The sequence below is a fragment of the Nocardia sp. NPDC059154 genome, assembly GCF_042755705.1.
GTDB lineage: Bacteria > Actinomycetota > Actinomycetes > Mycobacteriales > Mycobacteriaceae > Nocardia.
This window is the reverse complement of sequence record NZ_JBHZCS010000054.1, coordinates 12,398-68,448: the sequence shown is the minus strand read 5'-3', so window position 1 is coordinate 68,448 and position 56,051 is coordinate 12,398. Positions and strand designations below refer to the sequence as shown.

Below are 56,051 nucleotides of genomic sequence, written 5' to 3'. Positions count from 1 at the left end.
CCCGGTTTCACGTCCCGATGCAGAATGCCGAGGCGATGCGCGCTCTCCAGCGCCCCGGCGATCTTCACCCCGATCCACAACACGGTCTCGACCGGTAGCGGACCCTGTCCGCGGATCCGTGCGTCCAGGGAGCCGACCGGGTGATATGGCATCACCAGATAGGGTCGTCCGCCCGCAGTAGTACCCGCCTGCAGCATCGTCACGATGTTCGGATGCCCGGTCAGCCGGCCCATCGCCTGCTGCTCTCGGAAGAACCGCGCCCGGTTCTCTTCGTCCAGCTCAGCGGTGAGGACCTTCACCGCCACCGTCCGATCCAGCTCGGGCTGCGTGCAGCGGTAGACCACGCCGAAACCGCCTCGTCCGATCTCGTCGGCATCCTCGAACCCGGCTGCGGCCAATTCCTCCGTGGCCGGCTCGAACACGTCACGAACTGTCTGGAACCGATCGTCCTCGCTCATCCGCTGTACACCATCCACCGGCAGCCCGGCACCGAGCAAAACCTGTTAAATCTTCGTTAATGCACAGCGTATCCCGACCGAACGTCGGCAACCGAGCTATCGCGAAGGCACTCCAGGATTGGAAAAGGCGATTCGAACAGCCGAGTTCAGGGGCCCGGGCCAGCCTGTGACCGCAGCCTGGTGACGGACTCGGTCGCTACGCACGGAGCCCGGACACGGAAACCCGCGTAGAAACCGGGCCGCCACCACAGGCACCCATCGCCTGCTACTCGCGAAGAACCGTTCTCGGTCCTCCCCCAGTTCACCGGTAAGAACCCTCACCGCCACCGTGCGGTCGGCGACAACTCAAGTGCACCGATAGAGCAAAGAGCAGAGATTGGTGTCTTTCCCCGGGCTGATCGGCCGTCATAACGAAACACATCCGCGGCCAATGCTGTCATCACTGCCGAATGCGGCCGATTCACCTGAAAACGCCGCCAGGGCTCCCTTTCACCCCGCCGGTCGCAAAGGAGCGACATGTGCTCGGCATCGAAATCCCTGAGGAGGAACTCAATGGCCACCGGACCCGTCCCCGGACCGCCCGCCGTCTCGCCGTCTACGCTCCGGCAGCCGCATCACTGTCGATCGCGGCAAACCGCCGAGGCCTCGGCACTGGTCACGGAATCGTCCGTACGAACCGTTCCAGCAGCCATCAGCCTTCCCGGCACGAAGGTTTCGACCGAATCCGGCGTGTACAGTTCCGACCTCGACGGCTGGATCCGCCAAGCCCTCGACATCATTGCCGCACAAGGCATCCCGGGCGGCTACGACGCCACCGCAGCATCATGTGCGAATCCGGCGGCGACCACGGCATCGTCATCAGGCAGACCGAACATGTCTGGTTCAACCCCGCCAATATGGAGCCCGACGGGACACCGCACGGCACGCCACACCCGGTGATGCAACAGACTGGAAACCAGTTAGCAACGACTACAACTGAATTCATATCGATCGCCTATTTCGGACCATCCGTGCAGGACACCGTGAGCTTGGCTTGAGTTGGCGGTCAGCGGCGGACGCGTTCATGCAGGGCGGCAGGATGTGGTCGAACGCGACCAAGGTTGGGCCGATACCACGAGCACGATGGGCAGCTCGGCGATCGGTTGCTCGGCCAGCGCCTCACTTGGAAGCTGGTCTCTTGCGGGCGCCACACCAGCAGCCGGAATACCTGCTCGGCGGAGATGCGGTACATGCACATCAGCACGCCTTCTGCCTACTCGATCACCGCGCGAGCCTCCAGCAACTCGTGTAGTTGGAGCCGTGCATCGCGTACAGCTCCGCCGACCGCTCCCAGCGGCGGAGAAGGTCAGGCACCCGAATTCGGCGGTATGGGAGAAGGTCGCGCCCTCGAACCGGGCGGGGCCACCGGTGCATGCCGGAGACGCGGGCGTGTGACTCGCAGCTGTCGATGGCGGTGTTCTCGCACCGTCAGACAATCGTTTTCTGAAGGCAGTGAGGGCAGGCAAACACCGTGCGCTCGGACCACTGCGCGCCGAAACGGCCTATACCCATTGGTAACTGATCTTATCTGCCGACTATGCGACAGTCTGTGCCAATTCACTGTCCAGTTACTGTCTTCGAGTCAGTAGGTGAGGCAACATCTTTTGGGCGACGCTCAAGGTCGAGGGGTTCGCGGTCGGACACGGCCGCGGTGAGCGATCTTCGCAGGGAAGCTCCCCACTGCACCAACCTGATTGAAGGATTCGATGACCAACCCACAAAGAGCCTCCGTATGGCCAGCCGTACGCTGGTCAACCGCCCTACCGTCAGCCGTACTATCCGCTGCCGCCGAAGAAGTGCGAGATCTGGCCCTGGGTACTGATCGCGATGGTGGTCCTGATGTTTGGTGGGTGCCTCGCCGTCATCGGCACAGCCCGCATGAAGGTCAGCGAGGCAGTCGACGCCGCAGCAACGTCAATTCAATCGGCGACCAACAACCCGGACCCCAACCTGGGCAAAACAGGAAAGTCCAAAACGGTCCTGTACGAGATGCTTTCGCCGTCGGGGCCCGCGATCAGCGTCACCTACTTCGGCAGCGACAACAGCGAACAGTAGGAGACCCGGGCGACGCTGCCGTGGTCGAAGCAGGTCGTGAACGACTCGACGATCGCCATCGTCGCCAACACGGCCCAGAACGGCGGCACCGGTGACATCACCTGCCGAATCACTGTGGACGGCAAGGCGAAGACCGAGCAGACCTCTAAAAGGGCAATACGCGGTGATGAGCTGAACCGCAACCGTTTAGCAGCGCCATCCCGCACAGGCACCGCAACAAACCACGCGACACGAAAGTCACTGGAAATGACGCATACTGTGCAAGCTGGATTGTTGGTCGGCCTCGCTACAGTCGGACTGCTCGCCGCGGAGGGGACAGCGAGCGCAAACCGCACCCGCACCATCTACAGCTACTCGAAGTGCCAGGACGCTGTGAAGGCGTACCGCAAAGCGGGATACATCGCCGACTGCACCCTTTGGGTGACAGTTATGCCATCGACTATCACTAGCCTGGGACCAGCGGCCTCCCGTCCACTGGCAGCTTTGGATAGGGATCGTGGAGAAACGACGAAAACGCCTCATCTCAACCGGCTGAGGCGTTTTCGTTTTGGCGTTAGGGACCGCTGCTCCACGATCAGGTGACAGCTGTCACCTATCCATGCAAGCCCCCATCGAATCTGTCATGGCACAGAATGTCACAACTGCTGACCGGCATAGCCTGGACCCCTTTTCGCAGCCGCAGGTACGGTGTGAACGCACCACAGGAGACTCGGAGCTCGAACCCTTCTGCCAGGCAGGATGATTCGGTGACCCGCATAGAGCGATCTCGATTCATCACCCGCGTCGCCGAAATCAATCAAGGGGGTCCATCCATGCCTACGCCCACCCGCACAACATTCGTCTACCGGTTACTGGCCCTCGTCGCCTCCGCACTACTCGCTCCAGCGATCACCGCGGCTACACCGTGCGCGCCGGCAACCGCGGCGCCCGCGACGGAATTGAACCACTATTGCACCGACCACGGAGCCAGCAGCCATCTCGCCGACGGCCATACCGTCTACTGCACCCAAGTCCAATCCACCGACGCCTTCGTGTGGTCCTACACCCGCGATCCCATGCCCCACGACCCCAATTCGCGCCGCTACACCTGCGATGCTCAAGCCTGCCGCTGGCCCGATGGCACCTACGTGCCGAACTACCTGCTCTGCGGGCTCCTGTGCGGCGAGCCACCCACCAATGGAGACATCCAGAGCGGTCTCGCCGACTGCCTGGCGACCGGCGCGGAGTTCGAGGACTGCGAGGCCCGCCTCCGGTGACATCACCGACCCACCCATAAACGAGAGCGACCATGACGCGCAGAATCATCGCCTCGATGTCGATAGCATTCGCCGCCGGCGGCACCGTCCGCCTCACCAACTCACGGCTGGCACCAGACCTCCTTGCCCCCTCGGGGCTGACCTTGAGCTTGTCGATCTAGTGAATTCGCCGCCCTGCGCGCGTTCGCCCTCAACGGCACCGACCACCACAGCCACACCGAACAAGACACCGCGATCGGCGACTACCTACGCTGGCGCAACCAGCACACCCAACCCAAACGCGACTTCGCCGTCAACTCCAAGATCCGGCTACCCGATTACCTACCCAACGTTGCCTGACACGCCACTACGTTGAGAGCCGCGGCCTGCTTCATGGCGCAGCGCACGGCTCGACCGCCGGAACGGACCAGCGGCCGCCCGGCGTCGTGTAGGTGGTGGCCGGGGATCATCTAAAACGGCGCGAAAGGACGAACTGCCGGTACTACCAGTTCGTGAGGATCACGTGGACGAGTAGTAGCGCGCCAGCGGCTTGGATGGTGAGCCAGAAGCGGACGCTACGGCGCGGGAGGAGCGCGGTGGCGGCCAGGACCCAGACATCGAACGGGAGCCAGATGCGTTCGGTTTCCGCCTTGCTGAGACCACTGAGGTCGGCGGCGAGGAGGGCGATGATGCTGGCCGCGGCCATGAGGGCGGCGGGGTCGACCATGGAACGCCAGCGGGGAAACCAAATTCGGAGGGGAGCCAAGGGCAGAATCTCGAATTCTACTAGGACTCGGCAGGTAGCCGCAGCGGTGGCGAGGCCGACTGCGCAGACCGTGGCGGCGATATTGCCCCAAATCCAGTAGGAGTCGGGGCGTTCGGTGGCTATGCCCTGGTAATAGCGCTGGACCACCAAGTGGTAGCCGGTGGGCCACCAAAATCCGGCAGCGGCGAACACTGCGACTACAGAGATAACGCCCACGAGGGCCGGGAGACCGGGGCGGAAGGAGCGTGAGACCAAGACTGCAACGGCCGGAATCGCTATCAGCACAAGACCGTAACTCAGGAACAGGGTGAAGCCGAGGAGCAGGCCCGAGGCGAGCGCGCTGGCGATCCACGCGCGGCCCAAGCGGGTTGCTATCGCCAGAAGTGCTATGCCCCAGGCACTTACGCCTGCAAACAACCCATCGGCAGAGACCGCGATCCAGATGACAGCAGGCATCAGCGCCAGGAACGGCGTTGCGGCCCTGGCGCGATGCTCCGAGCCCAGGGCGCGCACCGTGACCGCGACGGCGGCCGCCGCGCTGGTTCCAGCGAGTGTGCACAGCAGCCCGGCCCAGGCGCCGCCACCTAGGCCGATCCGGTCCAGCAGCACAAACGTCAGCAGTGCGCCAGGCGGGTGACCGGAGACGTGAGTAGTCCAGGAGTCGGGCTGGAAGTCCAGAATGCGGCCGGAGAATTCGCGCAGCATGGCCCCGATGTCGTGGACGCCAGGCACCTCGTACAGGTACTCGTCTCGAGTGGTGAGCCGACCGGCGAAACCGCGTTGCCAACCGTCGATCATGGCCAGTGCGAAAGCCCAGGCCGCAGCGGCCGCCCAGGTGGACCACAGCAACGGACGCCACGTCAGGCGGCGGGCCACGTCAGGCCCGAAGCGCACCACCCCGGCCGCGATAGCGACCGCCGGGACGGTGCCCCAGCCGATGTGCGGCAACCAGTTTCCGAAAATGGGGGCAGCGCCCGCGTACAGCCTGTCCAACCATGGTTTGCCCTTGATTCGCGGCATCAGGAAGGCCGCGACTACAAGTAGGAAGGCAGCCAGGGCGCAGTAACCGTCCATCCGAATCGAGACAGCGCGCGCGACCCTTGTCGCGGAAGCGTTCGCCATGGCAGCAACCCTAGGCCCTGGGCGTCGGCGACTCGGTCCAAATTGCCACCACCGCAGATCTTGTCATACTTTCGTCATCGTGAAACGAAGCCCGAAAGGCTCCTGAAATGCTGCTCGCAAGGGCACTCGGCCTGCGGGGAGGACGGTTTTGGCACATCCCGTGCAGAGACTAGTCTCCTGCGGAGATCTTCTCGGTGCCCTTCTCAGCAGTCCAGCAACCGGAGACGCAGCACAAGGTTCCCATTTGCGCGTGGCCAGATGCCGCTGATCCGTTGGGGACTCACGCGACTATTGCCACGAATTCGCCCAATCGGCACGCGAATCTCATCGTCGAACGTGTACACGGCTCCGGTGAGATTCGACCTTGCCGAGAAAATCCCGTTGCATACGGCGGATTGCGCGCTGAGTGCGTAGTTGCGTACATCGGCGTGGTAGGTGCAGCTCACCCAACCCAGCATGGTCAACACGTCCAGATGAGCGTGGATCTCCGTGACCGCGGACACCTGGTGGTCGATCGGCAGCTCGTCGAGTCGCCGATCCCGGCGAACCGGGTTGCTGGCGCCGGTGGAGCGGAAGAATTCCTGGCAGCTGGCGGAGGCGGCCGGGGTGGTGAAGCCGGGCGGGTTGCAGCATTTCCTCAACCGGTCCCGCGGGGTTGCCGACGAGCTGCGTGATTGCGTGCGTATGTGGCCGAGGCGCCGGCGAGCCCGGACGGCGTGCTGGTGACGACCTTGAGCGCAACTTGAGGCTGTAGGGCCTACTCGGAGCAGCGGTGCACGGCGCCGAACCAGCTGCGACCGAACTGCTATGCGTCGCCGAAACCTGCCACTGCCAGTTCAGCCGCGACAGGGAGTTCAGAGGTGCCTGGCTCTACTTGAGTTCGACGGCGGCGACCATGCGGCGGGCCAGTTCCTCGGGATCCTCGCCGCCGAGTTCCGAGTCGACGAGCGTGCCTGCGCGCCATAGGGCGGCCAAGCCGTGAACCAGGGACCACGCGGCGAGCTGCGCCGCCTTCTGATCGGCCACCGGGCCGTCCAATTCGTCGACGCCGGTACGCAATTCGCGACCCGATCCCTCATTGGCTGCGATCAGACGCTCGTCGTCCGTATCGAGCAGGTCGCGACGGAACATGATATCGAAATGACCGGGGTAGCGGCGGGCGAAGCGGATGTAGGCGACGGCCATCTCCCGGAAATCGCCTGCGGCGGAGTGCAACTCCTGCTCGAGCAAGCCGTAGCCCTCGATGGCCAGTTCGGTGAACAAGCCCTGACGGTTGCCGAAATGGTGAGCCGGAGCGGCGTGCGAAACGCCCGCGCGCTGAGCCAGGGCCCGCAGGGAGATCGAGTCGATCCCTTCGGTCGCTACCTGGTCGGCGGCGGCCTCGAGCAGCGTGGTCTTGAGATCGCCATGGTGGTACGTGCTCTTGGGCATACCTCGATGATCACCGACGATCTTGTCGTTGACAAGTTATGCGACCCTACCTAATCTAGCCACTGTCAAGTTACTCTCGGCCATCGCTTCAGGAGCCCCTTCATGGCGCCGATCATTGCATTCCTCATCGTCACCTCCGTGACTCGTTTTGCGGGCTGGCTGGGCTTAGCCGGCTGGCTCGACTCGTGGCCGCACGCTGCCCGAATCGGCCTGGCCGCAATGTTCCTCCTCAGCGCCAGCGCCCACTTCCTACAACCGCAGCGCGACGCTCTGATCGCTATGGTCCCCCCGCTGCTCCGCAACCCGGCCGCGATGGTTTCACTGACCGGCGTACTCGAAATCGCAGGCGCCACCGGACTTTTGATTCCGCTTTTCGCACCGGCGGCCGCGATCTCCCTGGCGGTGCTCCTGGTCGTGATGTTCCCTGCCAATGTCCGTGCCGCACATACCGGCGAGGGCATCCACACCATGCCGTTGCCGGTACGCACCCTGGTACAGGTCGTATTCATCGGCGCCTGCGTACTCGCGGTCTTCTGACCTCTCACAGCGGTCGCGCATCAGGTCGTCCTTCCAGCTGCGCACCGGCGCTGGGCGTCCAATCGCTCGCCTGCTCGACTAGGGCATCGAATAATACGACCAGCGATCTGGAGTGCGCGGCAACCGATGTCCGGCCCGCTTCGCCTTGGCTACAAGCGACAGTCGATCCGTCTCAGTGCCCGTGAACAAGCCGCTCGTTGTCGCACAACGGCTTTCGACCATCCGAAGCGCCGACACCATCGCCGTCCTGGATGGCGGCACCGTAGCCCAGATCGGCACCCACGAGGAACTCCTCGCCACACCCGACGGCACCTACACGCGCCTGATCGCCGCCCAGTTCCACTGAGCGGTCCGTCTAAAGCGGGGTAGCCGCCTTGCGCAGGGCAGCAAGAATCGTTTCGACGGACTGTGCGCCGGAGATGCCGTAGGTGCGGTCGATAACATAGAAGGGGACACCCCCCACGCCGAGGTCACGAGCCTGACGAATGTCGTCGTCGACCTCATCGGCGAAAGCACCGTCGTCGAGCGCCTTGCGGGCGACCTCGGCGGGAAGTCCGGCCTCGGTGGCGAGCCGGACCAGCGTGTCGGTGTCGTCGATGGCCTCGCCTTCCATCAAGGCCGCGCGAAGAAGCCGTTCGTACATCGCGTCGGTCAGGTTGTGGGCGCCGGCGAGGTGAGTGAGGCGCAGGGCGTCGAAGGTGTTTGCGGTGACGGCCTTGTCCAGTTGATACGCGAGCCCTTCCTCGGCTGCCAGGGCACTGACGCGGTCGTTCATTGTCTTCGCCTGCCCAGGGGTGACGCCATGCTTGTGGGAGAGCATCTCGGAGGTGGGGATGTTCTCGCCGCGTAACTGGTTTGGGTCAAGCTGGTAGCTGCGCCAGATCACCTGGACATTGTCGGCGTGCTCGTACTGGGCCAGCGCCTTCTCCATGCGCCGCTTGCCGATGAAGCACCAGGGGCAGACGAGATCGGACCAGACTTCGATCTTCATGATTGTCTCCTTGTGTCGTTTCAGCAGCCGGTGCCGTCAACGGCGCACACGTCGCCGTCCTCGGCTTCGATCAGGACGAGGGCGGGTGTCTGCTCGTCCTCGGTGGTTTCTGTGATGCGTGCTTCGGGTTCTGCCATGGGACTCCTCCTAGCTCGAGGGATTTGATCGAGTCCTATACCGCGTCAGCGAGATTGGCGGCCAGCGCCTTGGCTCGGGCGGTGGCCTCGTCGTGGGCGCGGGTACGGGATGCCTCATAGAGAGGGAGCAGTTCGGCCATCGCCGGGTCGATCGCGGCGCCGGTCAGCTCCGACACGATGAACTCGACCTGCATGGCCAGCATCATCTCGAAGACGCCTCGGAGGTAGTTCTGTACGTAGTCGTAGCCTTCCCGCGGAGTACCGGGGCCGTAGGCGCCGCCGCGGCTGGCGATGATCGTCACCGGCTTGCCCGCGACGGTGGCCGCGCCCATGGCGGTCCGCCCGATCAGTACGACATTGTCGATCCACGCTTTCAGGGTGGAAGGCACCGACAGGTTGTACATCGGAGCCCCGATCAAGACTGCGTCGGCGGCCTCGAGTTCCTCGATCAGCTCCTTGCGCTCGGCGAACGCGGCAGTCTGCTCGACGCTGTGGTCCGCGGGATCGATGTAGCCGGCATGCTGCGCGGCGGCGGAGATGTGGGAGACGGGGTGCGTGGCGAGGTCGCGATAGATGATCGCCCCTTCGGAGTGCTGCTCGAGCCATGCCTTGCGGAAGGTCTCAGCCACGGCGCGCGAAGCCGAGTCCGAAGCCGGCAGGACCGACGAGTCGATGTGTAGCAGGGTGGCCATACGAGCCTCCAGTGAGCTAAAAGAAATGCCCAAGTCATTTCTTACTGTTTGTGTGTAGCCACATGATGCGTCAGAATAGGGAGCGATACAAAAGGCACATTGATGTGCGTACCGAAAGGAGATGTGCGTGAGGAACACCCCGATTCCCGCACCGCCCGGCGTCTCGCCCCCCGGAATCTGCGCCCGCTGGCCGGCCGACAGCGTCGAGATCATCCGGCAGATCCTGGAGCGAGCCGGCGACAAATGGACCATCTTGGTCGTTGCATCCCTGCAGGACGGCCCGTCACGCTACACAGATCTACAACGCGCCGTTCCGGGCATCTCCCAGCGCATGCTCACCCTGACCCTGCGGCAGCTCCTACGTGACGGACTGGTCACCCGAACCGCCTACGCCGAGGTACCGCCGCGGGTCGAGTACGCCCTCACCAGCCTCGGGACCAGCCTGCTCGACACCATGCTCGCCCTCATCGACTGGGCAGGATCCCATCACGAAGAAATCAGAGACAACCAGATCCGCTTCGACGCCACCAACCTGGCCTGACCCGGCGGAACTCGCCGATCACGCGAATCTTCCATAGTGTCGCCACTTCTCGCGCAGGCGACCCGGCAGTGGTCAAGGCATCCGTGGGGAAACCCGGGCTTTCGCATCATCCCAGGGCAGTGGGGTCTCCATGCTCGACGCAGCCGACTCGACAAAAATCGGGTGACCGATGCGGCCGGCCATAACTGCCACGATTCGAGTCCCCATGAGTCTCTCCTGCTGGGGAGCCATGGGCGCCAACCTATTCAGTCCGACGGCCGGGCCATGACTGACGAATGCGGGACGCCGGACTCGACCAATGAGTCGTCGACCGAAGGCGGATACTCCAACTGCTGCTCACTGGGGCGAAACCCAGCCAGCAGCAGCGCCAGGTGGCGGCGCCAGGCATCGGGAGCCCGAGCAGCGGTGTCATCCATCAACCCGCGAATCGACAATATGCAGACGAAAACGTCTGTGAGAGCGAGATCCTCGCGCACTCGTTGTGCCGCCTTGGCCTCGGCCAGAAGCGGTCGAACCAGAGCCCAGAATCGCAGCCGCTGCGGGTCACCATTCGGTGGGAACGCCTGCCATAGGACGCCGAGATAGCCGTGGTGCCTCTGCATCTCAGCACCGACAGTCCACAGGCACGCCTCCAACCCATAACCGACGGGCTGTTCTTCGGCCGTCTGCTCGACACGGTGCAGCACCTCCTCGAGCAATTCCTGCCGCAGCGTCAGTAACAGATCATCCTTGGTCGGGAAATGCCTGTACAAGGTGCCCATCCCAACACCCGCACGTCGAGATATCTCGTCTACCCCGGCACTGTGGCCCTGCTCAGCGAGAACTTCCCGAGCAGCCTGCAGTAGCCGTTCCCGATTGCGAAGCGCATCGCGACGCATGGCCGGTCGATTGGCCGCTTCGGGCGATTCAGATGTTCGGTTCATACTGCGACTGGGCTCCTTGTCTCTCGAACCAGCCTAGTCAACTGTTCGAGAGATCCGATGCTGCCGACGGTGCCGCCGCATCTTCGAAGTCAGCTGCAGATTTCATCCGAAACAGCCAACTGGGGCGGATCGACCCACACCATCGGACTTCCCAGCCGCCCCGGTGACTGCATCCGCCCTAGTCGCTGACCGAAACTGATTGCTGCGCTTCCAGTTCCGCTGCTTCGACCGACATACCACGCGGATGGATCGTCGGGATCAGGAGTGACGCGAGGACCGCCGTCACAGCCACGGCTGCCAGGAACCAGAAGACTCGCGTATAGCCGGCGTCTGTCGGCAGATGGTGTCCTGCGGCGACGGTCGCGGTCAGAATGCTGCCGGAGAGCGCGCTGCCGACCGCACCGCCGACAGTCCGGATGTTGGCATTGATACCCGTAGCCGCGCCGGTCTGAGCGGGTGGAACAGCCCCCACCACGATCGCAGCCATCGACGAGAAGACCAAGCCCAGGCCGATGCCCAAGGCACTCACCGCTATGTAGATCTGCCAGCCCCGTGCGTGACCGAGAGCAAGGCTGACGAAGGGCACCACCATGATGACAGCACCGGTGATCACGACAGCTTTCGCCCCGATCCGTGCCGCGAGCGGGCCGGTCACCAACCCCATGACGAAGATGGCCACGGTGATGGGAAGCATATAAATGCCCGACTGGCTCATAGTCGCACTCAACCCGTAGCCCGCTATGGCCTTGGGCGTCTGAATCAACTGTGGGAGGAAGGTCATGGTTGCGTACATGCTGGCGCCGGCGAGCAACGCAACGAGGTTTGTGGTCCACACCGCTGGGATCCGCATCGTCCGCATATCGATGAGCGAGGTCGCTGATGATGTTTCAGCCCAAACCCACAGGACGAGACAAAGCGCCGCGAGGGCAAAACAGCCCAATGTCTGATGCGAGCCCCAGCCCCACCTGGGGCCCTTGCTCACAGCCAGCAGCGCAGCAACCAGCCAGCCCGAGAGCAGCAGTGCCGCAGTCCAATTGATACCTTCCTGACTGCGAACTGGTGACTCCGGAACCAATAGGTTCGTTGCCGCGGCAGCAACCGCGGTCATGATCATCGGTATCCAGAACAACCAGTGATAGTTCAAGTGGTCGACAATCGGACCGGCCACCACCAGCCCGAGGCCGGCACCGACAGCGCCCAACGCCGCAGCAGCGCCGACAGCCGAATGCAGCTTCGCATGAGGGAATTCGTCCCGGATGATCCCGAACGCCAAGGGCAGCACACCACCACCTACACCCTGGATAACCCGGGCCACGATCAGGACACCGACCGAATCGGTCAGGGCCGCAATCAAACAGCCGATCGTGAGCACACAAAGGACGACGACCAGGGTGCGCGCCTTCCCGATCTTGTCCCCGACTCGGCCCACGATCGGAGTCGCAACCGACGCCGACAGCAGATAGCCGGTCATCAGCCAAGTCGCAGTGTCCTGAGTGGTGTGCAGTGCCGGGATCAGCAGGGCAAGAACCGGAACGACCAGTGACTGCAGCAATGAGAATGCAGTGATCCCGAGCAGTAGCACCGCGAAGATCACGTTGTAATGCGGGCGAGAACTAGCGCGCGCCATGGGTAAAGCTCCTCCCCATGAGTCTAATCGGAGCGATCGCTCCGGTTGTAGACGCTAGCAGAAGCGGAGAGATCACTCCGGTTGAGAGGCGTGATCTCGCTCTCCCATCGGGCAGATCCACCCTGCCAGGCACCGCCGTTACTGACAGCGATGTGTTCAACGAACAGAGTTGTGCCTTCTATAAGGCTCTAAATAGTTCTCTACCGTGTGGCAACGCACTATCCGTAACTATTGGAGGTAGCTGTATGTCTTCCACCATCGCAGTCGTCGGTGCCGGCCCGGGCCTCGGCCGCGCAATCGCCCGCCGCTTCGGCACCGCAGGGCATCCTGTCGCTCTGATCTCCCGCGACGAAAAGAAGCTGCAGGGCATCGTCGATTCCTTGACAGCCACGGGCGTCACAGCCCGCGCTTACCTCGCGGACGTCACCGACGAGAAGGGCCTGACCAGTGCGCCGACCACTGCTGCCGAAGAACTCGGACGAATCGGCGTGCTCTCCTACAGCCCCGCGCCAACCTTCCCGAACATGGCCGGACAGGTCCCCGACCTGAAGGCCTTGGGGTTCACCGCCGCGGCCGAGACCACTGCCGAATCCGTACGCCCCATGTTCGACATGCTCGTTGGAGGCGCTCTGACCGCAGCTGCCGCGGTTCTGCCGAGTATGCGCGAAGCCCGCGACGGCGCCCTTCTATTCGCTACCGGCACAAGCGCTCTCGTCTCGATTCCGGGCATGAGCAACTCCGGGATCGCTCTGTCCGGGCTACGCTCGTGGGCCCGCGGCCTGCACTCCGACCTCGCCGATGAGGGTGTCTATGTCGGCCACCTCTGCATCGGCCTGCCGATCGTCCCAGGCTCGGCCGAGGGAGACCCGGACGCCTTGGCCGACCGCTGGTACCAGCTCACCCAAGTACGCGACACCTTCGAATCCACCGTCGGCATCTGAACGCCAGTTGCTTGGCCGTCGAAAGGCCCATCTACGCCTGGATCACCAATCGGGCGTAGAGATTCACGTATACGGAAGTGGTGACCTCCGTGAAAGGCGTCGGCGAGCACCTCGAGAAGCGGTTCCGGCGGCAACAACGCGGCCACCCTCGATGGAACCTTCTCGCGGTACCACTGGCCCGGCCCGGCTTCGGCGTCGTACCCGAAGCAGTAGGTAAGCCACATAGTGCCGCACTCCGCACACCTTTCGACGCTCGCCTCACCGTAGCTCCAGGTCGAACGGTCAAGCTCGATTGATTGGCACTCGCACGACTGGAACGCATCTGCCGCACAACTACATTCGGACATCCGAGACTCCCGCGCGTGCTGCGTTGCACAAGCGACCATGCACCCTGCCCATCCCTCATCAGCAGGGTCGACCGCACGAAGCGGACATCCGAGCGATGTCCCCCGGGCTCCGCTTAAACTTCCGTCGCGCAGAAATCATAACGCTGGACCGATCGGTCTGCGAAGACTCGGCATACCTCCGGCAACTAGCGCAAAGGGGCATCGGCTGTGCGCCGAGGATGAACTCTGGAAACCGATGAGGAACAAGAGATTCGCGCGGTTCGGAGTCAGCCATGGAACAGCCGCCCACGAATGGCCGCTAGCACCGCCGACTTCGTTGCGGAGTCGATGCGGCCACTGGTGGCCGCATGCAGGGTCGCTTTCGGAATCATCGGTAGGTCGCTAAGGGTTTTGAGGCCGTCGGGTGTTTGTCCGAAGATCGGAAGCGGGGTTATGCCAAGCCCGTTGCGAACAGCGGTGAGCACGGTGGTGAGATCCGAGCACTCCTTGACGATCTGGTGGTCTCGTCTGCCGAGGGCGGCCAGGGCTTGATGGCGTACCGCGCACGGAGGGTTGAAGAGCACCAAGCGGTCTCGCGGGGCTTCCTCGGTGCCGAACCACCGCACCGGCAACGTTCCCAACCGCGTGCTGCCACGCGCGGGGCTGGTGAGCATGAGAGCGATGTCGGCACGCTCATCGTGCACGAGGTCGCGGACCCGTGCACTGCGCGTCAGCCGGAGCCGGATCCGACGGTCCGGCAACAGGGTCGTGAGCGTCGAAATGATTGTCGGAACAACGAATTCAGCGGCGTGTTCGGTGGCGGCGACGAGAAGTTCGTCGTCTTCGGGCGGGGCCAGGGCGCGCACGGTTTCATCGTGGAACTGGAGGATGGCCCGCGCCCGCGCAGCGAGTTCCTCACCGTCACTGGTCAGGCCGATTCCGCGCCCTTGGGCGGTTACCAACCGGCAGCCGAGTTCCTTCTCGAGCTTACGAATATGACCACTGACCGCGGACTGGGACAGGTGCAACGCCTCAGCCGCACGTCGCACGCCAGAAAAGGCGACGACCGCGGTGAAACTACGTAATGGCGCGATGTCGAGTGTGGTCACAATGCCAGTCTGCCTCAAGATTCTTCACGATTCGTGAACGGTCTTGGTGCGAGGAGGACCTGGGAGTGACCGTCTGGGTATGACAGATCGAGCTCTCTCACCGAGATTGGCTATCCCGACCGTCGTGCTGTACGCCGCCGGCTATCCGATCGGCGCGATGACGGTGGCAGTGATGTCACCGTTTCTGGTGATCCTTCTGCGATTCGCGTCCTCGGCTCTGCTGCTGTGGCTGATCGTTGCCGCACGACGCACGTCGCGTCCCGGCTGGCGGTTGGCCGGACACGCGATGGCAGCTGGACTGCTGACCCAGGGGGTGCAATTTCTCGCCCTGTATTGGGGTTTGGCGCACGGCGTGCCTTCCGGGATCGCCTCCCTGGTGATCGCGTTGAATCCGGTGGTCACCGCGACGCTGATGGCCCTCGCACTCGGCCACAAAGAGTCGAAGCAGGGAATGTTCGCACTCGCGCTCGCCACCGGCGCAGTGGTCTTGGCCTGCGCCCCGAAGATTGCCGTCGATCATCGGATAGGTCCGGGCATCGTGACCGTTGTCGTCGCAATGCTCGGCCTGTCCATCGGTGGCGTCTATCAGGGGCGGTACTGCCGCAACCTGGATCCGTGGCTGGTCACAGCGCTTGGTTTGACAGCCTCCACACCCCTCGCCGCGCTCCTGGCTGTCCTCACACCCGCGAAATGCGCCGACTGGCCCCGAGCAGCTGCCCTGCTGGCCGTCATGGTGGTCTTCAGTTCGATCGGTGCGACGACCTTGTATTCGGCCTGCATCAAGCGGTCCGGCCCTCGCGCCGCATCGATCCTGTTCGCCGTAATTCCTGCCGTCGCCAGCCTGATGGCATGGGCGGTCCTCGGAGAAACCCTGTCAGCGCTGTCGATCGGCGGATTGGCCCTGGGCGCGGCAGCCTGCATCATGCAGGCCAGAGCCGCCGGGCAGCGCGACCGCGATAAGACACCGGTCGAGAATCGGCAGGCTGAGCAAACCAGCCCGGTTCGTGACAACGACTGCCTACCCGACGTCGCCCATCTCTGAATCCTTTGGACAGAAATCGATTTCGAGCTATCAGGTGACCGCTCGAACCGGCTCAGAGTGCGGCCAGCTTCAGAGCGGTCCCGGTGGCCTCAGTGAGATAGAGCGTCTGTTGAGCCCGGCCACTACCGTCCAGCGTCACTTCGCCTCGCGGACCGGCGAATCGGCCTCGGCGGATCTCATCGGCCACCGATCTCGGATCGTCTTCCCCGACTCGACGGACCGCCTGCCACCAGATCGCGACAGCTTCGAACACCGACTCGCTCAACGTCGACAGCGGCGGCGCCCACGGACCGAACGCGGAGCGATAGCGATTGACCAACGTGGTGTTGCCATCGGTGGGCAACTGCTCGAAATAGCCCGAGATCGTGTACAAGCCAGACGACGCGGCCTTTCCGACATGTTGAAGTGTCGATTCGTCCATCGCGGGAGCCAGTGTGAGGGCGTGGTTTCGCACTCCCATTGCGTGGCACTGGCGTTCGAAGGCCGCCGCATCTGCTCCTACGTGCGTCGACAGAACGACGTCGGCACCCGAGGCCAGGATCGCCTCGATCGTCAGGGAGAAATCTCGTGTGCCCAGCGTCGCGAACCGCTCACCGACGATTTCCGCACCAAATTGTGGCAGGACCTGCCTGGCCACTACGTGGGTGCTGCGGGGCCAGATATAGTCGTTGCCCGCCAGGAACCACCGTCGGCCGCCCGCCATCTGCATCAAAGGCCTTGCGGCGGCGGACAATTGGTCGTCGTTGCGTTCACCGAGCTGCAGGCGGAGCCGCCCCTTCGCGCCGCCTTCGTTCATCAGGGTCTGCACCAGCAGGACATCACATCCGGCGAGTGCCTCCGATACGGCAACGTATGTGGCCGAGGTGGTTGCTACCAGAATGGTCTTGCAGCCGGCCCGGACCAACCGCCACGCCTCGGCCACACCGACCGATGTGTTCGTGGCATCGTCGCCGATCAGTAATTCCACTGGCCGACCGTGTAGCCCGCCCTCGGCGTTGATTTCTTCGACGGCGAGCACAGCCAGGTGGTCCGAGGCTGCGGCGAACAGGCTACCGGGACCCGATTTCGACGTGAGCAGCCCGAGGCGGGGATTCGGCGACGATAGGGATCCGACCGGATAGCCTCGCCGTCGCATCAGCCAGTGCAGTCCCGGCTCGTCGAGTTCGGCGAAGAGACGAACTCTTGTGCCGCCCTGATCGGGCTCGAATCGAAGCCGGATCCGGCCACGCCAGGGCTGCTCGTGCACAATCTCGATGAAAGAGGGCGGTCGCACCGCGGCGATCCGGCCGATGATCTCCACTGTTTCCGCGACCGGACCCGCGAAAGGCACCTGCAAACGTACTGCCGCCCCGACCGAGACATGGTCACAGGTCGCGTCGAAAACCCAACCTGCCCCGACACCGGCACCGAAGAGGCTGAAAACCACCATCGGCGGCGCGGCCATGCGCTCCTCGGAATGCAGCGCGATTGCGACCATCGGACCATCCAGGATTATGCGGAGTGGGCGGTGGGGCTCCGATCGTGCGTCTGCAACTCCGCAGCACGCCCGGCGTCGGCGAGCGCGCCCTGGAACAGAGAATGTAGTACTTCGAGAACTTCGCGCGCGGAACCCGTGGGATCCACGGAATAGTAACGGAATCGGCCGTCTTTTCGCTCGGTAACCAGCCCCGCCCCGCGCAGTACCCGCAAATGGCTGGACACCCCGGTTCGACCGATGGTGCCGACACCCTCGACCAACTCCCCCACACTGCATTCGTCCCGGTCGGCCAAAATGCCGAGAATCTGACGGCGCACCGGATCGGCGAGTGCGTCGAACGCCAACTCAGCGCCCACCGTCTCGTCCTCTCCACTAGTCAGTAACGATTGACGTATCCCACCATAACCCACGCTGACCGGCCGGGGACAGTCGAAACGACGAGTGAGCCGCACGCGAGCCCGGCACAGAACCCCAGCACGTCGGCGACGAGGTGATCCCGATGTTCCATCGCGGCGAGTGCCCACCGGCTCGAACTCCGACCAGCGCACAATATTCAGCATCAGGTCGCGCGGATTCCCGCCACCCCCACCGGAACTGGCGATGGTTCACTCCGGGACCACGCACTGGGAGATTCGGCGTACGCAACAGGCGCCGTTGTCTCTGTCAGCCCGCAGATCATCACGTTGGTCATGTGGCCGCGATCGACCGCCTCCTCAGGGGAGTCGATGCGGTCCTTGAGGCGCTCCACGATCCACGCCAGCTGACCACCAGCGAATCCGCCAACGCGTAGGACAACGTCTGCGGATGCGCGGACCGTACTGTGAAGTATCCGCTGGGCTCTCGACGAAAGCGCCTGCGCCAGCCCAACTTCGCCCAGTCCGGCTCCGACAATACGGCGACTTCGACGGTGGACCCGGAAACGCCGTAGCCGGGTAGCGACCCGATGACTAGGTGATGCTCGCGGGCAACGACTCGATCACCTCGAGGAATTCGACGAACGAACCGGCCAGCCATGAGTCCTCAAGAGCAACAACGCATTCAGCCTCGGTGAGCAAAAGGTGCACGAACTGAATGGACCAGCCGTCGATTATCGTCGTGAACTGGGGCAGCCGCTTCAGGCGAGCGTCGTGTGCCCGCCGCTGGTACCGATGACTCCAGTACGTCATCAACTCCTTCACCGTGGAGTTCGTCGTTGAACTCTTCGGCAGTACAGGTCACCTCGGCATACGCCGTTGTATGCCTCGGTGACCCGGATCGGGACCTACACCGACTGCGGGGTGGGGAAACCGCCGACGGTCTGCTCGAAGGCCCGTGCCACCCGCAATACGGTGGCGTCTTGGAAGGAGCGGCCGACGATCATCATGCCGACGGGCAGCCCCTCTGCCAGTCCGGCGGGCACGGTGCACGCCGGGTGACCAGTGATATCGAACGGTGCGGTGTTGCCCAGCATCTCCAGCGCGTCCGACAGCACCGCTGCGGTGCTGGCCGTGGATTCGGCGATCGGCTTCGGCCGCATCGGCAGGGTCGGCATCACCAGCACGTCGACTTCCGCGAAGGCCACGTCGTAGGCGGCGGTGAGTTTGGGCGCGAGATTGCGCGCCATCGCGTAGTGCCGGCCGTGGGTGGTGGACAGTGCGTACTTCCCGGCCAGTAGCGCGTTTCGGACAGTCGGCGCGAACTTCGAGCCATCCGCATGCCACAGGTCACCGTAGTAGGCCATCACGTCCGGGTCGTAGAGACCCTTCCAGTTGAAGCCGTATCCGTAGGTGTCGATCATCTGAGAGGTCGCGCCCTCAACAGCGATGACGTTCCACATCGGCATGCCGTTCAGATGCCACGGCACCGAAACCTCGCTGACCTTGAGACCCGCACCCTCGAGCAGACCGATCGCGTCACGCACCGTGTCGTCGACGATCTGCTCGGATTCCGGTCGCCCGAAGCCCTCGCGGAGGACGCCGACCCGCAAGCCGTCGGCACCGAGGTCCAGTGCCGCAACATAGTCCTCCGGCACCAGGTCGTTCGGCTGACGGGGATCGAATCCGTCTCGCCCGGCGATCGCCTGCAGCATGAGCGCAACATCAGTGACGGTACGGCCCATGGGACCGAGATGGTCGAGCGTCGCCTCGATCGGGAATCCTCCGGTGTAGGGCACCAGGCCCCAGGTCGGTTTGTGGCCGACGATGCCACAGCCCGACGACGGGATCCGGATCGATCCGCCTTGATCGCCGCCGAGCGCCAGGTCGACGGCCCCGGATGCGACGAGCGCGGCGCTGCCACTGGAGGATCCGCCCGCACTGCGCGTCGTATCCCACGGGTTGGACACGGGTCCTGTCGAGGCGGTGATTGACGCACCGGAGAAGCACAGGTCTTCGCAGACCGCCTTGCCCGCGATGGTGGCGCCGGCGTCGAGCAGACGTCGGACCACGGTCGCGTCGGTGGCGGGTACGTAACCTTCGAGCAATGCCGAACCGTTGGTCATCGGCACGCCCGCGACCGCCGTGTTGTCCTTGATTGCCACGGTGCGCCCTGCCAGCGGTCCATCGGCCTGCTCGGTGATCTCGGTGTGGACGTACCAGGCGCTGAGGGGATTCTCCCCGGCCACGGGGAACGACCAATCCCGTTGCGGCGGGACCGGTTTCTCGGCGGTGTAGACCTCTTCGACGTCCTGCCAGGACGCGAGCAGTCCCGTCACGAAGGGGGTGTAGTCATCGATCTCCTCGGCCGACATGCCGAAGCCGTAACCGGCCGCCACGGCTGACAGGGCCGCGTGGTCGGGAGTAGGGATGGACACGGCGAACTCCTCAAGTTCTGCCGATTCCAACGCGTCGGGTCGATCGCGCGCTTCTCGGAATCGGGATTCCTGCAAATCGTAGATTGTTCAGTCTATATGTCAACACATAGAGACATATGTATTTGATGGAGTCCGGTCCACCCCTGGGATCTCGGGCGCGGACCGGACCCGAACCGCCGAACGACTGCGTCAGCTCGTCAGCGCTGGCGAGATCGCCACCGGATCCCGGTGCGCCTCATGGTGATTGGCATTGCGAGGGATTGCGAGCACGACCTGAGCCTGCTCGTCGAGCAGTTCGCCCGACAGCACTCCCTTGCTGGCAAGCACCGTCTCGAGGGCGGCGAGCCAATGCTCGTAGTAGCTCCACGGATCGTCGCCTTCGCCACGCTCCCACCGCTGAATCGATTCGATCAGCGAAAGCTGGAACTCGCTCCACTGATAGTGCCCGCCGTGGTACGCGGCCACCGCCATGGCGAAGGCGCGCAGCTCCCAAGGCTGGTCGAACGGGTGGTCATCGGTCCCGGGCATGCCGCAGACCAGTTCTTCGATCCGCCGACGGGCGTCACCGAGTTCGGTCGCATCCGGCCGCGGCCCGGCGCTCATGACGCCGGGGCGGCGGCAGGGCCGACGCCGATCATCGAGTCCCTGGTGACCAGCGCTTCCAGCTCTTCGACGCCGAGCCCCTCGGTGCCCGCGGGCCGCTGCGGCAGCACCCAGTACCGAAGTTCGGAACTGGAGTCCCAGACCCGGATTTCGACCGAGTCCGGGATCGGGAACCCGAAGTCCTCGGCGAGCATCTTGCGCGGCTCACGCACGATCCGCGAGCGGAACGGCGGCGCCTTGTACCAGTTCGGCGGCAGGCCGAGAACCGGCCACGGGTAGCAGGAACACAGCGTGCACACGAGCACGTTGTGGACGATGTCGGTGTTCTCGACCACGATCATGTCTTCGCCCTGCAGGCCGCCGATGCCCAGTTCGGCGCACGCGGTGGTGGCGTTGTCGAGCAGGCGGGCCTTGAACTCCGGGTCGGTCCACGCCCGCGCAACCACTTTGGCGCCGAGTTGCGGGCCGACTTCGTTCTCGTAGACCTCCGCGAGCCGGTCGACGGCCGCGGTGGTCAGCACACCCCGTTCGATCAGCAGCGCCTCCAGCGCTTTGACCCGGGCGGTGATCTCCTCCTGCGAACGCAGGACGGTGTCGGTGGATGCCATTGTCGCTCCTCAGTTTTCGGTCTCGGCGTGGTTGATGTACGGCTCCCAGACGTCGTAGTAGACGACGCCGTTCGGGTCGCCGACCTCGTCGCCCCAGAGTTCCTGCGCGGCGAATTTGACGGTGTACACGTGCTCCGGCGCGTCCCCGCCGCCGTTACCCGCGCTGTCGGGGTAGATGTAGCTGCCGCGCAGGCCGGTGATCACACCGGTCCGGCCACGGACGTAACGCGCTCGGCGGGTGTGGCCCGTGGGGCTGTCATCGGTGACGGTGACGACGTCGCCGACCTCGAACTGGGCCATCTTGTCGGTCTCACGGGCGGCGTGGGCGCCGTGCTTCACGGCCGCGTCGACGAACTCCAGCAGGTCCGGGTCGTCGCGCTCGGGCAGTGGCGCATCGGGGTTATCGAGGTAGAACTTGGTTCGTTCATCCAGTTCGGCAGCGCTGAACACGCCTTTCAGCTCGGCGTGGTACTCCGCGGTGTGCACCCAGTGCTCGTAGTAGTTGGACAGCAGGTACTCGGCCGGGTCCATCTTCTCGATCCCGTGCCGGAATCCGTCGAGGTTGAAGATGCCCGCCCGGAAACAGCTGGCGAACAACGCAAAAGCCACTTTCTCCCACTCCGCACGGAAGATCGGCTCCTTCTCCTCGACGAGGACGGGCCCGAGCCCGTCCGTCCCGCCGAGGTCGAAAACTCCATTCATGGGGTACTCCCGGTGATCATGGCGACCGGCGATGGAACGTCCGCGATTCGCCTCTTCGTGAATGTGCCAACGGGTGAGTTCGAGGCTCGAGGCTCACCATCCCGGCAACCTCAAGGTAGGGACCGCAAGCACCACATGTCAATAAGTGCTGACCTATTTACTGATACGAAACAGGTCCGTAACCAGCGCGGACGCGCCGACGGGCACTCTCGACTCAGCGAATCCGCGGCCGAAGACCACCCGCCTGAAGCTTATATGTCAATGAGTCGACACTTATTGATTCGATCCGGATTCGCTCCTACCGTAGACCGCCAACCAGGGCGGCTGCAGTCGAAAGGAGTCCTGTATGAGCATCGTCAGCGGAGGAGGTCGCACCGTTCGCAGGGACTGGAGCGTCCGCAGGCAAGCGGCCGGTTTGGTCGCCGCCGTGGGCAGCCTCCACCTCGCGGCGTGGGGCCTGCTGACCGTGGCCGTGCTACCACACCACTATGTGGTCGGCACACAGGTTTTCGGCATCGGCCTGGGATTGACGGCGTACACGCTCGGACTGCGGCACGCTTTCGACGCCGATCACATCGCCGCGATCGACAACACCACCCGCAAGCTCATGACCGATGGCAAAAGGCCTGTGTCCGTTGGCTTCTGGTTCGCGCTGGGCCATTCGACAGTCGTCGCGGTCCTGGCGGTGCTGCTCAGCCTCGGAGTCCACGTCACCAACACCCTGCTCGATGACAACTCCGCCACCAGAGCGACTTTGGGCACCATCGGCACCTTGCTCGCCGGAGTGTTCCTCTATGTCATCGCAATCCTGAATCTGGTTGCGCTCGCCGGCATCACCAGAACCTGGCGTCAGCTGCGCCGAGGCCAATTCGACGCGGTCGAACTCGACAACATCCTCGCCCGGCGCGGTTTCATCAACCGACTACTGAGCGGGCTGACCCGCTCGATCAGCCGACCCGGTCAGATGTTCGCCGTCGGACTGCTTTTCGGCATCGGATTCGACACCGCGACCGAAGTCGCACTGCTCGTACTCGCCGGCAACGGCGCCGCCGGCGGCCTACCCTGGTACGCCATCCTCGTCGTTCCACTGCTGTTCGCGGCTGGCATGGCACTGCTCGACACCCTCGACGGCGCATTCATGACCGTCGCCTACCGCTGGGCCTTCGCCAATCCCGCACGCAAGATCTTCTACAACGCGACCATCACCGGACTCTCGGTCGCCGTGGCCCTGCTGATCGGCACCATCGAGCTCGTCGGCGTCCTACACGACGACCTCGAATTGGGCGACCCGATCACGACTGCCATCTCTGGGCTGAACCTCAACAACGTTGGATTCGCCATCGTTGGTCTCTTCGTCGTGATCTGGCTGATCGCGATCGGCTACTGGCGGCTGGCCGACGTCGAACGCCGGTTCCAACCGCCCATTGCTGTAGCCGAAACCGCTGACGCAACCGACTGATCCGCTTTCCGGCCCGCACCGGGCATGTTTGGTCTCGAAACTCCAAGCGGCGGCGGGTTCTTCGGGCGGGACGGAGTCGGTTATCGAGACCCTCCAACGACAGGAACGGTAGCCGACTGGAAATCGTTACGGCCGACACCTATCAGCTCGACCGCGATCCGCTCACCAGCCTCGAAAGTGTCGTTGGACGGCATGCCCAGGCCAGAGCGGCGTTCGTGACTTACGTTACGAACCGTTAAGTAAATCCACAACGGCTCGTAGGCTCGTGCTCATGGACGAGAAGCAGCGCGGTCGCCCCCGCAGCGCTCGCGCGCATCAGGCGGTCATGGAGGCCACTCGCGACCTCTTGGCCTCGGTCGGGTACGAGCAGATGTCCATCGAGGCGATCGCGGCGCGAGCCGGCGTCGGTAAGCCGACCGTGTACCGGTGGTGGCGATCGAAGGCGGCAGTTGTCGCTGAAGCTGCGCTCTCGGGATATCTCACCGGCAGCGCCGCTCCGCCGCCGGATACCGGCGACTTCGAGGCGGATCTGCGCAACTGGGTGATAGCGCTGACGCAGCGGCTCGACAACCCGGCCGATGCCGCGTTGTTCCGTGGTTGGGCGGCGGCCGCCGCCGACAGCGACACCAATACGAGGCGGCTTTACGACCAGCTCTCCGGCCCGAACCGGCAACAACTGATTCACCGGCTCGAGGCCGCGGTGGCAGCCGGGCAACTACGGGCCGACGCCGATCTCGAAGCTGCCGCCGACGTTCTCATCGGCACCATGCTGTACCAGGTGCTTGCGCGTCACCCGCAGGCAGCACCGCAAAGCAGCCTCGACGGATTTCTCGATATCTTCCTTGTCGGGCTGACCCGACGATGCGGGTGAGCTGCCTTGAGAATCTCGAATGACGCGACGCTCGCAGCCAATCCCGGGTTCCTGCTGGCCCGAGCCGGTCGGCAGGCGACCCGAAAACTCAACCACGTACTGGGCGATTACGAGTTGCGAAGCCGACATTACGCGGCACTCATGGGTGTACACGAGAACGGCGGGCTCTCTCAATCCGAGCTGGGCGCATTGCTCGACACCGACCCGAGCTCGGTCACCGCGGTCGTCGACGATCTCGAACGAAACGGATACGTCCGGCGCGGGCCGCATCCCACCAAAACCTGGTCACACCTCGTTCTGTCCACCGAGTCAGGTCGAAAGCTGTTGCAGCACATGAGTAACCCGATCGCTCACCAGAGCCGAGCGATCCTCTCCCCACTGACAGAACAGGAGCAGACGCAATTCCTGGACATGCTCCGGCGACTGGCCACGACTGATCGAACCCCACCCGACCACGCTGAGCCGAAGCTGGTTGGGCGACCCAAACGTGCGGACGCCGCACAGAATTTCGAACGGATCCTGGCCGCATCGCACCGCCTGCTGGATACCCGAGCATTCAACGTCACCCTTGATGAGATCGCCGCAGCGGCCAGCGTCGGCGTCGGCACCGTATATCGCCGCTTCGCGAACAAACGAGAACTGACATATCTGGTAGTTCAGCAATATCTCGAGGAGTTGGCCGCCCAGGCCGAGAAGGCCGAGCAGCACTCAGACCCCTGGCAAGGACTCTCCGACTACGTGCGGTACGTCGGTGAGCGGATCGCCAACAGCGTCGGGTTCGGTCGAATGGGCGACGAAATCCCTATCGGCACAGAGCAATACATGTTCGGACTGGATCGCGTCGAAGCACCACTCGAGCGGCTGCTCGCTCGCGCGAAAGCAACCGGCCAGGTGAAGGAGAATGTCGAACTGATCGACCTCCGCACGGTTTTCACCGCAATCGGACCGGTTGCCACGGTGTTCCGCACCGTCGACCCGAACCATTGGCGGCGATACCTGAGTTTCGCTTTGCAGGACATCCAGAACGATCCTTGCCGCGAACCAGCGACCGCAGCGCGCAAAGCATGCCCCACAACGATGCTGCCAGCAGCATCTACGCGATGAGATAGTCAGCGGCAGTGGGCATTCAATGCCTAATGACCACACCGGTGCGACCAGCGCCACTCCCTCGAGCATTGCTACTACGCCTTGTCGTAGGTAATCTACCTACCGGACGGTAGGCAAGCTTTTCCACCACGCAGACGATGTGCATCGCGCCCGCCTGTGCCTGTTTCGAGTCATTCGACAGCATTACGATCGCCAGGAGTTCCTCGTGTCCATATACCTCTATCGGTGGGGCAAGTTCGCTTTCCGCCGAAAGTGGATCGTTATCCTCGTCTGGTTGGTTCTTCTGGCCCTGACAGTCGGTATAGGCGCCTCGATATCGAAGCCACTGCAGGACCGGTTCTCTCTGCCCGGCATACCCTCCGACCGGGCTACGGAAATTCTCGACGAACATTTCCCGGGCATGTCGAAGGAGATCGACCCAGCAGCCGTCGCCGGCACCTACGTGGTCGGCGCGCCCAAGGGCGAGAAACTTACCGACCCGAAAAACGAGACCGCCTTGCGGGCGTTCGTGGCCAAGCTCGGCGAACTGGATATCGTCGACCACAGCCGACCGCTCATCGATCCGCTCACCGCGACCAGGATAATCGGGCAGCCTGCGGGGATCGACTGCCTGGCGACCGATCGGAGCAGTCCCCAATTCACGTCAGTCTGCAGCAGCGCGCCGCTCAACGTGCTCAACAAGACCGCGCCGGAATCGGTGGCGACGATCAAGGTCAAATACAGCATCGAGAAACTGTCCGACATCACGAAGAAAGACCGTAAGAAAGCCAACGAAGTCGCCGACAACGCCCGCGCGGCAGGCTTGCACGTTTACCTGACCGGAGTGATCGCCGCCGAGCCCGAAAGCAGCGGAACCTCCGAGCTGATCGGTATCGCCGTCGCGCTGGTCGTTATGGCCATAGCGTTCGGCGCAGTCGTTGCCGCCTTCGTGCCTGTGGCCACTGCGGTCCTCGGCCTGGCCGGCGCGATCGGCGTCATCTATTTCGGCAGCGCCTGGCTGACGTTGCCCACCTTCACCCCGATCCTCGCGTCCATGATCGGTCTGGCCCTCTCCATCGACTATGCGTTGTTCATCGTGTCCCGCTACAAGCACGAGTTGGGCGTCGCCGATTCACCGGAAGAGGCGGCGGGCATCGCGGTCGGAACCGCCGGATCGTCTGTGATCTTCGCCGGACTGACTGTCATAATCGCGCTGGCCGCGCTCAGCGTTGTTCGGATCGAATTCCTCACGTATATGGGCATTTTCGCAGCAGTGTCGGCGGCCTTCGCAGTGCTGGTCGCAGTTACTCTGCTCCCCGCGATCCTGGGCATGCTCGGCAAGTCCCTGTTCAAACCCAAGCTGCCCCTGGTCGCCCGGCACGACCCCGAGGACGATACAGCCGTTACCGCGGGAATGCGGTTCGCTCAGGTCATCGCCAAGGCCCCCGTGGTGACATTGGCGGCTGGCGTCGTCCTGTTGGGCCTGCTGGCCGCGCCGGCCGCCGATCTGCAACTGGGATTGCCCGGCGGCGAATCCTTCCCGAAGGGCAGCCAGCTGCGCGAGGCATACCAGCTACAGACCGAGGGCTTCGGCGAAGGCTCCAACGGCACCCTCGTTGCCGCGGTGGACCTCACCCAGGTACCGCTGGAAAAACGGCAACAGGCCGTGGCCGACCTCCGCAACCGACTGGCCAGCAGTCCCGGGATGGACTATCTCACGCCGTCGGTCCCCAGCGCCGATGGACAGGCAGTGCTGTTCACGAGCGTGCCGAAGGCCGGTCCCAATGACGAGGCCACCAAGAAGCTGGTCGACTCCGCTCGTGACGCCGAATCCGAGCTCCACGCCCAGTACCGCATGAAGTACGGAATCACCGGCACCACAGCCGTTTACATCGATGTGTCGGATGTCCTGCTGGGCAAGATCGTGCCGTACATGTCGCTCGTGGCGGGCGCCGCCTTCATCCTGCTGGTGCTGGTGTTCCGATCGATTCTGGTGCCGCTGACCGCCGCGCTCGGCTTCCTGCTATCCATGGCGGCCACCTTCGGCGCGACCGTGCTCATCTTCCAGAAAGGCACGTTCGATCTCGTCGAAACACATCCGCTGGTCAGCTTCCTGCCGATCATCTTGATCGGCTTGGTATTCGGCCTCGCTATGGACTACCAGGTGTTCCTGGTGACTCGCATGCGCGAGGAGTACATCCACGGCAAGTCCCCGAAGGAAGCGATGATCAGCGGCTACCACCACGGCGCCCGCGTGGTCACCTCCGCGGCGATCATCATGATCTCCGTCTTCAGTGCGTTCATGCTCAACGACAATGTCATCGCAAAATGCATGGGCTTCGCCCTCGCCGCGGGTGTCTTCTTCGACGCCTTCATCGTCCGGATGGTCATCGTCCCATCCCTGCTGGCCCTGATGGGCCGGGCCGCATGGTGGTTCCCGAAATGGCTCGACCGCATCCTCCCGGATGTCGACGTCGAGGGCGCCAAGCTCACCCAGCTGACAACGCGATCCGAGCATCAAGGCCCGCTCACGCCCGAGGAGCAACCGACCATGGTCGGCTGACTCCAGCCTTGCCCTGCGGTTCGGCAACCATTGCGATGACGGTGCCGAACCACGGGGCCTCGACCGGCGAGCCGAGGGCTGCGGGGACCGTGAGAATCGCAAGCGAGGCATGCGATGTCACCACCCTCACCTATCTGACATACAGTCAGTAGTGGCCTTACATTCGCACAGAGTGGAAAGACGGTGGTGCACATGTCCGCGGTAACCGAGCAGCCCGAGGATTGGACCGAACCCGGCGCCCATCAGATCGCGGACGGAATTCACCGTGTTCCCCTCCCGCTCCCACTCGATGGACTTGGCACCGTCAACTCCTATGTTCTGGAAACCACCGACGGGCTGGTCGTCATCGACCCGGGCTGGTACGGACCGGACACCGAAAACGCCATGACCGCGGCGCTGCGACAGCTCGGCTACCGTCTTGGCGATATCGTCACCTGCCTTGCCACACACCACCATTGGGACCATTACTCCCAGGCGTATGCATGGCGCTCCACTCTCGGTTGCGACCTGCTGATCGGCCGCGCCGAATATCACAGCATCACAGGATTTGGCAGCCGCTCGGGCCGGTTTCCCAACCACGCCCAACTGCTCGCCCGTTGCGGCGCACCTGAACTCGCTCGCGAACTCGCACGCACCCGGCCACCCGAGAACGAAGCCGGAGTCTCTTTCGGACTACCGGACGGCTGGCTCGACAACGGGGACCGCATTCGGCTCCGACACGGGGAGATCGAAGTCATCGCGACCCCGGGGCACACCCGGGGGCATGTCGCGTTCCGTCACGCGGGAAGCCAGCTGCTGTTCTCGGGCGACCATATCCTGCCGCACGTCACTCCGTCGATAGGTCTCGAATGGGTGCCCGAAGCACATCCGCTTCGCTCCTACATCCGTTCACTCGAGCTGATCCAGGATCTGCCAGATTCGACTGTGCTGCCGTCGCACGGCCCCGTGACCACCAGCAGCCACAGCCGAGTCGAGGAACTTGTGCGCCATCATGAGCACCGGCTCAACGAGATCTGCGACGAAGTCGCCTCGGGCTCGGCCACCGCCTACGAAGTGGCCCGCGCATTGCGATGGACCCGGCGACATCGTCGACTCGACGAACTGCCGATCGATCACCAACTGTCCGCGGTCACCGAAATCCATGCGCACCTGGATGTGCTGACCATGTTGGGCCGGGTGAGCTACACCGACCACACGGACATGCGCACCTACGCCCTCAGCGCATGAGCGCCGATGTACTGACTCGCTAAGCAATCTCCAACTCGGGCATTACTGCTGGCACAGGCCGCAAACTGGTGAAATCGCTTCGCGCTGAGCGACTCCCGAGCGGAGATTCTTACGCCTCACGGTTGTTTCCCGCCACTTAACCGGATTGCAGTCCTGACACTTAGTCAGTAATCTAGCTCACGCCTGAGTGCCGTTGCGGCCCCGCAGGCGAGTCAGAGCGTGATAGCGGTACCCGCGAGGAGACAGACGCGAGATGAGGGCGGCAGCCACCGATGAAGCGGTGGACCGAGGTTCCAGTGGTACGAGCTACCCCCAACAGCTCTGGTCCCGAGTTCGCAGTCCTGGATCGATCCGAACCCGGGTCCTGGCCCTCGTTCTCGTCCCCAGTGTCGCGCTGATGGTCATGGGAGGCGCGTTCTCGGCGCAGCTGGTCAAGGACGGACTCGATGCGAGGCGGTGGTCGGATGCGCTCAGCAGCCATATCCCGCTGCTGCTCGACTTCGTCGTCGCTCTCCAGGCGGAGCGGAACGACAGCCTGCTCATCGCGGCAGGTGACCAGACCGCCGCCGCCAAACTCGGAACCGCGCGTGCGAACACCGACACGATCCTGCAGAAGACGACGGACATTGGGCCCGAACTGCAGAATCTCAACGCGGAGGCGATTTCCAGGTCTTTCCCGGCCTTCGTAGCAGCTGTACAGAAGCTACCGACGATCCGCAAATCGGTTGATGATCACCGAGCGACGTCAACCGATATCGACGGTATCTACTCCAACCTGACCAGCATTCTGGTCTCGGGGTTGAATGATATGGGCCGTGCTTCCAAGGATCCCAAGTCGGTTGGGCTCCAGATGGTCGCAGCCAATCTCTTGCACGCCGCGGATCTGCACTCTCGATCCGTGGGCCTTGCCAGCACGACACTTGCGAACGACAGCCCGTTGGCACCTCGCGAACGCTTGATGTATCAGCAGCTCACGGGCGGCTTCCGGAACCAACTCGAGGCGTCGGCACCACAGATGACCGATGCGGGCCGCAGCCAGCACGACCAACTGACGGCGAGCCCGGATTGGCAATTGATCTCGAACGCCGACGAAGGACTGAGTGAGTCTGGGGAGTTGACGGTCCCGGCGTCCGAATGGACTGCGGCACAGGATCGTATCGGCGGCAAGCTACGAACCATGTGGAGCGACAGTTTCCGCTACGCACAGGATGTTTCCTACGCGGAGGCGAACAAACAGATCGAACAGTCGTCGATCGCGGGGATCGCGGCGCTCGTCGTCGCCATCATCTCTCTGATCATTTCGGTAAGGATCGCCCGCACATTGGTTCGGCGACTGCGTTCGCTCCGCAACAAGACGCTGGAGTTGGCGGACCACACGCTGCCTTCGATGATGCAGCGACTGCAGGAGGGACAAGAGGTCGACGTCGACAGCGAACTCGGTCGAGCGGACGAGGGAAGAGACGAGCTCGGAGAGGTCGCCGAGGCATTCCATTCGGCGCAGCGAGCCGCCCTCGCCGCCGCCGCCGCGGAAGCACAGACACGAAACGGCTTCAATAAGGTCTTTCTGGATATCGCCCGGCGCAGTCAGGTCGTAGTTCATCAGCAGTTGGCGGTGCTGGACACCGCGGAGTCGAAGCAAGATGACCCTGAACACCTCGAGTTGCTGTTCGAGCTCGACCATCTGGCTACGCGCGCACGCCGCAATGCGGAGAACCTACTGATCCTGGGTGGCGGTCAGCCTGGCCGCAAATGGCGTCGGCCGGTGAGCCTCGAGGAGATCGCTCGTAGTGCAATCTCCGAGACACGAGACTTCGCCAGGGTGAACGCGGTCCGGCTGCCTGAAGTTCGGGTACATGGCGCCGTAGTCGCGGACCTGATCCACCTGTTGGCCGAGTTGGTCGACAATGCCACGGCCTTCTCGCCGCCGGGTTCACCGGTCGCGCTGCGCGGCAACCTCGTCGGTAATGGCGCCGTGATCGAGATCGAGGACCAGGGGCTCGGAATCCGACCCGAGGATCGGGATCGACTCAACGGATTGCTGTCCAGTCCACCGGATTTCCAGCAGATGGCCAGTGCCGGCCACCGACAGCTCGGTTTGTTCGTCGTCGGCCAATTGGCGCGGCGACACAACATCAAGGTGAAGCTCTCGGAGTCGGCATATGGCGGAGTGAGTGCGGTAACCCTGCTCCCCGCCGCGTTGCTGGAAGGGGTCGCCGAAGCCCAGCAAGCCGTCGTCGAGGACCAGGGAGTCCACGCTTACAACAGTCCACTTCATCCGCTCGCCCCGACGAGTACGGAAGACATGCCTGACTATTACGAGTCCTTTTCTGCGCCCCAGGACGTCCCGCCTCCACAGCCGACACGAGAGTCGTTCGCGTCCATCCAGATCGAGGTCGAGCCGACCGAGCGACCCATCCCCGTGGTCCGAGCTTCGGGCTCGGGTGACCGGGCCGGTCGAGCTCCTCTCCCGAAGCGCAGACGGCAATCCCACCTGGCACCCCAACTGCAGATCGAGAACACGACGACGCAGCACGCACTACCGCAAGGACCGCCTGCCGGTCCGACGAGAGCGCGGCGCAGCGCCTCTGACGCGCGAAACGCAATGTCCTCCTTGCAGAAGGGAACTCGCCAGGGACGCGGGTTCGACACCCAGACGACGAGTGGAAACGGATGGTCGGGAAATGAATAACTTTGCGGCAGTTGGTGCCTCCATGAGCGGTCTGGATTGGCTACTCGACGATCTGGTCGGCCGGTTGGCCGGCGCGGAGAAGGCTGTAGTCCTCTCCGAGGACGGACTGGTGATCGCGCGCTCGGGGAATGTTGTGCGTGAGGAGGCCGAACACCTCGCGGCGATGGCCGCAGCACTGGGCAGCCTGGCCCGCGGCGTGGGCAGCCAATTCGCGAAAGGCGCTGTCCAACAGACCGTTATCGAGCTCGAGTACGGCTACCTGGTGGTTACAGAGGCCGGATACGGCGCGTGCTTGGCACTGCTCGCGTCGGCGGACTCCGATCTGGGAATGGTCGCCTACGAGATGAATGTGATCGTGCAACAGGTCGGCGACAAGCTGTCCGCTTCACCGCGCGTCCAGATGTCCGGCTCGATGACTCAGCAGCGGCCATGACATACGACGACCACGACCACTGGCTCGACGACGATCCCGGCCCGCTCGTCCGTCCGTTCGCGGTGACCCGCGGGCGCGCGGGCCGGAATCTCCATGAACTGGACATGATCACGTTGGTCGTCGCGGTCCACTCCGCAACCGAAACCGCGAGCTTGGATCGGGAATACGAGGAGATCCTCCGGATGTGTCAGGGGAGACCCGTCTCGATTGCCGAAATCTCGGCGCATTTGAATCTCTTGCTGGCCGCGGTCAAGGTACTCGTCAGCGACCTGATCGGCGCGGGCTATCTGATCTACCGATCGCCCACCAGATCATTCGACAACCCCGATCTCGGACTACTGCAGGCGGTGCTCGATGGAATTCGCAATGCGTGACACCACACCGGAACTCGGTGTCCAATCGGTCAAGATACTGGTTGCGGGCGGCTTCGGTGCCGGCAAGACGACCTTCGTCGGCGCGACGAGCGAGATCCCACCCCTTCGCACCGAGGAACGACTGACCGACCTCAGCGCGAACGTCGACGACCTTACCGGCGTCGAGTCCAAGACGACCACCACCGTCGCGCTCGACTTCGGCAGAATCACCCTCAACTCCCAACTCGTCCTCTACCTGTTCGGCACACCCGGCCAAGAGCGGTTCTGGTTCATGTGGGGCGAGCTGTCGATGGGTGCGCTGGGCGCGGTCGTACTCGCCGATACCCGCCGACTCGACCAATCCTTCGCCGCAGTCGATTTCTTCGAATCCCGCGGAATCCCTTTCATCGTCGCCGTCAACTGCTTCCAAGGAGCAGACCTCTACGACGAGGACGAGGTGCGCAACGCGCTGGATATCCCGTACCAGGTGCCCGTTCAGCTCTGCGACGCCAGGGATCGCGACTCCGCGAAGCTGGTGCTGGTCAGGTTGCTCGAGTATCTCATTGCAAACGTCGCTCCGACGAGAGCCCTGAACTGATCGCCTATGGCCACCCTGGATCTCGAAATTCAGTGCGCCGCACTGATGGACCAGACTCACGCGCTAGCGGATATGGCCCGCCACGCCGATCCGGGGGCCCATATCCCGACATGCCCCGAGTGGTCTCCTGGTTACGCATGTCGGCCAAGGACTTGTGAGGGCACGGATTCGTAGCGAGGAAGCAGTGCCCGGCTCAGTTGCTTGATCGCCTCGGCTTCGGCCTGGTTCTCCAGCATGTGGCCGACGTATCCGTCGAAGTCCTTGTCCGGCAGGTAGAGATCGAATAGATCGCTGACCGTTTGGTGGAGGGAGTAGATCGCCTCTCCACGCCTCCCGGCGTCGCCCCGACGTCGCCCTGGCGAGAACGACCACGACCGTCCCGCCGATGCCGGAGTTCAGGCCCACCGCCGATCAGATCAGCCTGCTGCTGACAGTTCTGAAGGAGACCTGTTACGGCTCAGCCGGCTGCAATGTCTTCGTTCAGATCGACCCGACTTTCAGCTTCACTCAGGACATCCCGGCGGGCAAGAAGTGGACGGCTGTCTATGAAATCCGCGGCGGGAAGAACGCGCCGCGGACGAACTCCCCCCACCAGCCGAGGTAGCAGCCCAGCCAGGTCCACTACCGTTCGACAGGAGGAAGCTGGTCAGTACCAGCGGTCCGAACGATGTGCTCATCGCCGTTGTGACGGACGCCGTCGCCGGCGACATGACCTGACATCACGTCGCTCCATCAATATTCCTAACTCGCAAAGGAATTCATCCCAACATGACCAATCCCCATTTCCCCCAGCAGCCGTGGCCTGCGCAGCAGCCGACCCCGCATTACCCCCAGCCTCCGAAGAAGCGGCGCGTGTGGCCGTGGGTGCTCGGTGGATTCTTTGCCTGCATCCTCCTGCTGTTCGGTGGGTGCGCGCTGCTGATCGGTGGCGCGGCGCACGAAGTGGCCAAACAGGAGGAGAAGCGGACCACCGCCGAGCCGGTCGGTTCGACTGTTCGGGACGGGAAGTTCTCGTTCGTGGTTACTCGGATTGATCCGCCGGTCGGTTCGGTGGGCACGAACGAATTCCTGAAGAAGGGAGCGCAGGGCGAGTATGTGCTGGTGTACCTCGATATCACCAACATCGGCGACAAGACCCAGACCTACCTCGGGGAGAACCAGAAGCTCGTCAACGATCAGGGGAAGCTCTTCAGCAACGACACTGCGGCGGAGCTCAATCTGAACACGAACGTCGCGAGCGATGTCAATCCGGGCAACAAGATCTCGGTGATTCTCGCCTTCGACGTGCCGAAAGGCACCGTGCCGGCCGCGGTCGAGCTTCATGACTCGGCGTTCTCGGGTGGCGTGCGCGTGGCCGTCAAGTAGCCCGGCTCTCTGTTGGGGTTCGGCCACGAACCCCAACAGCCCACCAGCAACGCCAATGCCGACTTCGAACCCAGCGCCGCGGCGCCGATGATGCGCACCCGGAACATCGTTCACCGTGTGATCGCCCGCTCGTACTGGAAGACGCCCGAAGGGCTGTGAGCCCGACCATGGCATAGGAACTCTCTACGGGACGGCCGAGGGTAGGACGGCCCCAACGCATTCTTCTGTGCCCAACAGACAGCAGCTTTCTCGAATTGAAGGAGTACGGAGTTTGGCCGCCTCCGTTCGCGAGGTCTCGTTGTAGCGCCTGAAAACTGTGCAGCCCAACGCCGATGCCATGTTCGATGCGATGGTCGGCAAACTGCTCGGCGAAGTTTCGACGTCGACGCGTTCGACGTCGGGGATTCACCAGCGGGGGCGCCCTCGTAGACGATCTCGGTGGCCCGGTTGGCGATTGCCTTGGCTGGTCGGTGTGCCGCAGTGCGGGTGACCGAGCGGGGAGGCCCGGGACGCGACAAGCGGCCTGACAATCACGGTATCCCGGCCGGCAGTGCGCGATTCCGGGCATCTACCAGCGCATGCTGACGCTAACCTTGCCACACCTTCTCCGCGACGGCCGGGTCACTGGGACCACTGACTCCGAGTTATCCCCACGAGTCGAGTACGCACAGCCTCGGGGCCAGTCTGCTCGACACTATGCTGGCCCTCATCGATTGGGCCGGGATGCATTATGAGGAAATCCGGCGAAACCAGGTCCGCTTCGACACCGTCGGCTCCGACGGGGCCTGAAATATGTTCATACTCCGATGATTTCGCCACATCTTGGGCACCAACCAATACCGGAGCGACCACAGAATGCTCCCTTGCACGCCGAGAGCGTGGCCGTCGGCAAGGAGGTAACGGGCGAGGCCTGGGCCCCATCGGGTGACTCGCCACCAGCTCGACGCAGATCTGCGCAACCCGATTCTCTCGCCGACGGCTCACGCCCTACGCGCCCACTAGGCCCGCGGCTCCCGGCACGAGGTCGACTACCGCCTTCGTGTCCTTGTAGAAGACGTCAATCCCTGATATCTGCTCGTCAGTGAACCGATACAGCTCCACGACCGACGTATCGAGCGTGCGGCCGGTTTCCTTGGACTGCAACGTCACTGACATCTGGGCAACCACCAGCTCACCCGCGTCATGCGCCTGCCAGGAGTGCACAGTCACGTCGAAGTCTTTCGTGAAGACCGTCGCAAGTTGCAGGAATCCTTCGCCGCCGATGTAGTCGCCCCCGTACGGCAGCCCATCGGCCTCGTTGAGGACACACTCGGGATGAACCAACTCCATCGCAGTGGGGATATCGCCGCCGACAATCGACTGATGAAATCGGGTGAGGATCCCAACGTGATTACTACTCAACTTCGCCTCCATCGAGAGTGGCCACCCCTACACGTTCCACCGAAGGTGACCTGGGACACCCAACTTACTGACTAAATGTCAGTGCCGTCAAGGTCGGCGCCCTCCGCAATCTGATGGGATCAATACGGTCACCCACGGCCACGAACGAGCCGAATCGACTGCGGACGAGCGCCTTTCAGGAGCGGCGCCGTCGACGACGGACGCCCCGGACGAGCTCGAGTTACCCTGCCAACTCAGACAGCGCGACCTCGAGGTATCGCGCAATCTCCCAGGCATCCTCGATGATGTCGGAGCAGGCGAGGATGCCGAAGTCCACGTGGTCGCCGTAGGAGACGGCGGTAATGTTCAGGCCTCCAAAGGTCTCCGCCAAGGCGGAGATCGGGTAGTTGCCCAGCAGACGAACACCGCCGAGGTACACCGGTGTCTTCGGTCCTGGGACGTTGGAGACGAGAAGATTTGTCAGTGGCAGGATCGACGCCGTCGCACGCATGAGCCCGCGGGTGGTCAGCCCATGCAGCAGCGGCGTCAACATCGACGTTATGTGATGCAGCATGGTGGGAGGTTGGGATTGGAAGCGCTCCTTTGCTTCCAACATGGAACTGTGCATCAGCTTCAGGCGATGTTCCGGATCGGGTTCCGTGATTGGCAGTTCGCTGAACATCAGCGAGAACTGGTTGCCGGCCGTGCCCATTTGATCCTCGGTGCGAATGGATACCGGTATCGCAGCGAGGAGCGGCTTGTCGACAGGCGCATCGTGGTCCAGCAGCCAACTCCTGAGGGCCGCAGTGCAAATCGCCATCACCACATCGTTGATGGTGCCGTCGACGCGAGACTTCACCGCCTTGATCTGATCCAATGACAGCGACGTGAACGCTACCTCACGCCGCGCGGTGAGCGGTCCGGTGAATGGTTCGGCGCGGTACTTGGACCACAGGTCTTCCACCGTGCGCAACAGACCCGGCCCCGCTTCGAGCACCGATCGGACCCGGACGGCCTGCCGGTTGATCGTATTCGGGATGGTTCGGGTGAGCATTTCGAGGGTGGACAGAGTCTTGTCGCGGCGAAGGCCGGCGTCGGGCAATGGCTGCGGCGGATTGCTGGGAACCGGGTCCAGGATGGCCCCGAGCACTTCCCCGGCCGAGACACCATCGAGCAGCGCGTGATGCAGTTTCAGGTACGCGGCTTGACGTCCACCGGACAGGCCCGACAACAAGTGGAATTCCCACAGTGGCCGAGATCGATTGAGCGTCTCCGCATGCCGCCGTCCGACATATTCGGCGACATCCTCCTCCGTCGCCCCCTCCTGCAGCCAGACGTCGCGCACGTGATAGCCAAGGTCGATCGTTGTGCAATCTTCCCAGTACGGAACGTCCAGCCCCAGCGGGACGGTGCGGACCCGACGGCGCAGCGGCGCGAGCAGGTGCAGCCGTTCCGCGAACAACCGGCGCAGCGAACCGACATCGAGGGGCCCGTCCGGCGCATTGGCCGAATCCAGGATCATGATCCCGCCGATATGCGTTGGCGTGCAGTCAGTTTCACTGTCGAGCAGATGCATGTCCAGCGAGTTGAGTTGGCGTGGTTCCCCCGGCGTCGTCGCGGTGGGTATGACCAATGCCGGAACGGGAGTGGCACCGGCCGTCGCGGCCAATGTCTCTCCCGGTGTTGCGGTTCCGACGTTCGTGCCCTTTGGGCTGAGAACGGTGATGTTCGAGTATTCCACGGAGTCCTCCCGGCCTCGTTGGCTGTCCCGGGACAGCGTCCGTCGGCTGCGAGGAAGCCACGACGACGGACACAGCGAACCGATCCCGGTGATCACTGAGTTCCGTGCGTCACGGCACGGGCGCGATATTCATCTGTGGACCGACCGCCCCCGTTGGCCCCGGTCTCCTGTTATCTTCCGCTGATCGAGTGGATGCCGGCATTGGCCATGAAGACGGCGGCCACCGCTAGGAGGATGACTGCCATGCCGAAGGCCACGATTCCGACAACCATGAGTGGGTCAGCGCGATTTTCCTGAGACGACACACTCGCCGCCCCAACGGTTTCCGACTCTGACCGATTGCGGCGTTTCAGCATGCGTCGAGGGTTCTCATCTTCGGTGCCGCCGCGAAGAACTCCGCGAACTTGCGCCCGGCGGACTGGAAGTGCTCGGACCCGAGGTGAGCCTCGAGGGCCTCCCTGTTGGTGTACAGCTCGAACAAGGTGTACTGGTCCGACTCCGTGTGCGAGCGCAAGAGCCGGTACATCAAGTTGCCCGGCTCATTGTTCGCGATCTGCTCGACGAGATCGGCGACCAGTGCTTCGAACTCCGGGCCGCGGCCAGCGATGATGGTCAAGTCAGCGATGATGGCGATCATGTGAATACTCCTCAACTTTCATGGTGGTGGACTCGCTGATCGCGACCGATGCCGGAGACTGGATCAGTCCGTCCAAGACTGCGGTGGCAATGAGATCGGCAATGGCGTCCGGGCCATGTTCGCCGTCTTCGTGGTACCAGAAGATCACTGAATTCAGCATGCTGAGAATGCTGTTGCCGATGACGCGGTCGGCCGTGCGCAGCGCACCGGCCGCGTAGCCAGCGTCGATCACGTCCTGCCATCGCTGCCGGATGTCGGCGCCCAGTCGCTGTAGGTCGAGTGCACGGTCGCCGGTCAGAGCCGAGACATCACGCATGTGGATCGTTACCTCACGCCGGTGGGCGGTAATCAGTCGAACATGGCTGCGGATGAGCTCGCGCAGCTTATCGACCGGATCGCCCGCCCCCTCGACGATCACCCTGGCGTCTGCGTCAACCAGATCGGTATAGCTGCGCAGGATTTCGAACAGCAGCTCTTCCTTGGATCTGATGTGGTAGTACAGCGCCCCACGCTGCACCTGTGCGCGATCACCGATCTCCGCAACACCGGTGCCGTGAAAACCCTTCTCGGCAAACAGATCTACCGCAGCTTCAATGATCCGCTCCCTGGTCTCCACCGTTTCCGCGGCGGGCGGACGCCCGCGTTTGCGGACCGGCGCGGCGGTCATCGCGATTCTCCTGTCACCACATACCGAATCACTGTGTCGGACAACGCAAACCGTAGATGTCGATTCACACCGATCACCTCCTCGGCCGTTTCTTTTGTAAGGATCTCGTCGCCGCCGCGCCGCGGCTTTCAGTCCCGCTGCTGGGGCCAAGCGGGGATCGTGGTGAGGATGTCCGCGTTAGGGCCGAGCGTGTAGGTCGGTTTGCGCCGTTCCACGAACGCGGCCACACTCTCAGCGAAATCCTTGGACCCGATCAGGTTCATGAGCACCTGCGATTCCTGCCGGTGCGCGATCCACGGACTGCCCCACTCGGCCATTCCCCACAGCATTTGCTTCGCCGCCGCGAACGCAACCGGGGCGACATTCTCGCCGATCTCCGCAGCTAGCGCATACGCGGTGTCCAACAGGTCTGCGTCGGGGCACACCCGCGAGACGAGGCCGCCCTGCAATGCTTCCTCCGCGCCGAACATTCGGCCCGTGGTCACCCATTCCATCGCCCGCGACATGCCGACGACCCGGGGCAGGAAGAAGGTCGAAGCGGCTTCGGGGGTCAAGCAACGCCGGGTGAACACGAAGCCGAATCGCGCGCTCTCGGAAGCGATCCGGATATCCATCGGCAGGGTCATCGTCGACCCGATACCGATCGCATGTCCGTTGATCGCCCCGATCACCGGCTTACGCATGGCCGCGAATCGCAGTGACACGAACCCACCGCCATCGCGGGGACTACCGTCGTCGAAATAGGCGCCGTCGTATCGAGCCTCGTCGAATTCGCCGGCGTTCGGGTCGAGGTCGGCACCCGCGCAGAACGCGCGACCGCTACCGGTGACCACTACAGCCCGCACCGAGTCGTCCGCTTCCGCCAGATCACAGGCGGCGACGATCTCCCGCGCCATGGTGTAGGTGAAGGCATTGAGCTTGTCGGGCCGATGCAGTGTGATAGTCGCTGTCCCCTTGTTGACAGCGTATTCGATTTCGGTGAATTCCATGTTTATCGCCTCCGTATCAGCTGCCACTCAGGACTCGACCGCGACGGTCAATCCACCAGCAGTAGTAGCCATTCGGCTACACAGCCCGGCTTGGCGCCGCCCTCGATCTCGACGGTGACGGTGATCGAGATCTGGTTGCCCGCTGGGGTTGGCGTGACAGCGCTCAACTCGGCACCGGCCCGAACCCGGTCGCCGACCTTCACCACCGAGGGGAAGCGCACCTTGTTGCAGCCGTAGTTGATTCCCATCTTCAACCCGTCGATGCGCCAAATCTGCGCGGTGAGCACGGGCATCAGCGACAGGGTCAGGAATCCGTGTGCGATGGGGGCACCGAATGGTCCGGCGGCGGCAGCCTCTGGGTCGACGTGGATCCACTGGTGATCGCCCGTCGCATCAGCGAACAGATCGACCTGCTTCTGGGTAACGGTGAACCAGTCGCTGTAGCCCAGGTGCTGACCAGCTTCCTGCTGGAACTCGGTGATCCCGTTGAAAATCTTCATTCTTCGCGTTCCTGATAGATCAGACGGTCGGGCCGCCGGCGACGTACAGGGTCTGACCGGAAATGAATCCGGCGCCTTCTCCGGCGAGGAACGCCACCGTATTCGCGATGTCGTCAGGCTTGCCCGCCCGGCCGACGGGGATCTGCTTGACCACCGCATTGCGGAAGTCCTCGAACGAGATCCCCATGCGCTCAGCGGTCGCGGCAGTCATCTCGGTTTCGATGAAGCCAGGCGCGATCGCGTTCACGGTGATACCGAACTTGCCCAACTCGATGGCAAGGGTCTTGGTGAAGCCCTGCAGGCCTGCCTTGGCCGCGGAGTAGTTGGCCTGGCCGCGGTTGCCGAGCGCCGACGTGCTGGACATGCTGATGATCCGGCCCCACTTGGTGCTCGTCATGTACGACTGCACGGCCCGGCTCATCAGGAACGCCCCACGCAGGTGGACGTTCATCACCGAGTCCCAGTCGCCCGCGGTCATCTTGAAAAGCATGTTGTCGCGGATGATTCCGGCATTGTTCACCAGCACCGCAGGCGCGCCGAGTTCAGTCGCGACCCGCTGCACCGCGGCGGTCACGCTGTCCTCATCGGAGACGTCGGCGCCGACCGCGAGCGCGGTTCCGCCCGCCGCTTCGATATCGGCGACGACCGTCTTGCAGGCCGCCTCGTCCAGGTCGAGAACCGCGACGGCGAATCCCTCGGCGGCCAGCCGCTTCGCGGTAGCCGCGCCGATGCCACGTGCGGCTCCGGTGACGATGGCTGCCCGAACGGTGTCAGTGGTCATTTCTTTGCTCCTGATATTGGCTGGTTGGGTCCGTATGGTACCCGAATATTATATTGAGTGTCCACTCTATTAAATAAGAGCTGCGACTCGTCGGATTGCTGGTGGGTGGCAGGGTCAGGCGCGCCAGAGGTGCGTACCCGGACGAGTCATCGCGATCGACGGAACCACAACGGATCCGCTCAATCGAGTCAGTGACACCACGACCTCGGCGACGTCAGCGGGATCGATCATGGCCTCCGGTGAGACCTTGTCGGCGAGGGGCGCGGTCATATCGGTCGCGACATACCCGGGGCATACCGCGGTGGCGGTGACGCCGGCCTCCGATTCTTCGACGTTCAAGGTCTCGCACAGTGACGTCAACGCTGCTTTGCTGGCGCCGTACGCGGAGTTCAGTGGTTCCCCTGCGAGGCCCGTCATCGATGACACGGCAATGACTTTCGCGGTTTTCCGGGAGGCCATTCCGGCTGTAGTCCGCAGCAGCGGCAGTGCATGCTGAACCATCACATAAGCCGAACGGACATTGACAGCGAACAGCTTGTCGAAACGGCGCACCGGGAAATCGGCAAACGGGCCGATCGATCCCATTCCGGCGTTGAGCACCAACGCGTCCAGCCGATCGTATGCTGCGCTGTGTGCCTCGATCACGCGGACAACGTCATTTTCGTTCGACATATCCGCCGTCACCTGTACGACGTTCGTCCCGTATTCCTCACGGAGTTGTCCAGCGACCGACCTCAGCGAGTCCTCGGACCGAGCACACAGTGTCAGATCCCAGTCCTCGGCGGCCAGACGCTCGGCGATGAGAGCACCGATCCCACGCGACGCTCCGGTGACGATCGCGGCACGAGAGGCGTTCTTCCCGCTCATCGCGGAGCCATCCGGATAGCGCCATCGAGCCGGATCGTCTCACCGTTCAACATCGGGTTGGTGACGATGTGCTCGACGAGAGCGGCGTATTCCCTAGGATCGCCCAGCCGCGAAGGGTGCGGGATCTGGGCTTCCAGCGACGCGCGGGCGTCATCGGACAGACCGCGGAGAATGGGCGTGGCGAACATGCCCGGCGCGATCGTCATCACCCTGATCAGCGAACCGGCCAGATCGCGCGCGATCGGCAGCGTCATGCCGACGATGCCACCCTTCGAGGCCGAGTACGACGCCTGTCCGATCTGCCCGTCGTATGCGGCCACCGAGGCAGTGTTCACGATGACACCGCGCTCCCCCAACTCCGGTTCGGTGACCGCCATGGCTGCCGCCGCCAGGCGGATGACGTTGAACGTGCCGATCAGGTTGACTTCCACCACTCGGACGAATCGGTCCAGCTCGAGCGGGCCTGTGCGGCCGATCGTGCGAGCCGGGTCGCCGATACCGGCGGCGTTGACAACCACGCGCAGCGGTCCGAGTTCGGTCGCGGCGGACACCGCAGCCTGCACCTGGTCCGGGTCGCGGACATCGGCGGGCGCGAACACTGCTGCGGCCCCGAGCTGTTCAGCGAGTTCCGCTCCCGCCGAGGTCGGCAGATCGACGATGGCGACGAGGGCTCCAGCACCGATCAATCGTTCGACGGTGGCCCGCCCCAGACCGGACGCACCGCCGGTCACGAGAGCGGCGGATCCCGATAGTTGCATGAGTTCTCCTCTGTTCCAAAGAATTACCGGTGCACACCCGAGGGTGTGAGAGTCCCCTTCGGGCGTGCACCGGCGCGACCGCCTGCCACGGTCACGACAAAACCCCCAGGCCCGCATCGACGAGAACGGGAACGGCATCGCCGACAGTTTGGAATCCGTCGCCGACAGTCTTTCCGGCCAGGTAGCGCTGGTGGATGCCCTCGGCGATCACGGCGAGCTTGAAATAGCCCAGCGCGCGATAGAAATCGAGATGCTCGAGCCGGTGCCCGGTCCGCTGCGCGTAGCGCTCAGCCAGCTCGTCGGCGGTGAGGAATCCAGGGTTGGCACTCGGGGCGTGGCGCACGCCCAGTACCGGTTCCGTTCGTGGGTCCCAGTACACGAGCAGTAGCCCGAGATCAGCCAGGGGGTCGCCCAGAGTGGCCATTTCCCAGTCCACGATCGCATTGATTCGGCCAATATCCTGTGCGTCCAGGATGGTGTTGTCCAACCGGTAGTCGCCGTGCACGATCGTTTCGCCCGCTTGTTCGGGGAGCGCCGCCACGAGAGCGTCGTGCAGCCGGTCCAGTTGGTCCAGCTCCCGGGTGGCGACCCGCGTCCACTGGCTGTGCCACCGTCGCACCTGGCGAACGAGATATCCTGCCGGACGGCCGAAGTCGCTCAGACCGACCTCATCGAAGTCGACAGCGTGCAAGTCGGCAAGCGCGTCGACCAGGGCCTGTGAACATGACCGTGCCTCCGCCGTCGAGAGCGCCGCGGCCTCGTGACCGTCCTGAAGAGACCGGCCCTCGACGTAGGAGACCACCGCGAACGGAACGCCGATCACGTCGACGTCCTCGCACAGGGTGACCGGCTCGGCAACCGGGACACCCTGCCCGTGCAGCGCTTCCACGACTCGGTATTCCCGCGCCATGTCGTGCGCTGTCGGCGTGAGCGGACCCAGAGGCGGGCGGCGCAGTACCCATTTGCTCGTACCGTCGGTGACCAGATAGGTCAGGTTGGACTTCCCGCCGGCCAGCAGCGATGCGCGCAGCTCTCCCTTGACCGAGGAAACGTGGTCGGCGAAGTAGCGATTCAGCGCGAGTAGATCAAGCCCTTCGGGCACCACGGTGGTCATCGTGCCTCCCGCAGAACGCGTTTGGCGATAGCCCACCGGTGTGTCTCCGACGGCCCGTCATAGATGCGGAACGGCCGGACCTCGCGGTAGAGCCGTGAAAGCGGCGCGTCGCCGGAGATTCCCAGCGCACCGCAGATCTGAAGCGCGCGGTCGACTACCCGGTTGACCGACTCCGCGACGAAAGTCTTTGTGATGGAGGTGATCTGTGCACCGGACTCGCCGCGATCCAGCTCCCAGCAGGCGCGCAGGATCAGTGCGCGGCTCGCCTCGATGTCGATCTCGTTGTCCGCGATCAGCTGCTGTACCATGCCGAGTTCACCGAGGCGTCCGCCGAACGCGCGCCGTTCGTTGGCGCGGCCGATGGCGATGTCGGCAGCCCGGCGTGCGGAACCCAGCCAGCGCATGCAGTGCGTCATGCGGGCGGGACCGAGCCGCACCTGGGCGTAGTCGAAGCCCTTGTCCACCTCACCCAGAACCGCGTCGTCGCCGACCTCAAGGTTGTCGAAGATCAGTTCGCTGTGGCCGCCGAACATGCTCTCGTCGAGGGTGTCGATGTCGCGCTTACGCGTGAATCCCGGTGTGCCGGCAGGAACCAGGAACATGGTCGCGCCGCCACGGTCACCTGGTTCCCCGCTGGTGCGGGCCATGATGATGGCGAAATCGGCGCCGTTCGCGCCGGTGATGAACCACTTGTGGCCGTTGATGACCCAACCGGCCGAGGTCCGCTGAGCCGTCGTCGCCAGCGCGCTCGGGTCCGAGCCCGCGCCCGGCGCGGGCTCGGTCATCGCGAAGCACGAGCGCCACTCCCCCGTCGCCAGCGGGCGCAGGAAGCGCTCACGCTGGGCCGGCGTGGCCACGCGTTCGAGCAGGTGCATGTTGCCCTCGTCAGGCGCGGCACAGTTCAGCGCGAGCGGACCGAACAGCGAATAGCCCGCTGCCTCGAAGACCGGTGCACGGTCGCGCATGTCGAGTCCCAGACCACCGAACTCGGAGGACACGTGCGGTGCGAATACGCCAGCCGCTTTGGCCGCCTGCTGCAGGAGGATCCGCGGTTCGTCGGGCAGTGCGTGCGCAGATCCGGCGTAAGCCGTCTCCACGGGTAGCACTTCTTCGCGCACCAGCTTCTCGGTCCGTCGCGCAATATCGACGACCTTTTCGTCGAATTCGAACTGGATGGTCATGAGCGCGTCCGCTCGATCATAGGAAGACTCCTTCGTCTGGACCGGGATTCACCACCGGTCTGCTCCATGTCCGTCACTGTGGCTGGTCCGGGAAGTACCGGCGCAGTTCGCCTTTGAGCACTTTTCCGCTCGGATTCCGCGGCAGCGCATCGACGAATACGACCTGGCGCGGGCGGCGGAAGCCCGCCAATCTCGGTCGCGACCAGTTGATCAATATGTTCTCGGTCAGCTGAGAACCCTGGCGGGGCACGACGACCGCTGTCACCGCTTCGCCCCACGTACGGTCCGGAACACCGATCACGGCGACCTCGGAAATCTGCGGATGCCTGATGAGCACCCGCTCCACCTCGGCAGGATAGACGTTCTCACCGCCGGTGATGATCATGTCCTTGAGCCGGTCGGTGATGAATAGGTATCCGGCGGTGTCGAAATGGCCCACATCGCCGGTCCGCAGCCAGTCCTCGGAGACGCGCAGCCGCGCGGTTTCTTCCGGACGTCGCCAGTACCCTTTGCTGCACTGTCCCGACCGAATCAGGATCTCACCGTCTTGCCCGGCCGCCAGCCGCTCTCCGGTGAACGGGTCGCGGATCTCGACCTCCACCCACGGGTAGGGCTTGCCGACGGCGGCCAGCAGCTCGCCGCGGTGGTCCTCGGGATCCAGTTGCACCACAGCACCACAGGTCTCGGTCAACCCGAACACCTGGATCAGCGGCGCATCGAAGCACTCCTGAACGCGATGCAGAAGCGGCAGCGAAATCGGTGCGGCGCCGTAGACGATCGAGCGCAGGGCCGAGAAGTCCGCTTTCCCGGCGCCGAGAAAATCGACCATCATCTGCAGCATCGCCGGCGCGACCAGCACATTCGTGATCTTCAGCCGCCCCACGTCGACGACCAGCGCCGCCGCATCGAACTCGGGGACCAGTATGCACTGCGCCCCACGGAACAGGGCGACGAACGCCCACGCCGATCCGCCCATATGAAACAACGGCATGACCACTGACACACGTGATTCCGAGCCGACGCGCCAGTGTTCGGCCGCTTGGAACAAGTGAGCGAGATTGCCGTTCGTGATGATCACGGCCTTGGGCAGACCGGTGGTGCCGGATGTGTAGAACTGGATGAAAGTCTCGTCGACACCGGTGACCGTGCCCGGATCCACGGGGTTCTCGGCATCGCGCCATGCCTCGTACCCTTCACCGATGGTCAACCGGGTGACGTCCGGTGGCGCGGCGAGCGCGAACTCGCTGTCGGTCACGACGATCCGGGCCTCGGCATCCGAGATCAATTCGGCGAGATCCTCGGCAGTCAGACGCCAGTTCAGTGGTGCCAGCACGGCCCCGATCTTGGCGCAGCCGAACAACACCTCGAAGAACTCAGGCCAGTTGCGGCCCAGGTAGCCGACACGCTGTCCGCGAGTGACACCCGACCGCAGCAGCGCCTGAGCCACGCGGCTTGCCCGATCGTCGAGCTCGGCGAAGGTCAGCGTCGCGTCCCCGCAGCGCAACGCGACGCTGTCGGGACAGGTTCGGGCGAAATCCCGGATGGCCCGGACCGGATGGAAGTCGCCAGCCGATGTCACCGCTGATTCCCTTCTGCGCCTTGCATCTTCGTCTCAGCCCAACGCGATGGTGGCGGTGCCCACGATGGCGCGCCGGCCGTCCACGTCGGCCCACACGTCGCAGTCGACCAGACGGCCCGGTCCGTCCTCGGTAACCGCGGTCACCTCACCGGAAACGACGACGTTGTCACCGGCAAAGACGTTCGCGCGGAAGGAACAGGAGACGCGCCGCAGGGCGCTGCGCGTGCCGGCCCATTCGGTGAGCAGGTCCAGCACATAGGCCATGGTCGAGCCACCCTGATTGACCTCACGGTCGCCCAGTCCGGCGCGGGCTATCGCGTCGAGGTCGAAATGAATCGGGTTCGAGTCCTGCAGGACGAGCGCGACGATCTTGATGTGGTCAGCGCTCACCGCGGTGATTCGACGCTCGGGAAGCCGAGTGCCGACACGAATGTCATCGGTGAAAGTCACTGTGCGCCTCCACGCTTGAACAGATAGACGCTGGTTACCGCGCCCGAATAGGTACCCGTTTCGTCGAAGATCTCCAGGCGCACGTCCAGGTTGTCCAGCCGCGACCCGTCGCGCGTGGTGCGTGAGCCTGTGGAAGCGATGAAGGCTTCGGCCCGGTAGCGCGCGCCGATGCTCAGCGGGGCATGCTGCTCGATCTCGCAGTTGCCGAACAGGAGCGTGTCGTCTTCGGACTTCCCGGCCAGCTCGCACAACTCGCTCACGCTGATGCCCAAGCAGCGCAACGAGATCACAATGAACCACATCGGATGAGCGATGCCAGGCTCAGCTTTCGGAGCGCGCAGTGCGTGCTCCAGGATGGCGTTTTCATGCGGTTCGATGACGAGGGCGCCGCCGAGCAGCCGGGTTCCTTCGAGCTTTTGCAGCTCTTCGATCGTTACTGTCATTCCTCCCGCTCCTCAGTACGACCGGGGCAGCCCGAGGGTGTGCTGCGCGATGTGATTGAGCACCATCTGCGACGACACCGGCGCCACCTGCTGCAACCGAACGATGCCCCACAGATCCGCGAGCCCGTATTCGTGAGACATGCCATTGCCACCGTGCATCTGGATGGCGGTGTCGAGGGCCTTGTATCCGGCGCGGGAAGCCAGATACTTTGCCATATTCGCGGTCTCACCCGCAGGCAGGCCGGCGTCGATCTCGGCCGCGGCACGCCAGACCATGGTGGCGGCACCGGTCAATTCGATCGCGGCCTCGGCGAGGGGGTGCTGAACGCCTTGGTAGGTGCCAACCGGGACGCCCCAGACATTGCGCTCGTTGACATAGCGGACCGCCTTGTCAATCGCGTAGCGACCAACGCCGAGACAGATCACCGCGCTGAGCACGCGCTCCGGATTCAGACCGTCGAACAGTGCAGCGAGCCCGTTGTCGACCTCTCCCACAACGGCCTCGGCAGGCAGCCGGACATCGTCGAAGAACAACGTGAACTGACGCTCGGGGGCACCCAGCGCCGTCGGGATGAGAGTGCGGGTCAGTCCACGAATATTGGGATCGTCGACGATGAACAGAGTGAGTCGGCCACGACCTGTCCGTTCATCAGTGCCGGTGCGCGCCACCAGCAGGAAGTGGTCGCAGTGGTCGATCCCGGAGATGTAGTACTTGGTGCCGCGCACGATCCAGTCTTCACCGTCGCGCTTGGCCCAGGTGGACACGTTGTGCGAGTTCGACCCGGCATCCGGCTCGGTCAGCGCGAAGACGAATTTCTCCGCGCCGCTCGCGATTCCGGGCAGATAGCGGCGCTTCTGCTCCTCGCTCCCGTGACGAGGCAGCACACTGCCCGCGATGCCTTGCGAGAGCACCATTGCCAGTTCCGGGCAGCCGCCTGCTGACAGCTCCTCGAGCACGATGGCGAGTTCGGTGAGTCCGGCGCCGCCACCACCGTATTCCTCGGGAATGCTGACGCCCAGATATCCGCTGCGCCCCAACTGGTCCCACAGCTCGGCCATGGGTTCGCCGGTCGCCGCCTTCGACCGGTAGTACTCGTGACCGAACTTGCCGACGATGTCGGAGACTGCGGCCCGCAGTTCCTTCTCCTCGTCACTCGGCCGCAAGGGCAGACAGAGACTATGGGTGGTCATCGATTTCCGTTTCCTTCCAAGTTCCGTGGACGCGCTTACCGCGTCACCGGCTTCGGTAGCGAGGGGCGCGCTTCTCCATGAATGCGCGCGGACCTTCCTTTGCGTCGTCGCTGCGCACGACGCGCTCGGTCAAGGCGAATTCCAGCGCGAACCGCGGTTCATTCGCCAGGGCGCGCACCGCGATCTCCTTCGAGGCACGAACCGCGAGCGGAGCGTTCATCGCTATCCGGGTCGCGATTTCCATCGCGCGCGGCAGTTCCTGGCCTGCCGGAACGACCTCGTTCACCAATCCGCAGGCCGCAGCCCGGTGCGCATCGATGTGGTCGCCCGTCAACAACAGCTGCATCGCCATCGCCCACGGCACCTGTTGCGGCAACCGCACGTGGGTGCCGCCGCCGGCCACCAGGCCCCAACGAACTTCCGGCACACCGAAAATCGCGTGCTCGGCGGCGATACGGATGTCGGTGCCGAGCAGGATCTCGAGGCCACCCGCCACACAGATGCCGTTCACCGCGGCGATCACAGGCTTGTGGACATCGGAGAAATGCCGTTTGACCGGGTCCGAGAAGAGAACATCCAACTCTCCCTGGGTGAGCCGGGGAGTGAGCTCGCCGAGATCACCTCCCGCACAGAATGCCTTCTCACCAGCGCCGGTCACGATCACCACGTCGACGGAGTCGTCACGCTGAGCTGCGTCGGCGGCCGCAGCCAGCTGGCGGGCCATATCGACCGTGAATGCATTGTGCGCGCTGGGACGGTCCAAGGTAATCACCGCGATCGGTCCCTCGACCGAGTAGCTGACCTCTCCGTCAACCGTCGCGGTCTGCGCGGGCGCACCGTTCCTACTGGCCGACACCGGCCCACCTCCTTGGTGCCACTCGAAAGTGGCTGTGCACGATAAGGACATTCAGCGGTCGCAGCACTGGACACCGCTGAGCCGGTCAGAACGCCATCGTGGACAAGTCGATCCCGAGCGCCCGGACCTTGCGGTACAAAGTCGATCTCGCGATGCCCAGCGCATCAGCGGCGCGGTTCTTGTTTCCGCCCGCCTCGCGCATCGCCGCGATGATGGTCGTGGCCTCGACCAGCTCGAGACCGACGAGCTTGCGCCGAGAAGCCGCCGCCACCACATTTGCCGGTAGGTCGCGAGCGCTGACATACCCGCTTCTGTTGTCCCGCAGTACATCTCGAACAAGAATCCGCAACGACGCAATATTGCAGGGCCACTCGAGCCTGGTCAGGGTCTGCACCGCGTCTGGCATCCAGCGAACGGGCTTCGACTGCTTGCCGGACTGATCGAGCACGGCCGCGGTCAGCGCTTCCAACAGCACCGGCAAGTCCTCGAAGCGGTCACGCAACGGGGGGACTTCGATCGATGCGGTGAACAAGTCGAGCAAGCCGTTGGGCGCCAACTGGTCCACCCGACTACGGGCGGTCGCCACGACCCTGACCCGCAGTGCCCGACAGCGCTCGATCTGTCCCGCCGCCACCGTCGCAGTGCCCCAGTCGAGCTCATCGACGTGACGAATCACCACCACCGAGTCCGGCTCGGCGGCGGCAACCAACTCATCGAGCTTCACCAGCCAGCGTTGCGGCCCTTCCGCCGACACCCCGACCGCGTCGAGGACATGAAGCTGCGCATCCCGGGCCATGGCCCGAGCCACTGCCAGCCTGCCCGTCCCCCGTTCACCGGTGATCAAGGTCCATTCGGCTCCCGATCGACGGACCTGATGACACAGCTCTCGCCACCGCAGACCGTTTCCGGCCAATCCCTCCAGAGTCGCCGTTGTTCGCACCACACCCGGCCCCGCCTGTCGCTCCTCGACGGGCCGAACCTTCAGGACCGCGCCGATCGCACCAGTGCCGTCATTCACCTCACGACACGCGACCGAGACCGCGGTGCCGTCGGTCATGACCATCTGCGATTCCGTATTTCGCTGCCGGATCGCCCGGGCGGCATGCTCCCAGAGCCGCGCCTGATCAACCGATGCCAGCACCCTCGCGGCCGTGGCATTCGTGATGATCGTCTGCTCATCGAGCACGATCACCGGGTGGCGAACATCGCGGTTTTCGGCCAGGTATGCCTCGAACAGCAGGCGCTCCCGGGCACTCGAGGCCTCGAGTAGCCGGCGCTGAACCTCGGAAGCCAAGTCGGTAACCCAGGCCAGCAATACCGGGCTCGCGCCCTCGGACGGACACGTCACGATGAGGCTGCCAACGATTCTTCTGCTCACGGGATGCACGATCGGTGCGCCCGCCGACGTTGCGCCGATGTATGCCTCCGAGAAGTGCTCGGGCCCGCGCACCTGAACCGGGTTCCCGTCGAGCAGGCAGATTGCACTGAACGTGCCGATCGTCGTTTCGTCGACCGAAACCGAGGGAACAATATTGCGCTGGTCGAGCCACTGGATGAGCCGTCGGTCAGTAGCCCAGCGGCGAAGCAGCGTGCCCTCCCGATCGGTCAGCGTGAGCGCGCACATCGACTGCTCCAGCACCGAACGGCGCTTCTCCACAACGGAATCGACGATCCGTGTCAGCTGACCATCCAGGTCCACGTCAGGGCGACCGACCGGCTCGACACTCTCCGGGCGTAGGCCGTATCGCAGCGAACGCCGCCAGGAGTCGAGCACCTGCGGCCTGAGTCCGCTCCGCCGTGCGAAGTCCTCATTCCACTGACCATTCGTCAGCAAGTTCTCGCGCGCACGGAAGGCGTGACGGAGCCGGTCTCCATCGCCGAAGACCGTTCGTGCGTCGCACTTTTCACCGATTCGCTCGGGGTAACCAGAGTCCAGGTTCGGAGCCATCATGCTCGTCATCGCGCACCCTCCCTGGAACTAGAGCCGGAGGACTTCAGCCGGGAGCAGCTGCTGTCCGAGATTGGACACCATCCTGACTCACTACTGACATTCTGTCAAGAAGCATCGGATGGGGCCGCTTGAGTCCGTATCGCCAAGAGGGTGCCCGCCAACAATGAGTGCACGTCGGAGCGCGTGAGCAGGCCACGTCGAAGCCACTCGTCGGTCGCCGTCATCACGAGAGATTGGAATGCCCGGACCTTCGATCGATTGCACTCCACCGGCGCGATCCGTAGCACCACGAGCAGTCTGTCCTCCCAGGCCCGCATCCCCCCTTGGAGAACCGCGTCGACCTCGGGGTCACGCCTCGGCGCACCCGCCCGGAGCATGCTGAGGTACGTCTCCCGGTTCCGCTCGACCAGCTCCAGCCATTGATCGAACATCTGAGCAATGTCGAGACCGACATCACCGCACGACTCCGCGACCAGCGGAGGTTCGGGCAGGTGCGCGAATCGCCGCACCACCTCCAAGTACAGCGCACGCTTCGTACCGAAGTGGTGGTGCAGGTTGGTGCGCGTGGTTCCCGCGGCGGCCGCCAGCTCTGCCGTGGACACCGTTTCGTAGGCACGCTGAGCGAAAAGCCGCTGGGCGGCTACCAGAATCTGCTCCCGCCGATCATCGGCCTCGAGACGAACCCGTCGAGAAGTGTCCAAATCTGTCATGAAGGAACCTTAGCCCTTTCCTTGACCTTACTGACGCACGGTCAGTATTTTTGTCAGCGCATTACCACTCAATGAACGGGAGATGTCGTGGGCAAAGTTGACGGACGCGTCGCGATCGTGACGGGCGCCGCCCGAGGTATGGGCGCGTCACATGCGCGAGCGCTGGTGCGCGAAGGAGCCCGGGTTCTACTGACCGATGTGCTCGAGGAAGAAGGACAGCAAGTCGCGAAGGAGCTCGGCGAGAACGCACGTTTCGCGCCTCACAACGTCACCAGCTCTGCTGACTGGGAGCGGGTGGTCAACACCGCGGAACAGGAGTTCGGTCCGGTCGGAATCCTGGTGAACAACGCGGGCATCGGGGCGGCAGCGCCGATCGAAGCAACCACCGAGGCAGAGTACCGGCGAGTGGTCGACATCAATCAGGTTGGTCCGTTCCTCGGGATGAAGGCCGTTCGCCCGTCCATGCTCCGAGCCGGCGGCGGTTCGATCGTCAACATCTCGTCGGTTGCGGGGTTGGTCGGCGAGGCCTGGGCGATCGCCTACTCGGCATCCAAGTTCGCTGTCGTCGGGATGACGAAGGTCGCGGCAAAGGAGTACGGCCCGCACGGAATCCGGGTCAATTCGGTACACCCGGGGGTGACCGAAACCCCGATGATTCACGAGCACCCTGATTCTGACGCGATCTTCGCGCCGGTCATCGCCGCCACTCCATTGGGCCGGATCGGCCAACCGGAGGAGGTTACCGCCGCCGTCGTGTTCCTCGCCTCCGACGACGCGTCGTTCATCAACGGAACCTCAGTGGTCGTCGACGGCGGGTTCATCCGCTGACGTCGGCCAAGTAACGACGCACGAATTGTGACATGAAGAGGCCCCCTTGTTCGCACCGGTCGAACAAGGGGGCCACTCACATCATGCAGTGCGGCAACATCTTTCGCCGACGGCCAGTCAGTTGCCCCCGTAGACGTAGGACCGGAGACTTGGCTCTGCCGGCACCCGAGGATGCACCGCCAGACGCGCGACTGCCCTCGCGACGATCGCTGGCTCCTCGACGAGGAACGTCGCTGGGGCGACGCCCGGCATGAATCCCTGAGAGCAAACAGCATGGGAAATCCGCGCGGGGTCGGCAGGGCCGGAATGGGTGAGTGCATCCATGGCTATGGCGTACGAGACCGGGTCGGAAGTCCCGACTCCGATATGGTCAGGCGTGTCAAGCGGGCAGATATCCTGGACTGCGACGTTTGTGATCTCACCATCGCCCGTGTGCAGGCTCGACGAGCCGTTGCTGTTCAGATTCGGCTGCACGACTTCGTCGGTGCGGGTGTAAACGTTCGTGTAGGAGATTCCCGCGAATGTCTCCTGACCGGAGTTCAACGCCCGAACGTAGTTCGAACCGGTCCCCTGCTGCCAGCCGGCCGGCACACAACCGATCACGCCGTTGCAGGTCGCGTCGACAAGGACGCTGCCGTGGTTGGTTGCGGCAAAGCCGATGTAGTGGTCGACGAGTGCTCGCAAATCGGGCCAGAAGCGCAGCGCGAAGCGCGGTTCGGTGCCACCCTGACTGTGCCCGATGATATCCACCTTGCGGCCGCTGAGTTCGTACACAACGCGGATAGCATTCACAATGTACTCCGCTGCGATCTGGGCATCCCCCAGGGCGTGATCGGGCTCGGTCACGGAACAGTAGGGCCACCCCAGCCGATCCATCGCACGAAACCAGCTCAGCCCATAATCTTCTTCTGGGGTGAAACCCGTTCCGGGGACGAACAATACGACGTTCCGCTCGGCATCTCGAACGGCGGCCGAACACGTGACGCTGGCGGACAGCTGGTCTGCGGGCACCGACAGTGCGGAACCCGGTCGGTCGACCGGCGCGAATACGCCGGGGTCAGCCGAGACAGGCGGAGCCCCGGCCGCCACCCCCATCGCGATTGCCATTGGCACCAACGCTGTTCTGGCGAAGCTTCGAACGGCTGTACTGCGCATGTTCATACCCCCCACTGTTGTGGCTTGTCGTACTTACAAATCGATCTCGAACAGGAAGTGGCGGTGATGGCCCGCCCTCGATTCCCAAGGGACGGGCCGTCGATGGTCAGAAGACCTCGTGGCTGCCACTACTCTGCGAGATTCCGGACAACCAGACGACCCTTGACTTCGCCCCGCTCCAGACGCTCATACCCTTCTGGCAACTCGGAGAATCGAATCTCCTCGATCACGGGCCGCAAGCGTCCCGCAGCGATCTCGCCGTAGATGGCGATCAGATCGTCCTTGTCCGCGCCGAGTGAACCGAGCAACTGGATAGAACGGGCGACCAGGCTTGGACCGTTGATCGTGACTTCGTTGGCGCCCAACCCGACCAGAACGACACGGCCACCAGTCCGTACCGCTTCGACAGCAGCCGCCGTAGTCGTCCCCATACCGGCGAAATCGATGATGACGTCGGGCCGGACATCTCGCAGTTCGGACGCGTCCGAGAAGCAATCGATCGCGCCGAGTTGCCGCGCAGTCTCGAAGGCCGCCGCGTTCACGTCGACCCCGTAGACCCGCGCACCGGCGTTGTGAGCCACCGCAACACCGTTGAGACCGAGCCCGCCCAACCCGATCACACCAACCGTCTGATCCTTGCCCACAGCTCCGGTGCTGAGCACCGCGTGGTAGGCGGTCGCGATCGAATCCGTGGCCACCGCAGCTTGCCCGAACGACACACCGTCCGGAATTGGGACCAATGCGAACAGCGGCGCCAGGATCAACTCGGCGAAGCCGCCGTCGGCGCTGAGACCGGGAGCGAACCCTTGGGACGCCCCGTGCGGATGCGACAACAGGCCTACTCCGACCGGATCACCGACCGAGAACCCTGCCGAATCACCCTCCCCCAGAGCCAGAATCGTTCCCGCAACTTCATGCCCGAGGACAATCGGCGTGTGCGAGACGTACGGCGCGCCATGCATGACGTGCAGATCCGAATGGCACAGTCCGGCCGCCTCGACCCTCAAGACCGCCCAACCCGGGCCCGGCACGGGGTCGGCAATCTCGACTAGGTTCTGTCTCGAAGTGTTGAGGGCGGGCCTGTGGCCCGCCTCAACTGTGTCGGAGCCACTGATTGATGACAGCGATATGGATCGTGGCCTGGTAGCGGACAGCGAGTTTGTCGAACCGGGTAGCCACTGCCCGATGCTGTTTGAGCTGGTTGATGCCCCGCTCGACGGCGTTGCGGTCCCGGTAGACCACCGGGTCGAACGCCGGTGGCCGCCCGCCGGCACTGCCACGACGGCGCCGATGCGCGGCCTGGTCGGCCGGGACCGGGATCGTTGCTTTGATCCCGTGTCGACGCAACCATTCCCGGTTGGCGCGACTGGAATACGCCTTATCGGCCAGCACCCGATCTGGTCGCGCCCGCGCCCGCCCACCACCGAGTCTCGGCACCGAAATGCTATCGAGCACCGCGGTGAACTGTGGACTGTC

At 63.9% G+C, this 56,051-nt stretch carries 57 protein-coding genes and 2 pseudogenes; 23 read left to right on the top strand and 36 right to left on the bottom strand.

Annotated features, from left to right (window positions below; translation table 11 throughout):
• A partial coding sequence (locus ACFXN1_RS36110; protein WP_379463789.1) for a serine/threonine-protein kinase occupies nt 1-458 on the bottom strand: 458 nt, incomplete at its 3' end.
• 518 nt (nt 459-976) lie between these two features.
• On the opposite strand from ACFXN1_RS36110, the gene ACFXN1_RS36105 reads away from it, so the two are divergent.
• The 4 genes from ACFXN1_RS36105 (at nt 977) to ACFXN1_RS36090 (ending at nt 3,808) form a co-directional block, all read left to right on the top strand.
• The gene (locus ACFXN1_RS36105) at nt 977-1,495 is read left to right on the top strand and encodes a hypothetical protein (RefSeq protein ID WP_379442045.1); all 519 of its coding nucleotides are present in this window, start codon (nt 977-979) and stop codon (nt 1,493-1,495) included.
• An 829-nt stretch (nt 1,496-2,324) separates the two neighbouring features.
• A complete protein-coding gene (locus ACFXN1_RS36100; RefSeq protein WP_379405612.1) occupies nt 2,325-2,552 on the top strand; it encodes a hypothetical protein in 228 nt (75 codons plus the stop codon).
• A gap of 15 nt (nt 2,553-2,567) precedes the next feature.
• On the top strand, nt 2,568-3,134 hold the full coding sequence (locus ACFXN1_RS36095; protein WP_379442092.1) for an MmpS family transport accessory protein: 567 nt from the start codon (nt 2,568-2,570) through the stop codon (nt 3,132-3,134).
• 230 nt (nt 3,135-3,364) lie between these two features.
• Nucleotides 3,365-3,808 (top strand): hypothetical protein, encoded by a 444-nt coding sequence (locus ACFXN1_RS36090; protein ID WP_379403147.1) that lies wholly within the window; start codon nt 3,365-3,367, stop codon nt 3,806-3,808.
• Between the two features lie 481 nt (nt 3,809-4,289).
• On the opposite strand, the gene ACFXN1_RS36085 is transcribed toward ACFXN1_RS36090, so the two are convergent.
• The gene (locus ACFXN1_RS36085; protein ID WP_379442093.1) at nt 4,290-5,627 is read right to left on the bottom strand and encodes a hypothetical protein; all 1,338 of its coding nucleotides are present in this window, start codon (nt 5,625-5,627) and stop codon (nt 4,290-4,292) included.
• 597 nt (nt 5,628-6,224) lie between these two features.
• On the opposite strand from ACFXN1_RS36085, the pseudogene ACFXN1_RS36080 reads away from it, so the two are divergent.
• A pseudogene (locus ACFXN1_RS36080) lies at nt 6,225-6,400 on the top strand (IS701 family transposase); the annotation flags it as partial.
• Between the two features lie 145 nt (nt 6,401-6,545).
• On the opposite strand, the gene ACFXN1_RS36075 reads toward ACFXN1_RS36080, so the two are convergent.
• Nucleotides 6,546-7,106 (bottom strand): TetR/AcrR family transcriptional regulator, encoded by a 561-nt coding sequence (locus ACFXN1_RS36075; protein ID WP_379403146.1) that lies wholly within the window; start codon nt 7,104-7,106, stop codon nt 6,546-6,548.
• 102 nt (nt 7,107-7,208) lie between these two features.
• Between ACFXN1_RS36075 and ACFXN1_RS36070 the strand changes: the two genes are divergently transcribed.
• Together ACFXN1_RS36070 and ACFXN1_RS36065 are read left to right on the top strand one after the other, a co-directional pair.
• Nucleotides 7,209-7,643, top strand: a complete 435-nt coding sequence (locus ACFXN1_RS36070; protein WP_379442047.1) for a DoxX family protein — start codon at nt 7,209-7,211, stop codon at nt 7,641-7,643.
• 181 nt (nt 7,644-7,824) lie between these two features.
• The gene (locus tag ACFXN1_RS36065) at nt 7,825-7,989 is read left to right on the top strand and encodes a hypothetical protein (protein ID WP_379403144.1); all 165 of its coding nucleotides are present in this window, start codon (nt 7,825-7,827) and stop codon (nt 7,987-7,989) included.
• A gap of 9 nt (nt 7,990-7,998) precedes the next feature.
• Here the strand turns inward: ACFXN1_RS36065 and ACFXN1_RS36060 are convergent, their stop codons facing one another.
• Nucleotides 7,999-8,634 (bottom strand): DsbA family oxidoreductase, encoded by a 636-nt coding sequence (locus ACFXN1_RS36060; protein WP_379403143.1) that lies wholly within the window; start codon nt 8,632-8,634, stop codon nt 7,999-8,001.
• Nucleotides 8,635-8,806: 172 nt separating this feature from the next.
• Nucleotides 8,807-9,463 carry an FMN-dependent NADH-azoreductase gene (locus ACFXN1_RS36055; protein WP_379442048.1) on the bottom strand — a complete coding sequence of 219 codons (657 nt, stop codon included), beginning with the start codon at nt 9,461-9,463 and terminating at the stop codon, nt 8,807-8,809.
• 175 nt (nt 9,464-9,638) lie between these two features.
• Between ACFXN1_RS36055 and ACFXN1_RS36050 the strand changes: the two genes are divergently transcribed.
• Nucleotides 9,639-10,004: a winged helix-turn-helix transcriptional regulator gene (locus ACFXN1_RS36050; RefSeq protein WP_379442095.1), complete on the top strand. Its 366-nt coding sequence runs from the start codon at nt 9,639-9,641 to the stop codon at nt 10,002-10,004.
• A 245-nt stretch (nt 10,005-10,249) separates the two neighbouring features.
• On the opposite strand, the gene ACFXN1_RS36045 is transcribed toward ACFXN1_RS36050, so the two are convergent.
• A complete protein-coding gene (locus ACFXN1_RS36045; protein WP_379463791.1) occupies nt 10,250-10,882 on the bottom strand; it encodes a TetR/AcrR family transcriptional regulator in 633 nt (210 codons plus the stop codon).
• A 223-nt stretch (nt 10,883-11,105) separates the two neighbouring features.
• A complete protein-coding gene (locus ACFXN1_RS36040) occupies nt 11,106-12,554 on the bottom strand; it encodes an MFS transporter (RefSeq protein WP_379442051.1) in 1,449 nt (482 codons plus the stop codon).
• Between the two features lie 245 nt (nt 12,555-12,799).
• Here ACFXN1_RS36040 and ACFXN1_RS36035 point away from each other — a divergent pair, with 245 nt between their 5' ends.
• Nucleotides 12,800-13,495 (top strand): SDR family NAD(P)-dependent oxidoreductase, encoded by a 696-nt coding sequence (locus ACFXN1_RS36035; protein ID WP_379442052.1) that lies wholly within the window; start codon nt 12,800-12,802, stop codon nt 13,493-13,495.
• 613 nt (nt 13,496-14,108) lie between these two features.
• On the opposite strand, the gene ACFXN1_RS36030 is transcribed toward ACFXN1_RS36035, so the two are convergent.
• Nucleotides 14,109-14,930, bottom strand: a complete 822-nt coding sequence (locus ACFXN1_RS36030; RefSeq protein ID WP_379442054.1) for a LysR family transcriptional regulator — start codon at nt 14,928-14,930, stop codon at nt 14,109-14,111.
• 79 nt (nt 14,931-15,009) lie between these two features.
• Between ACFXN1_RS36030 and ACFXN1_RS36025 the strand changes: the two genes are divergently transcribed.
• Nucleotides 15,010-15,972 (top strand): DMT family transporter, encoded by a 963-nt coding sequence (locus tag ACFXN1_RS36025; RefSeq protein WP_379442055.1) that lies wholly within the window; start codon nt 15,010-15,012, stop codon nt 15,970-15,972.
• 52 nt (nt 15,973-16,024) lie between these two features.
• On the opposite strand, the gene ACFXN1_RS36020 is transcribed toward ACFXN1_RS36025, so the two are convergent.
• The 7 genes from ACFXN1_RS36020 to nthB form a co-directional block, all read right to left on the bottom strand.
• A complete protein-coding gene (locus ACFXN1_RS36020; RefSeq protein ID WP_379442057.1) occupies nt 16,025-17,449 on the bottom strand; it encodes an ABC transporter substrate-binding protein in 1,425 nt (474 codons plus the stop codon).
• A 14-nt stretch (nt 17,450-17,463) separates the two neighbouring features.
• The gene (locus ACFXN1_RS36015; protein WP_379442058.1) at nt 17,464-17,805 is read right to left on the bottom strand and encodes an ArsR/SmtB family transcription factor; all 342 of its coding nucleotides are present in this window, start codon (nt 17,803-17,805) and stop codon (nt 17,464-17,466) included.
• Nucleotides 17,806-18,396: 591 nt separating this feature from the next.
• Complete coding sequence (locus ACFXN1_RS36010; RefSeq protein WP_379442096.1) at nt 18,397-18,657, bottom strand: epoxide hydrolase N-terminal domain-containing protein; 261 nt, start codon at nt 18,655-18,657, stop codon at nt 18,397-18,399.
• A 53-nt stretch (nt 18,658-18,710) separates the two neighbouring features.
• Nucleotides 18,711-20,240 carry an amidase gene (locus ACFXN1_RS36005; protein WP_379442059.1) on the bottom strand — a complete coding sequence of 510 codons (1,530 nt, stop codon included), beginning with the start codon at nt 20,238-20,240 and terminating at the stop codon, nt 18,711-18,713.
• 189 nt (nt 20,241-20,429) lie between these two features.
• A complete protein-coding gene (locus ACFXN1_RS36000; protein ID WP_379442061.1) occupies nt 20,430-20,843 on the bottom strand; it encodes a nitrile hydratase accessory protein in 414 nt (137 codons plus the stop codon).
• Complete coding sequence (gene nthA / locus ACFXN1_RS35995; protein WP_379442062.1) at nt 20,840-21,451, bottom strand: nitrile hydratase subunit alpha; 612 nt, start codon at nt 21,449-21,451, stop codon at nt 20,840-20,842. Before nthA ends, ACFXN1_RS36000 begins: the two co-directional genes overlap by 4 nt.
• Before the next feature lie 9 nt (nt 21,452-21,460).
• Complete coding sequence (gene nthB / locus ACFXN1_RS35990) at nt 21,461-22,153, bottom strand: nitrile hydratase subunit beta (RefSeq protein WP_379442063.1); 693 nt, start codon at nt 22,151-22,153, stop codon at nt 21,461-21,463.
• A gap of 346 nt (nt 22,154-22,499) precedes the next feature.
• On the opposite strand from nthB, the gene ACFXN1_RS35985 reads away from it, so the two are divergent.
• From ACFXN1_RS35985 to ACFXN1_RS35930, 12 genes and pseudogenes are all read left to right on the top strand, one after another.
• On the top strand, nt 22,500-23,612 hold the full coding sequence (locus tag ACFXN1_RS35985; protein WP_379442065.1) for a HoxN/HupN/NixA family nickel/cobalt transporter: 1,113 nt from the start codon (nt 22,500-22,502) through the stop codon (nt 23,610-23,612).
• A 271-nt stretch (nt 23,613-23,883) separates the two neighbouring features.
• Nucleotides 23,884-24,483, top strand: coding sequence for a TetR/AcrR family transcriptional regulator (locus ACFXN1_RS35980; RefSeq protein WP_379463788.1), 600 nt, complete (start codon nt 23,884-23,886; stop codon nt 24,481-24,483).
• Between the two features lie 6 nt (nt 24,484-24,489).
• Complete coding sequence (locus ACFXN1_RS35975) at nt 24,490-25,587, top strand: MarR family transcriptional regulator (RefSeq protein WP_379463787.1); 1,098 nt, start codon at nt 24,490-24,492, stop codon at nt 25,585-25,587.
• Between the two features lie 208 nt (nt 25,588-25,795).
• Complete coding sequence (locus ACFXN1_RS35970; RefSeq protein WP_379442066.1) at nt 25,796-28,132, top strand: MMPL family transporter; 2,337 nt, start codon at nt 25,796-25,798, stop codon at nt 28,130-28,132.
• Between the two features lie 192 nt (nt 28,133-28,324).
• Entirely contained in the window at nt 28,325-29,359 is a 1,035-nt protein-coding gene (locus ACFXN1_RS35965; RefSeq protein WP_379442068.1) for an MBL fold metallo-hydrolase, read from the top strand.
• Nucleotides 29,360-29,756: 397 nt separating this feature from the next.
• Nucleotides 29,757-32,048: a nitrate- and nitrite sensing domain-containing protein gene (locus ACFXN1_RS35960; protein WP_379442069.1), complete on the top strand. Its 2,292-nt coding sequence runs from the start codon at nt 29,757-29,759 to the stop codon at nt 32,046-32,048.
• 22 nt (nt 32,049-32,070) lie between these two features.
• Nucleotides 32,071-32,481, top strand: a complete 411-nt coding sequence (locus ACFXN1_RS35955; protein ID WP_379442070.1) for a roadblock/LC7 domain-containing protein — start codon at nt 32,071-32,073, stop codon at nt 32,479-32,481.
• Nucleotides 32,478-32,855 carry a DUF742 domain-containing protein gene (locus ACFXN1_RS35950; protein ID WP_379442072.1) on the top strand — a complete coding sequence of 126 codons (378 nt, stop codon included), beginning with the start codon at nt 32,478-32,480 and terminating at the stop codon, nt 32,853-32,855. The genes ACFXN1_RS35955 and ACFXN1_RS35950 overlap by 4 nt, the downstream gene beginning before the upstream one ends.
• Nucleotides 32,848-33,432, top strand: coding sequence for an ATP/GTP-binding protein (locus tag ACFXN1_RS35945; protein ID WP_379442073.1), 585 nt, complete (start codon nt 32,848-32,850; stop codon nt 33,430-33,432). Before ACFXN1_RS35950 ends, ACFXN1_RS35945 begins: the two co-directional genes overlap by 8 nt.
• A gap of 385 nt (nt 33,433-33,817) precedes the next feature.
• Entirely contained in the window at nt 33,818-34,036 is a 219-nt protein-coding gene (locus tag ACFXN1_RS35940) for a hypothetical protein (RefSeq protein ID WP_379442074.1), read from the top strand.
• A gap of 248 nt (nt 34,037-34,284) precedes the next feature.
• Nucleotides 34,285-34,797, top strand: a complete 513-nt coding sequence (locus tag ACFXN1_RS35935; RefSeq protein WP_379442076.1) for a DUF4352 domain-containing protein — start codon at nt 34,285-34,287, stop codon at nt 34,795-34,797.
• A 551-nt stretch (nt 34,798-35,348) separates the two neighbouring features.
• Nucleotides 35,349-35,531, top strand: a pseudogene (locus ACFXN1_RS35930) (hypothetical protein); the annotation flags it as partial.
• Between the two features lie 253 nt (nt 35,532-35,784).
• Here ACFXN1_RS35930 and ACFXN1_RS35925 read toward each other — a convergent pair.
• From ACFXN1_RS35925 to ACFXN1_RS35840, 18 genes are all read right to left on the bottom strand, one after another.
• Nucleotides 35,785-36,210 carry a nuclear transport factor 2 family protein gene (locus ACFXN1_RS35925; protein ID WP_379442077.1) on the bottom strand — a complete coding sequence of 142 codons (426 nt, stop codon included), beginning with the start codon at nt 36,208-36,210 and terminating at the stop codon, nt 35,785-35,787.
• Between the two features lie 208 nt (nt 36,211-36,418).
• Nucleotides 36,419-37,918: a wax ester/triacylglycerol synthase family O-acyltransferase gene (locus ACFXN1_RS35920; protein WP_379442078.1), complete on the bottom strand. Its 1,500-nt coding sequence runs from the start codon at nt 37,916-37,918 to the stop codon at nt 36,419-36,421.
• 349 nt (nt 37,919-38,267) lie between these two features.
• The gene (locus ACFXN1_RS35915; RefSeq protein WP_379442080.1) at nt 38,268-38,555 is read right to left on the bottom strand and encodes a putative quinol monooxygenase; all 288 of its coding nucleotides are present in this window, start codon (nt 38,553-38,555) and stop codon (nt 38,268-38,270) included.
• Nucleotides 38,536-39,222 carry a TetR/AcrR family transcriptional regulator gene (locus ACFXN1_RS35910; protein WP_379442081.1) on the bottom strand — a complete coding sequence of 229 codons (687 nt, stop codon included), beginning with the start codon at nt 39,220-39,222 and terminating at the stop codon, nt 38,536-38,538. Before ACFXN1_RS35910 ends, ACFXN1_RS35915 begins: the two co-directional genes overlap by 20 nt.
• A gap of 128 nt (nt 39,223-39,350) precedes the next feature.
• Nucleotides 39,351-40,211 carry an enoyl-CoA hydratase-related protein gene (locus tag ACFXN1_RS35905; protein ID WP_379442082.1) on the bottom strand — a complete coding sequence of 287 codons (861 nt, stop codon included), beginning with the start codon at nt 40,209-40,211 and terminating at the stop codon, nt 39,351-39,353.
• A 47-nt stretch (nt 40,212-40,258) separates the two neighbouring features.
• On the bottom strand, nt 40,259-40,711 hold the full coding sequence (locus ACFXN1_RS35900; RefSeq protein ID WP_379442084.1) for a MaoC family dehydratase: 453 nt from the start codon (nt 40,709-40,711) through the stop codon (nt 40,259-40,261).
• 19 nt (nt 40,712-40,730) lie between these two features.
• Nucleotides 40,731-41,492, bottom strand: coding sequence for a 3-oxoacyl-ACP reductase FabG (gene fabG, locus ACFXN1_RS35895; RefSeq protein WP_379442085.1), 762 nt, complete (start codon nt 41,490-41,492; stop codon nt 40,731-40,733).
• A 114-nt stretch (nt 41,493-41,606) separates the two neighbouring features.
• Nucleotides 41,607-42,359, bottom strand: a complete 753-nt coding sequence (locus ACFXN1_RS35890) for an SDR family NAD(P)-dependent oxidoreductase (RefSeq protein ID WP_379442087.1) — start codon at nt 42,357-42,359, stop codon at nt 41,607-41,609.
• Nucleotides 42,356-43,117, bottom strand: a complete 762-nt coding sequence (locus ACFXN1_RS35885) for an SDR family NAD(P)-dependent oxidoreductase (protein WP_379442088.1) — start codon at nt 43,115-43,117, stop codon at nt 42,356-42,358. Before ACFXN1_RS35885 ends, ACFXN1_RS35890 begins: the two co-directional genes overlap by 4 nt.
• A 91-nt stretch (nt 43,118-43,208) precedes the next feature.
• Nucleotides 43,209-44,231 (bottom strand): phosphotransferase family protein, encoded by a 1,023-nt coding sequence (locus ACFXN1_RS35880; RefSeq protein WP_379442089.1) that lies wholly within the window; start codon nt 44,229-44,231, stop codon nt 43,209-43,211.
• Nucleotides 44,228-45,412 (bottom strand): acyl-CoA dehydrogenase family protein, encoded by a 1,185-nt coding sequence (locus ACFXN1_RS35875; RefSeq protein ID WP_379463786.1) that lies wholly within the window; start codon nt 45,410-45,412, stop codon nt 44,228-44,230. Before ACFXN1_RS35875 ends, ACFXN1_RS35880 begins: the two co-directional genes overlap by 4 nt.
• A 73-nt stretch (nt 45,413-45,485) precedes the next feature.
• On the bottom strand, nt 45,486-46,991 hold the full coding sequence (locus tag ACFXN1_RS35870; protein ID WP_379444249.1) for an AMP-binding protein: 1,506 nt from the start codon (nt 46,989-46,991) through the stop codon (nt 45,486-45,488).
• Between the two features lie 33 nt (nt 46,992-47,024).
• Nucleotides 47,025-47,441 (bottom strand): MaoC family dehydratase, encoded by a 417-nt coding sequence (locus ACFXN1_RS35865; RefSeq protein ID WP_379444247.1) that lies wholly within the window; start codon nt 47,439-47,441, stop codon nt 47,025-47,027.
• Nucleotides 47,438-47,884 (bottom strand): hypothetical protein, encoded by a 447-nt coding sequence (locus ACFXN1_RS35860; RefSeq protein WP_379444246.1) that lies wholly within the window; start codon nt 47,882-47,884, stop codon nt 47,438-47,440. The genes ACFXN1_RS35865 and ACFXN1_RS35860 overlap by 4 nt, the downstream gene beginning before the upstream one ends.
• A 12-nt stretch (nt 47,885-47,896) precedes the next feature.
• Complete coding sequence (locus ACFXN1_RS35855; protein WP_379444255.1) at nt 47,897-49,054, bottom strand: acyl-CoA dehydrogenase family protein; 1,158 nt, start codon at nt 49,052-49,054, stop codon at nt 47,897-47,899.
• Between the two features lie 64 nt (nt 49,055-49,118).
• Nucleotides 49,119-49,847, bottom strand: a complete 729-nt coding sequence (locus tag ACFXN1_RS35850; protein ID WP_379444254.1) for an enoyl-CoA hydratase/isomerase family protein — start codon at nt 49,845-49,847, stop codon at nt 49,119-49,121.
• Nucleotides 49,848-50,016: 169 nt separating this feature from the next.
• On the bottom strand, nt 50,017-51,879 hold the full coding sequence (locus ACFXN1_RS35845) for a sigma-54-dependent Fis family transcriptional regulator (protein ID WP_379444244.1): 1,863 nt from the start codon (nt 51,877-51,879) through the stop codon (nt 50,017-50,019).
• A 107-nt stretch (nt 51,880-51,986) separates the two neighbouring features.
• The gene (locus tag ACFXN1_RS35840; RefSeq protein ID WP_379444242.1) at nt 51,987-52,592 is read right to left on the bottom strand and encodes a TetR/AcrR family transcriptional regulator; all 606 of its coding nucleotides are present in this window, start codon (nt 52,590-52,592) and stop codon (nt 51,987-51,989) included.
• A gap of 87 nt (nt 52,593-52,679) precedes the next feature.
• Between ACFXN1_RS35840 and ACFXN1_RS35835 the strand changes: the two genes are divergently transcribed.
• Nucleotides 52,680-53,420, top strand: coding sequence for an SDR family NAD(P)-dependent oxidoreductase (locus ACFXN1_RS35835; protein ID WP_379444240.1), 741 nt, complete (start codon nt 52,680-52,682; stop codon nt 53,418-53,420).
• 117 nt (nt 53,421-53,537) lie between these two features.
• Here the strand turns inward: ACFXN1_RS35835 and ACFXN1_RS35830 are convergent, their stop codons facing one another.
• The 3 genes from ACFXN1_RS35830 to ACFXN1_RS35820 all read right to left on the bottom strand — a co-directional run.
• Complete coding sequence (locus tag ACFXN1_RS35830; protein ID WP_379444238.1) at nt 53,538-54,527, bottom strand: hypothetical protein; 990 nt, start codon at nt 54,525-54,527, stop codon at nt 53,538-53,540.
• Between the two features lie 176 nt (nt 54,528-54,703).
• Nucleotides 54,704-55,618 (bottom strand): zinc-binding dehydrogenase, encoded by a 915-nt coding sequence (locus ACFXN1_RS35825; RefSeq protein WP_379444252.1) that lies wholly within the window; start codon nt 55,616-55,618, stop codon nt 54,704-54,706.
• Between the two features lie 49 nt (nt 55,619-55,667).
• Nucleotides 55,668-56,051 (bottom strand): transposase (locus ACFXN1_RS35820; protein ID WP_379463785.1); only part of this gene is annotated, 384 nt, incomplete at its 5' end.

Excerpts from the sequence above, each read along its gene's own strand:
- ACFXN1_RS35880 (WP_379442089.1), bottom strand. The coding sequence starts at position 44,231 with ATGACCACCGTGGTGCCCGAAGGGCTTGATCTACTCGCGCTGAATCGC.
- ACFXN1_RS36090 (WP_379403147.1), top strand. The coding sequence starts at position 3,365 with ATGCCTACGCCCACCCGCACAACATTCGTCTACCGGTTACTGGCCCTC.
- fabG (WP_379442085.1), bottom strand. The coding sequence starts at position 41,492 with ATGACCACTGACACCGTTCGGGCAGCCATCGTCACCGGAGCCGCACGT.
- ACFXN1_RS36075 (WP_379403146.1), bottom strand. The coding sequence starts at position 7,106 with ATGCCCAAGAGCACGTACCACCATGGCGATCTCAAGACCACGCTGCTC.
- ACFXN1_RS36060 (WP_379403143.1), bottom strand. The coding sequence starts at position 8,634 with ATGAAGATCGAAGTCTGGTCCGATCTCGTCTGCCCCTGGTGCTTCATC.
- ACFXN1_RS35960 (WP_379442069.1), top strand. The coding sequence starts at position 29,757 with ATGGTCATGGGAGGCGCGTTCTCGGCGCAGCTGGTCAAGGACGGACTC.
- ACFXN1_RS35830 (WP_379444238.1), bottom strand. The coding sequence starts at position 54,527 with ATGGCAATCGCGATGGGGGTGGCGGCCGGGGCTCCGCCTGTCTCGGCT.
- ACFXN1_RS35985 (WP_379442065.1), top strand. The coding sequence starts at position 22,500 with ATGAGCATCGTCAGCGGAGGAGGTCGCACCGTTCGCAGGGACTGGAGC.
- ACFXN1_RS36085 (WP_379442093.1), bottom strand. The coding sequence starts at position 5,627 with ATGGACGGTTACTGCGCCCTGGCTGCCTTCCTACTTGTAGTCGCGGCC.
- ACFXN1_RS35885 (WP_379442088.1), bottom strand. The coding sequence starts at position 43,117 with ATGCAACTATCGGGATCCGCCGCTCTCGTGACCGGCGGTGCGTCCGGT.
- ACFXN1_RS35925 (WP_379442077.1), bottom strand. The coding sequence starts at position 36,210 with ATGGAGGCGAAGTTGAGTAGTAATCACGTTGGGATCCTCACCCGATTT.
- ACFXN1_RS35905 (WP_379442082.1), bottom strand. The coding sequence starts at position 40,211 with ATGGAATTCACCGAAATCGAATACGCTGTCAACAAGGGGACAGCGACT.
- ACFXN1_RS35965 (WP_379442068.1), top strand. The coding sequence starts at position 28,325 with ATGTCCGCGGTAACCGAGCAGCCCGAGGATTGGACCGAACCCGGCGCC.
- ACFXN1_RS35910 (WP_379442081.1), bottom strand. The coding sequence starts at position 39,222 with ATGACCGCCGCGCCGGTCCGCAAACGCGGGCGTCCGCCCGCCGCGGAA.
- ACFXN1_RS35980 (WP_379463788.1), top strand. The coding sequence starts at position 23,884 with ATGGACGAGAAGCAGCGCGGTCGCCCCCGCAGCGCTCGCGCGCATCAG.
- ACFXN1_RS36025 (WP_379442055.1), top strand. The coding sequence starts at position 15,010 with ATGACAGATCGAGCTCTCTCACCGAGATTGGCTATCCCGACCGTCGTG.
- ACFXN1_RS35940 (WP_379442074.1), top strand. The coding sequence starts at position 33,818 with ATGCCGGAGTTCAGGCCCACCGCCGATCAGATCAGCCTGCTGCTGACA.
- ACFXN1_RS36070 (WP_379442047.1), top strand. The coding sequence starts at position 7,209 with ATGGCGCCGATCATTGCATTCCTCATCGTCACCTCCGTGACTCGTTTT.
- ACFXN1_RS36055 (WP_379442048.1), bottom strand. The coding sequence starts at position 9,463 with ATGGCCACCCTGCTACACATCGACTCGTCGGTCCTGCCGGCTTCGGAC.
- ACFXN1_RS36045 (WP_379463791.1), bottom strand. The coding sequence starts at position 10,882 with ATGCGTCGCGATGCGCTTCGCAATCGGGAACGGCTACTGCAGGCTGCT.
- ACFXN1_RS36035 (WP_379442052.1), top strand. The coding sequence starts at position 12,800 with ATGTCTTCCACCATCGCAGTCGTCGGTGCCGGCCCGGGCCTCGGCCGC.
- ACFXN1_RS35945 (WP_379442073.1), top strand. The coding sequence starts at position 32,848 with ATGCGTGACACCACACCGGAACTCGGTGTCCAATCGGTCAAGATACTG.
- ACFXN1_RS36040 (WP_379442051.1), bottom strand. The coding sequence starts at position 12,554 with ATGGCGCGCGCTAGTTCTCGCCCGCATTACAACGTGATCTTCGCGGTG.
- ACFXN1_RS35860 (WP_379444246.1), bottom strand. The coding sequence starts at position 47,884 with ATGACAGTAACGATCGAAGAGCTGCAAAAGCTCGAAGGAACCCGGCTG.
- ACFXN1_RS35890 (WP_379442087.1), bottom strand. The coding sequence starts at position 42,359 with ATGAGCGGGAAGAACGCCTCTCGTGCCGCGATCGTCACCGGAGCGTCG.
- ACFXN1_RS35845 (WP_379444244.1), bottom strand. The coding sequence starts at position 51,879 with ATGGCTCCGAACCTGGACTCTGGTTACCCCGAGCGAATCGGTGAAAAG.
- ACFXN1_RS36100 (WP_379405612.1), top strand. The coding sequence starts at position 2,325 with ATGGTGGTCCTGATGTTTGGTGGGTGCCTCGCCGTCATCGGCACAGCC.
- ACFXN1_RS36020 (WP_379442057.1), bottom strand. The coding sequence starts at position 17,449 with ATGGTCGCAATCGCGCTGCATTCCGAGGAGCGCATGGCCGCGCCGCCG.
- ACFXN1_RS35875 (WP_379463786.1), bottom strand. The coding sequence starts at position 45,412 with ATGACCATCCAGTTCGAATTCGACGAAAAGGTCGTCGATATTGCGCGA.
- ACFXN1_RS35900 (WP_379442084.1), bottom strand. The coding sequence starts at position 40,711 with ATGAAGATTTTCAACGGGATCACCGAGTTCCAGCAGGAAGCTGGTCAG.
- nthA (WP_379442062.1), bottom strand. The coding sequence starts at position 21,451 with ATGGCATCCACCGACACCGTCCTGCGTTCGCAGGAGGAGATCACCGCC.
- ACFXN1_RS35950 (WP_379442072.1), top strand. The coding sequence starts at position 32,478 with ATGACATACGACGACCACGACCACTGGCTCGACGACGATCCCGGCCCG.
- nthB (WP_379442063.1), bottom strand. The coding sequence starts at position 22,153 with ATGAATGGAGTTTTCGACCTCGGCGGGACGGACGGGCTCGGGCCCGTC.
- ACFXN1_RS35840 (WP_379444242.1), bottom strand. The coding sequence starts at position 52,592 with ATGACAGATTTGGACACTTCTCGACGGGTTCGTCTCGAGGCCGATGAT.
- ACFXN1_RS36000 (WP_379442061.1), bottom strand. The coding sequence starts at position 20,843 with ATGAGCGCCGGGCCGCGGCCGGATGCGACCGAACTCGGTGACGCCCGT.
- ACFXN1_RS35955 (WP_379442070.1), top strand. The coding sequence starts at position 32,071 with ATGAGCGGTCTGGATTGGCTACTCGACGATCTGGTCGGCCGGTTGGCC.
- ACFXN1_RS35915 (WP_379442080.1), bottom strand. The coding sequence starts at position 38,555 with ATGATCGCCATCATCGCTGACTTGACCATCATCGCTGGCCGCGGCCCG.